The organism is Kitasatospora sp. NPDC101157 (assembly GCF_044768255.1).
Taxonomy (GTDB): domain Bacteria; phylum Actinomycetota; class Actinomycetes; order Streptomycetales; family Streptomycetaceae; genus Kitasatospora.
This window is the reverse complement of the sequence record NZ_JBIWPL010000015.1, coordinates 55,165-111,158: the sequence shown is the minus strand read 5'-3', so window position 1 is coordinate 111,158 and position 55,994 is coordinate 55,165. Positions and strand designations below refer to the sequence as shown.

At 72.7% G+C, this 55,994-nt stretch carries 52 protein-coding genes (1 of these 52 running past the window's edge); 24 read left to right on the top strand and 28 right to left on the bottom strand.

Annotated elements, in window-relative coordinates:
* Positions 1 to 137 precede the first annotated feature (137 nt).
* Both ACIRVF_RS26700 and ACIRVF_RS26695 read right to left on the bottom strand, forming a co-directional pair.
* Positions 138 to 359, bottom strand: a complete 222-nt coding sequence (locus ACIRVF_RS26700) for a DUF397 domain-containing protein (protein ID WP_402822733.1) — start codon at positions 357 to 359, stop codon at positions 138 to 140.
* A complete protein-coding gene (locus ACIRVF_RS26695; RefSeq protein ID WP_402822730.1) occupies positions 356 to 1,201 on the bottom strand; it encodes a helix-turn-helix domain-containing protein in 846 nt (281 codons plus the stop codon). Before ACIRVF_RS26695 ends, ACIRVF_RS26700 begins: the two co-directional genes overlap by 4 nt.
* A 283-nt stretch (positions 1,202 to 1,484) precedes the next feature.
* Here ACIRVF_RS26695 and ACIRVF_RS26690 point away from each other — a divergent pair, with 283 nt between their 5' ends.
* The 3 genes from ACIRVF_RS26690 to ACIRVF_RS26680 all read left to right on the top strand — a co-directional run bounded on the left by ACIRVF_RS26690 (position 1,485) and on the right by ACIRVF_RS26680 (position 2,840).
* Positions 1,485 to 1,898 (top strand): ATP-binding protein, encoded by a 414-nt coding sequence (locus ACIRVF_RS26690; protein WP_402822727.1) that lies wholly within the window; start codon positions 1,485 to 1,487, stop codon positions 1,896 to 1,898.
* Positions 1,895 to 2,173 carry a hypothetical protein gene (locus ACIRVF_RS26685; RefSeq protein WP_402822724.1) on the top strand — a complete coding sequence of 93 codons (279 nt, stop codon included), beginning with the start codon at positions 1,895 to 1,897 and terminating at the stop codon, positions 2,171 to 2,173. The genes ACIRVF_RS26690 and ACIRVF_RS26685 overlap by 4 nt, the downstream gene beginning before the upstream one ends.
* Positions 2,174 to 2,396: 223 nt before the next feature.
* Entirely contained in the window at positions 2,397 to 2,840 is a 444-nt protein-coding gene (locus ACIRVF_RS26680; protein WP_402822721.1) for a hypothetical protein, read from the top strand.
* Positions 2,841 to 3,525: 685 nt separating this feature from the next.
* Here the strand turns inward: ACIRVF_RS26680 and ACIRVF_RS26675 are convergent.
* The 5 genes from ACIRVF_RS26675 to ACIRVF_RS26655 form a co-directional block, all read right to left on the bottom strand.
* Entirely contained in the window at positions 3,526 to 3,969 is a 444-nt protein-coding gene (locus tag ACIRVF_RS26675) for a hypothetical protein (RefSeq protein WP_402822718.1), read from the bottom strand.
* A 15-nt stretch (positions 3,970 to 3,984) separates the two neighbouring features.
* Entirely contained in the window at positions 3,985 to 4,407 is a 423-nt protein-coding gene (locus ACIRVF_RS26670; protein ID WP_402823011.1) for an ADP-ribosyltransferase, read from the bottom strand.
* A 389-nt stretch (positions 4,408 to 4,796) separates the two neighbouring features.
* Positions 4,797 to 6,185, bottom strand: coding sequence for a putative T7SS-secreted protein (locus ACIRVF_RS26665; RefSeq protein ID WP_402823008.1), 1,389 nt, complete (start codon positions 6,183 to 6,185; stop codon positions 4,797 to 4,799).
* Between the two features lie 271 nt (positions 6,186 to 6,456).
* A complete protein-coding gene (gene zapE / locus ACIRVF_RS26660) occupies positions 6,457 to 7,065 on the bottom strand; it encodes an AFG1/ZapE family ATPase (RefSeq protein WP_402822715.1) in 609 nt (202 codons plus the stop codon).
* A gap of 142 nt (positions 7,066 to 7,207) precedes the next feature.
* Positions 7,208 to 7,642, bottom strand: coding sequence for an SRPBCC family protein (locus ACIRVF_RS26655; protein ID WP_402822712.1), 435 nt, complete (start codon positions 7,640 to 7,642; stop codon positions 7,208 to 7,210).
* Positions 7,643 to 7,751: 109 nt separating this feature from the next.
* Here ACIRVF_RS26655 and ACIRVF_RS26650 point away from each other — a divergent pair, with 109 nt between their 5' ends.
* Together ACIRVF_RS26650 and ACIRVF_RS26645 are read left to right on the top strand one after the other, a co-directional pair.
* Positions 7,752 to 8,390 carry a formylglycine-generating enzyme family protein gene (locus ACIRVF_RS26650; protein ID WP_402822709.1) on the top strand — a complete coding sequence of 213 codons (639 nt, stop codon included), beginning with the start codon at positions 7,752 to 7,754 and terminating at the stop codon, positions 8,388 to 8,390.
* A gap of 53 nt (positions 8,391 to 8,443) precedes the next feature.
* Positions 8,444 to 8,965, top strand: a complete 522-nt coding sequence (locus tag ACIRVF_RS26645) for a GNAT family N-acetyltransferase (RefSeq protein WP_402822706.1) — start codon at positions 8,444 to 8,446, stop codon at positions 8,963 to 8,965.
* 67 nt (positions 8,966 to 9,032) lie between these two features.
* On the opposite strand, the gene ACIRVF_RS26640 is transcribed toward ACIRVF_RS26645, so the two are convergent.
* A complete protein-coding gene (locus ACIRVF_RS26640) occupies positions 9,033 to 9,956 on the bottom strand; it encodes a phosphotransferase family protein (RefSeq protein ID WP_402822702.1) in 924 nt (307 codons plus the stop codon).
* A 42-nt stretch (positions 9,957 to 9,998) separates the two neighbouring features.
* Complete coding sequence (soxR, locus tag ACIRVF_RS26635) at positions 9,999 to 10,550, bottom strand: redox-sensitive transcriptional activator SoxR (RefSeq protein ID WP_402822699.1); 552 nt, start codon at positions 10,548 to 10,550, stop codon at positions 9,999 to 10,001.
* A gap of 56 nt (positions 10,551 to 10,606) precedes the next feature.
* Between soxR and ACIRVF_RS26630 the strand changes: the two genes are divergently transcribed.
* Positions 10,607 to 11,314: a transketolase gene (locus ACIRVF_RS26630; RefSeq protein ID WP_402822696.1), complete on the top strand. Its 708-nt coding sequence runs from the start codon at positions 10,607 to 10,609 to the stop codon at positions 11,312 to 11,314.
* Between the two features lie 54 nt (positions 11,315 to 11,368).
* A complete protein-coding gene (locus ACIRVF_RS26625; protein WP_402822693.1) occupies positions 11,369 to 12,262 on the top strand; it encodes a transketolase family protein in 894 nt (297 codons plus the stop codon).
* 25 nt (positions 12,263 to 12,287) lie between these two features.
* On the opposite strand, the gene treZ is transcribed toward ACIRVF_RS26625, so the two are convergent.
* The 3 genes from treZ to glgX all read right to left on the bottom strand — a co-directional run bounded on the left by treZ (position 12,288) and on the right by glgX (position 18,760).
* On the bottom strand, positions 12,288 to 14,018 hold the full coding sequence (gene treZ, locus ACIRVF_RS26620; RefSeq protein WP_402822690.1) for a malto-oligosyltrehalose trehalohydrolase: 1,731 nt from the start codon (positions 14,016 to 14,018) through the stop codon (positions 12,288 to 12,290).
* A 2-nt stretch (positions 14,019 to 14,020) separates the two neighbouring features.
* A complete protein-coding gene (gene treY, locus ACIRVF_RS26615) occupies positions 14,021 to 16,540 on the bottom strand; it encodes a malto-oligosyltrehalose synthase (protein ID WP_402822687.1) in 2,520 nt (839 codons plus the stop codon).
* Between the two features lie 72 nt (positions 16,541 to 16,612).
* On the bottom strand, positions 16,613 to 18,760 hold the full coding sequence (glgX, locus tag ACIRVF_RS26610) for a glycogen debranching protein GlgX (protein ID WP_402822684.1): 2,148 nt from the start codon (positions 18,758 to 18,760) through the stop codon (positions 16,613 to 16,615).
* Between the two features lie 383 nt (positions 18,761 to 19,143).
* Between glgX and ACIRVF_RS26605 the strand changes: the two genes are divergently transcribed.
* The 6 genes from ACIRVF_RS26605 (at position 19,144) to ACIRVF_RS26580 (ending at position 25,411) form a co-directional block, all read left to right on the top strand.
* Entirely contained in the window at positions 19,144 to 20,418 is a 1,275-nt protein-coding gene (locus ACIRVF_RS26605) for an SAV2148 family HEPN domain-containing protein (protein ID WP_402822681.1), read from the top strand.
* 46 nt (positions 20,419 to 20,464) lie between these two features.
* Positions 20,465 to 20,941, top strand: coding sequence for a GNAT family N-acetyltransferase (locus ACIRVF_RS26600; RefSeq protein WP_402822678.1), 477 nt, complete (start codon positions 20,465 to 20,467; stop codon positions 20,939 to 20,941).
* A 64-nt stretch (positions 20,942 to 21,005) separates the two neighbouring features.
* On the top strand, positions 21,006 to 21,767 hold the full coding sequence (locus ACIRVF_RS26595) for an ABC transporter ATP-binding protein (RefSeq protein ID WP_402823005.1): 762 nt from the start codon (positions 21,006 to 21,008) through the stop codon (positions 21,765 to 21,767).
* A complete protein-coding gene (locus tag ACIRVF_RS26590) occupies positions 21,764 to 23,710 on the top strand; it encodes an FtsX-like permease family protein (RefSeq protein WP_402822675.1) in 1,947 nt (648 codons plus the stop codon). Before ACIRVF_RS26595 ends, ACIRVF_RS26590 begins: the two co-directional genes overlap by 4 nt.
* A 502-nt stretch (positions 23,711 to 24,212) precedes the next feature.
* The gene (locus tag ACIRVF_RS26585) at positions 24,213 to 24,947 is read left to right on the top strand and encodes an exonuclease domain-containing protein (RefSeq protein ID WP_402822672.1); all 735 of its coding nucleotides are present in this window, start codon (positions 24,213 to 24,215) and stop codon (positions 24,945 to 24,947) included.
* Entirely contained in the window at positions 24,944 to 25,411 is a 468-nt protein-coding gene (locus tag ACIRVF_RS26580; RefSeq protein WP_402822669.1) for a GNAT family N-acetyltransferase, read from the top strand. The genes ACIRVF_RS26585 and ACIRVF_RS26580 overlap by 4 nt, the downstream gene beginning before the upstream one ends.
* Before the next feature lie 3 nt (positions 25,412 to 25,414).
* On the opposite strand, the gene ACIRVF_RS26575 is transcribed toward ACIRVF_RS26580, so the two are convergent.
* From ACIRVF_RS26575 to ACIRVF_RS26565, 3 genes are all read right to left on the bottom strand, one after another.
* Positions 25,415 to 26,230 carry a hypothetical protein gene (locus tag ACIRVF_RS26575; protein ID WP_402822666.1) on the bottom strand — a complete coding sequence of 272 codons (816 nt, stop codon included), beginning with the start codon at positions 26,228 to 26,230 and terminating at the stop codon, positions 25,415 to 25,417.
* Between the two features lie 33 nt (positions 26,231 to 26,263).
* Positions 26,264 to 27,319: a polysaccharide deacetylase family protein gene (locus ACIRVF_RS26570; protein ID WP_402822663.1), complete on the bottom strand. Its 1,056-nt coding sequence runs from the start codon at positions 27,317 to 27,319 to the stop codon at positions 26,264 to 26,266.
* Positions 27,320 to 27,491: 172 nt separating this feature from the next.
* The gene (locus ACIRVF_RS26565) at positions 27,492 to 28,385 is read right to left on the bottom strand and encodes a phosphotransferase enzyme family protein (RefSeq protein WP_402822660.1); all 894 of its coding nucleotides are present in this window, start codon (positions 28,383 to 28,385) and stop codon (positions 27,492 to 27,494) included.
* Positions 28,386 to 28,832: 447 nt separating this feature from the next.
* On the opposite strand from ACIRVF_RS26565, the gene ACIRVF_RS26560 reads away from it, so the two are divergent.
* The 6 genes from ACIRVF_RS26560 (at position 28,833) to ACIRVF_RS26535 (ending at position 36,774) form a co-directional block, all read left to right on the top strand.
* On the top strand, positions 28,833 to 31,043 hold the full coding sequence (locus tag ACIRVF_RS26560) for an MMPL family transporter (RefSeq protein ID WP_402822657.1): 2,211 nt from the start codon (positions 28,833 to 28,835) through the stop codon (positions 31,041 to 31,043).
* A 324-nt stretch (positions 31,044 to 31,367) separates the two neighbouring features.
* Positions 31,368 to 31,574, top strand: a complete 207-nt coding sequence (locus tag ACIRVF_RS26555; protein ID WP_380421466.1) for a cold-shock protein — start codon at positions 31,368 to 31,370, stop codon at positions 31,572 to 31,574.
* Between the two features lie 170 nt (positions 31,575 to 31,744).
* A complete protein-coding gene (locus tag ACIRVF_RS26550; protein ID WP_402822654.1) occupies positions 31,745 to 33,511 on the top strand; it encodes a DEAD/DEAH box helicase in 1,767 nt (588 codons plus the stop codon).
* A 292-nt stretch (positions 33,512 to 33,803) separates the two neighbouring features.
* Positions 33,804 to 34,517 (top strand): ricin-type beta-trefoil lectin domain protein, encoded by a 714-nt coding sequence (locus ACIRVF_RS26545; RefSeq protein WP_402822651.1) that lies wholly within the window; start codon positions 33,804 to 33,806, stop codon positions 34,515 to 34,517.
* A 785-nt stretch (positions 34,518 to 35,302) separates the two neighbouring features.
* Entirely contained in the window at positions 35,303 to 36,064 is a 762-nt protein-coding gene (locus tag ACIRVF_RS26540; RefSeq protein ID WP_402822648.1) for a ricin-type beta-trefoil lectin domain protein, read from the top strand.
* Positions 36,065 to 36,465: 401 nt separating this feature from the next.
* Positions 36,466 to 36,774 carry a hypothetical protein gene (locus ACIRVF_RS26535; protein WP_402822645.1) on the top strand — a complete coding sequence of 103 codons (309 nt, stop codon included), beginning with the start codon at positions 36,466 to 36,468 and terminating at the stop codon, positions 36,772 to 36,774.
* A gap of 3 nt (positions 36,775 to 36,777) precedes the next feature.
* Here ACIRVF_RS26535 and ACIRVF_RS26530 read toward each other — a convergent pair whose 3' ends face one another.
* The 11 genes from ACIRVF_RS26530 to ACIRVF_RS26480 all read right to left on the bottom strand — a co-directional run bounded on the left by ACIRVF_RS26530 (position 36,778) and on the right by ACIRVF_RS26480 (position 46,860).
* A complete protein-coding gene (locus ACIRVF_RS26530; RefSeq protein WP_402822642.1) occupies positions 36,778 to 37,509 on the bottom strand; it encodes a sirohydrochlorin chelatase in 732 nt (243 codons plus the stop codon).
* 7 nt (positions 37,510 to 37,516) lie between these two features.
* On the bottom strand, positions 37,517 to 38,410 hold the full coding sequence (locus tag ACIRVF_RS26525) for an ABC transporter permease (protein ID WP_402822639.1): 894 nt from the start codon (positions 38,408 to 38,410) through the stop codon (positions 37,517 to 37,519).
* Positions 38,397 to 39,200, bottom strand: a complete 804-nt coding sequence (locus ACIRVF_RS26520) for an ABC transporter ATP-binding protein (protein ID WP_402822636.1) — start codon at positions 39,198 to 39,200, stop codon at positions 38,397 to 38,399. Before ACIRVF_RS26520 ends, ACIRVF_RS26525 begins: the two co-directional genes overlap by 14 nt.
* Positions 39,201 to 39,478: 278 nt before the next feature.
* Complete coding sequence (locus tag ACIRVF_RS26515; RefSeq protein WP_402822633.1) at positions 39,479 to 40,669, bottom strand: aliphatic sulfonate ABC transporter substrate-binding protein; 1,191 nt, start codon at positions 40,667 to 40,669, stop codon at positions 39,479 to 39,481.
* A gap of 245 nt (positions 40,670 to 40,914) precedes the next feature.
* On the bottom strand, positions 40,915 to 42,261 hold the full coding sequence (locus ACIRVF_RS26510; RefSeq protein WP_402822630.1) for a sulfate adenylyltransferase subunit 1: 1,347 nt from the start codon (positions 42,259 to 42,261) through the stop codon (positions 40,915 to 40,917).
* On the bottom strand, positions 42,261 to 43,217 hold the full coding sequence (cysD, locus tag ACIRVF_RS26505) for a sulfate adenylyltransferase subunit CysD (RefSeq protein ID WP_402822627.1): 957 nt from the start codon (positions 43,215 to 43,217) through the stop codon (positions 42,261 to 42,263). The genes ACIRVF_RS26510 and cysD overlap by 1 nt, the downstream gene beginning before the upstream one ends.
* Entirely contained in the window at positions 43,214 to 43,795 is a 582-nt protein-coding gene (cysC, locus tag ACIRVF_RS26500) for an adenylyl-sulfate kinase (protein ID WP_402823003.1), read from the bottom strand. The genes cysD and cysC overlap by 4 nt, the downstream gene beginning before the upstream one ends.
* Before the next feature lie 47 nt (positions 43,796 to 43,842).
* Positions 43,843 to 44,544, bottom strand: a complete 702-nt coding sequence (locus ACIRVF_RS26495) for a phosphoadenylyl-sulfate reductase (protein ID WP_402822624.1) — start codon at positions 44,542 to 44,544, stop codon at positions 43,843 to 43,845.
* Positions 44,525 to 44,704, bottom strand: coding sequence for a hypothetical protein (locus tag ACIRVF_RS26490; RefSeq protein WP_030281704.1), 180 nt, complete (start codon positions 44,702 to 44,704; stop codon positions 44,525 to 44,527). Before ACIRVF_RS26490 ends, ACIRVF_RS26495 begins: the two co-directional genes overlap by 20 nt.
* Before the next feature lie 148 nt (positions 44,705 to 44,852).
* On the bottom strand, positions 44,853 to 46,577 hold the full coding sequence (locus ACIRVF_RS26485; protein ID WP_402822621.1) for a nitrite/sulfite reductase: 1,725 nt from the start codon (positions 46,575 to 46,577) through the stop codon (positions 44,853 to 44,855).
* A 199-nt stretch (positions 46,578 to 46,776) separates the two neighbouring features.
* Positions 46,777 to 46,860, bottom strand: coding sequence for a putative leader peptide (locus tag ACIRVF_RS26480; protein ID WP_310593185.1), 84 nt, complete (start codon positions 46,858 to 46,860; stop codon positions 46,777 to 46,779).
* A gap of 189 nt (positions 46,861 to 47,049) precedes the next feature.
* Here ACIRVF_RS26480 and ACIRVF_RS26475 point away from each other — a divergent pair, with 189 nt between their 5' ends.
* Positions 47,050 to 48,423 (top strand): YihY/virulence factor BrkB family protein, encoded by a 1,374-nt coding sequence (locus ACIRVF_RS26475; protein ID WP_402822618.1) that lies wholly within the window; start codon positions 47,050 to 47,052, stop codon positions 48,421 to 48,423.
* A gap of 162 nt (positions 48,424 to 48,585) precedes the next feature.
* On the opposite strand, the gene ACIRVF_RS26470 is transcribed toward ACIRVF_RS26475, so the two are convergent.
* Positions 48,586 to 50,406 (bottom strand): FtsW/RodA/SpoVE family cell cycle protein, encoded by a 1,821-nt coding sequence (locus tag ACIRVF_RS26470; protein WP_402822615.1) that lies wholly within the window; start codon positions 50,404 to 50,406, stop codon positions 48,586 to 48,588.
* Between the two features lie 300 nt (positions 50,407 to 50,706).
* Here ACIRVF_RS26470 and ACIRVF_RS26465 point away from each other — a divergent pair, with 300 nt between their 5' ends.
* From ACIRVF_RS26465 to ACIRVF_RS26450, 4 genes are all read left to right on the top strand, one after another.
* Positions 50,707 to 51,765 carry a cytochrome c oxidase assembly protein gene (locus ACIRVF_RS26465; RefSeq protein WP_402822612.1) on the top strand — a complete coding sequence of 353 codons (1,059 nt, stop codon included), beginning with the start codon at positions 50,707 to 50,709 and terminating at the stop codon, positions 51,763 to 51,765.
* Positions 51,766 to 52,028: 263 nt separating this feature from the next.
* Positions 52,029 to 53,192 carry a ribosome small subunit-dependent GTPase A gene (gene rsgA, locus ACIRVF_RS26460; protein ID WP_402822609.1) on the top strand — a complete coding sequence of 388 codons (1,164 nt, stop codon included), beginning with the start codon at positions 52,029 to 52,031 and terminating at the stop codon, positions 53,190 to 53,192.
* A gap of 539 nt (positions 53,193 to 53,731) precedes the next feature.
* Positions 53,732 to 55,426, top strand: coding sequence for a DNA-3-methyladenine glycosylase 2 family protein (locus tag ACIRVF_RS26455; protein ID WP_402822607.1), 1,695 nt, complete (start codon positions 53,732 to 53,734; stop codon positions 55,424 to 55,426).
* Positions 55,423 to 55,932: a methylated-DNA--[protein]-cysteine S-methyltransferase gene (locus ACIRVF_RS26450; RefSeq protein WP_402822604.1), complete on the top strand. Its 510-nt coding sequence runs from the start codon at positions 55,423 to 55,425 to the stop codon at positions 55,930 to 55,932. The genes ACIRVF_RS26455 and ACIRVF_RS26450 overlap by 4 nt, the downstream gene beginning before the upstream one ends.
* A 27-nt stretch (positions 55,933 to 55,959) precedes the next feature.
* Here ACIRVF_RS26450 and ACIRVF_RS26445 read toward each other — a convergent pair whose 3' ends face one another.
* Positions 55,960 to 55,994, bottom strand: the final stretch of a protein-coding gene (locus tag ACIRVF_RS26445) for a GNAT family N-acetyltransferase (RefSeq protein ID WP_402822601.1). It continues 475 nt past the right edge of the window; 35 of the gene's 510 nt are visible here — the last part of the coding sequence; its start codon lies off the right edge, out of view; it ends in the stop codon at positions 55,960 to 55,962.

The following is a 55,994-nucleotide window of genomic DNA, read 5'->3' as shown; positions in this document are numbered from 1 at the left end:
CCCCGCGGTGGGGGGGGGGGGCCCCCGGGGGGGGCCGTTCCGGGGGGGGGGGGGGGGGGGGGGGGGGGGCCGGCGCCGGGGGGGGGGGGGTGGGGGGGGGGGGGGGGGGGGGGCCGCGCCCCCGCCTGGGGTTCGCGTCAGGGGGCGGTCGGGAAGTCGCCGGCCCGGATGCCGGCGACGAACGCTCGCCAGGCCGCAGGGGAGAAGCCGAGGGCCGGGCCATGGGGGTCCTTGCTGTCGCGGACCGGGATGAGACCGGTGATGCCGTCGGCTACTTCGACGCAGTTGTCGTTCGGGTTGCTGGCGATTGCCTTCTTCCACTGCACAGGAAGTGCGGAGGCGACAGGGAAGTGGGTCACTTGAGCGTGTCTCTCTTCTGTGTGATGAGGTTGCGCGACTCGTCGAGGGACAAGGCGGTTGCCATGATTTCGTCGAACGCCGCCCGGTAGATGTCGACTTGGTCCGGATCCTCAACCCAGTTGCTGCTGAGCATTCCGCTGAGTAGCACCAGATCGAGATCGCGCTGTCGAAACTCCAGGAGAGCGAACGGCCCGGTCATTCCGGGATGCGGCGGCGCCACGGCCGGCATGATTTGAATCTTGATATTGGGAAGCCGGCTGAACTGCAGCAGCTTGTCCAACTGGTCGGCCATCACGCCTGGAGCGGCACTCATCGAGAGGGCGGCTTCGTGGATGACCGCCCAGAGCTTCAGCGGGTTCTCGGATCGGGTGAGGACCGATTGCCTGTTGATCCGGACTTCGACACGCTCTTCGACGCTGGGCTTGTCTATCACGCCGCTGGAGATGATGGCGTGGGCGTACTGACGGGTCTGAAGGAGGCCAGGGATGTACGCAGATTCGTACGACTTGTTGCCTACGGCCGTCTCTTCGAGGCGGATCAGATCTGTGTAGAGCGGATTCAGTTGCTCGTAGCCCGCCATCCAACCCGGGCGGCGCTTGTCGCGGAGGATCTCGACGAGGACCTCCTTGAGTTCCTCGTCGCACTCGTAGAAGTCGAGCAGAGCTCTGACGACATCGGGCTTCAGCTGGACGCGGGCGTTCTCGTACCGGCTGAGCTTCACCAGGTTGATGCCGTCGACCTGGGCAACGACCTCCTCGGCTGAGAGGTTCTTCAGCTCGCGAAGCCTTCTCAGCTCGGCGGCGATGCGGCGGTATCGCACGGCTGGCACTGCGACTGCCATCTACGTAACCCCTCCAGAGCGTTCAGGAACCAGTGTGCATGCGGCTGGTGACGGTTCGCCACCACTCGGATGAGCGTAGGCACAGCACCTTGCTCTCAGAACTGAAAGTTTTCATATTTCATCGACGTGCCTTGCGATCTACTGCGGCAATGCTCCATGCTGTGCGTGACGAAGCACTCGCTGTGCGTGATGTGCATGGCATAGGGCAGTTGTACGCCTTCATGGGCGCTTCGCGCTGGACGTGCACGGACGCCGTAGTGGCCGCCCGGCCTTCTCCACTCATGTGTTTGGAAGGTTCCATCGCCATGTCTCGAAACTCCTCCACCATCTGGCTCCCGCGCAGCCGCCGCTCGCCCGCCATCGCGCGTCAGCGGCTCTCCGTCCTCCTCTCCTCCACCCGAACGGGGACCGCTTCCTCGACTCCGGGCTCGTCGTCACCACCGAGTTCGTCACCAACGCTGTCCTCCACGGCACCCCGGTCGGCCACCTCATCTACTTCGCCCTCGACGTCGACCCCACCCGCCTCCGCATCGAGGTCCACGACGCCCGGGGCGACTGCCTCCCCGCGTTCTCCTCGCCCGGTCTCGACGGCGAGACCGGGCGAGGGCTCCACCTCGTCGATTCCCTCACCAAGCGCTGGGGCTGCTGCCCGCGCCGACCTGTGGGCAAGATCGTCTGGGGCGAGGTGGCCGCGTGAGGGCCGACCACGAGATCCGCGTCGAAGTCCCCGGTGTGAGGCCGCCGTCGGTCCACACCCTCAGCCCCGACGGCCTCGAATCCCTCTGGAACTCGATCTGCTTCCGCCCGATGTCCCCGCTCCAGCGCGAGATCATGGAGCGCGCCCTCACCGGCCCCTGCGCCGAACGCAACGTCATTCGCCACCTCGCCGCGAACCCATACCTCGCCCTTCCCTTCGGCGACTGCGAGTTGCGCATCAGCTGGGCGAACACTGCCGAAGGGGAGCCGGCGTGATCCACCGCTTCCGCGACTGGTGGTTCCGGGACTGTTCCCGCGCGCCGGTCGGCCGCCTCCTGCGTGCCGAACGGCGACGCCTGGAAGCGGAGTTGGCACGTCGGCCGCCCGGCGCCTCCGCTGCGGTCCGCCAACGTGTGCTCGCCGCCCTCAGCGAGTCCGAATCCACCTGATCGCACCGTCCCGGCGTGCTACATTTGAACGCGTTCAAAGGAGGTGACGGGTGGCCGCGGTTCCCGCAAGTGCCCGGTGGTTGGCCGGGACGGCGTGTGCGGTGTTCGTGGTGCCGCTGGTGCTCATCGCCGGGGCGTACGGGGTCAGTTTGCGGCTCGTTCTTCTGTCCGCGGTCGGGCTGCTGACCGCCGTCGTCTGTACGGTGCCCGTCTTCTGCCGTCGCGAGGACCGCTTCCGGGTCGCCTGTGCGGCGGCGGGTTTCACCGTCGCCGCCGTATGGGTGCCGCTACTGATCATCGGAGTCCTTGCGGTGCTGCCCTTGTGCGGCTGGCTCTGGTGCCTCGCCTACCTCTTCATGCCGGTCGCGGCGGTCGCCACCCTGATCGCCGCATTCCAGCGGGCCCGGGGGCTTGAGTGCGGCCGGGTGGCGGTCGCCGTCGGATGGCTGGCCGCAGCATCCTCGGTTGCAGGCTGGTTCCCGCTGGTCGTCTGAATGCCGATCGACCCGACGCGGCGCTGGGTCGACCGGCCCCACCGCCCGCGTCAGCTGGCGACGATCGTGCCCGTAGTCCGGGTATGCGTGAACTCGGCATCGGCCATGTACGCGGAGAGGTCCACCGAGGACTTGGTTCAGGCGCCGTCGGGCGAGTGACACTCACCAGCACCGTTGCCGTACGGCAGCGCGTTGGCGTGCAGGGAGCGCGCACCGAGCCACGGCCCAACACAGCGGCCGGTGAGATCGGCACGGTGATGGCGGCCGATTGGAAGGCAGCCAGACACCGGTAGGTGACCGAGATATTCAGGGTCTGTACAGCGTCAGCGACGGTCGTGCTGTTGACACCTAAATGAGAGGCCGCCGGCGGCGTGTATGGCCGCAGTTGAGAGCGCGGGGGCGGCCAGGAGCCGGGAGAACCTCGTGCGAATGGGTAGGCTCCTCGCGGCCTACCTTCGGTGATGGTGGAGATCGAAGCGGCAAGGGCGAGGTGGTGGACCCAGCGCCCCATAGTGCTGTCCACTACACGCCACAGCCTGTACGAGACCGGGAGACCTTGGAGTCTGCGGGCTTTCACACTCTGGCAGTTGGGGTCAGTCCCAGTCGAGCTGGGGGAATCGGGGCAGGAACGCCATGGCGACCTCCACCTCAATCTTGAGGTAGAGGCCACCAGGTGCCCCGGAGATCACCGGCGACGGCCGCGAGGCGACTCCGGCTGTGCTGGCGGCTCCCATCCCTCGTTGGCCTTCGCGCGCAGCACCTCGACGCTTTCAGCCTTGGCCTGCGAGCCGGGAACGATTTGCCCTGACCGCCCGGCGCCTGGCTCAGTGGACAGCTCAGCCAGGGCTTGAGAAGGGAGCAGTGCTCGAGATTTCGCGTTTCGCAGTTTCATGACCCAGTGTCCGGCAGCCTGGAGCGCCGCGCGGCCGGCCACCTGATGATCCACCCACCCGGCAGCGTCATCAGCGTCGCATCCCCAGAGGTAGCCGAGTACGCGGCCGTGCTCATCGGCTACGGTGACATACTCGACTGGCTTATCCGTCGAGTATTCATAGTGGACTGGACCGCCCTCCAGTACTCGCAACTGCAGGTCCTCGCTAAGCCGTGCGTTCTTCATGGCGTCATTCATTAGATATCTCTTCCTTTATGGCAGAACTTCGCCGTATATCTGATATGGCCCAGTGTCCGGCATGGCGACACGATCACAGCGCCATTTTACGCCGCGCCCCATAAGGATCTCCTGCTCGTCACTGCTGAATGCCGAGACCTTCTCAACCCACAATGCTGGCGTTCCTGCGGGAATCTTCAAGTGTAGCATGGCCTGCTTGTCGTTAAATGGGCTCTCGCCTAGCGAAGCCGAGGTAAAGGAATCCTCTGCGAAGACTCCTCCCGCCATTTCATCTGGGCGCATCGGAATATGATAAAGATTGGTCCCCCGACTCACCATCACCGTTTCCGGCACGGGGCGACCGGCTAGTGCGCCGTCAATTTCTGCGATTCTATCCAGCAGGTCTTGAGTGGCTTCACCGCCGGATCGTAGATAGGGGTTAATCGCCCTATAGCTAATATGGGGATCTTCTGTTGTGTAGCCCCATACTGCCTGCCTCTAAGACTCGGGGAGGCCTGTGGCGTACTGGTTCCAGTGGTCGGCACCATACTCCTGGGCCTCAAAGTTGTCCTTAAATGTCCTTGCCCCTTGTGAGGTCTCGGACCAGGCAACCTTCATCTGGTCTTCCGGCGTCAGCCGGCTAAAGTCCTCCGGGGACATGTGCGAGACACTGCCATGAACGGCGGTGCCATGGGCATTCGTGGCTGTCAGAGGTTTCGCCAGCAGATTCTCCTGGTGCAGGAACGTGATCGGAATTGTGGGTGCCATGAGCGCCGACGTCACTTTCGGCGCCTGCGGGATCCTTGGTGTGGCTGTGATTTGGCGCTCCTCCCGACGTTGTATCGATCTCATGAGCTGCGCCGGAATCTGCAGTCGATTTGACTACTGGGTGCGGTTCCGCAGGTTTGACTGGCCCTGTTACAAAAACCGGGGTGCGGAGACGAAGTCGTCAAAGGACTCGGTGCGGGCTGCACCGGGTGTGGAACCTTCTGAGACGGAAGGTTCATGGTACCGCTCGCCGTATCGGCTGATTCCTGCAGACTGGTTGGGTGGCTCGGCGTTGTGAGCGATGGTTTAGTGGGCTCAGCGGCCTTCTGTGATGCTTCCTTCGCAGCCTTCTCGGCCGCTTCCTTCGCAGCGTTTTCGGCGGCTTCCTTGGCGGTGTTCTTGGCCGCGTCTTCGGCTACTGCGGTGGCTCCGCGTTCGGCGGCGGAGGCGGCGACGCCGCTGCCTCCGGTTTCGGGGACGAGCAGCAGGTTGCCGAAGAGTTTGCCGCCGGCTTCGGCGGGGTCGGAGCCCCAGCCGCTGCCGATGAGGCCCTTGACTGCCTCGGTCGGGTTGTTGGCGCTGCTGGACAGGCCGGCCACGAGGCCGGAGAGGCCTGTGGCGTACTCGGCGGGGTGCGTGGCGTTGTACGAGTCGAGCGGGTTCACGCTGCGCAGGAGCTTGTTCAGGTCGACGGCGCTCTTGATGACACCGCCGCCGAAGTGGACGGCGAGCTGCGGGACGGACGTTGCGGTGTCCATCAGGTCGGCCTTGAGGATCTCCGTTTGGCTCGGCATCGCCGGGGCGGATTCCACGAGTGCCTTGACCGTCGCGAGTGCCGTTCGGGCGGCCGAGTCCCGCTGGGTGCGGGCGGCGTTCAGCTTGTCCTCGGCCTCCTTGAACTGGGCTACCGCATCCGCTGGGGGCGTGAACTCGCCGGGCTTGGCCGGCGGGTCGCCCTGGCGCTGGTCGGGCGGGACCGCGTTGTAGGCCTTGAGCTGCAGGTCGTAGGTCATCGCATCGTTCATGTAGGTCTTGGCGGCGGCGTCCGTCTTCTTCTGCGCCTCCTTCCAGATCCTGACGGCCTCCTTCGCCTGGTCCTGCGCCCAGCTGACGGTGTGGGCGTAGGTAGTCAGAGCGGTGCCGGCCTTTGCGAAGGCGTCCGCCGCCGCCAGCCACTGCTTGGGCTGGGGGTCGAACTCCCCGCGGAACTTCTCGGCGGCCTCTCCGGTCCAGTGGTCGGTGTCCAGGCGGGTCAGGCCCTGGCCGGCCTTGTCGAACGCGTCGTGGAACTTCTGCAGGTGACCCGCGACCTCGTTCAACTTCTTCGCGTCGCCGTGCAGAAGTTCCTTCGGGTCGTCGCTCTGGTCGAGGTTGCCGCATTGATCACGGCATCGCCCTCCCCACCTTCCGGCTCCATGTCGTCCCGGCGGTCGTAGCCCTGGCCGGCCCGACCTGGCAACGGGAAGTATGGCTCGACCGGGACGAGTTCGAGGATCTCGACTACACCGTGCACGTGCTCTTCGACGACTTCTGCGATGCGCACGAGCCCGCGCGCTCCCTGGGCGGGAGCCTTCGCACCGAGCAGGAGGTCGAGCTGATGGCGTGCCTCGGCGCAGCCTACCGCGCGGTGCAGGACGCGGTCGGTGCCTGTTCCCCTGACGAGGCCTTCCTGGACGACCCGGGCTGGCCCGCGGTGGTCGCCGCCGCGGCCCGGCTGGCGCGGGTGATGCTGAACAACGACTACCTCGCCCTGGTGCGGATGCATGAGGCTGGCGTCTGCCGCTCAGTGGGCGGCCGCCTCCTGGGCCGGCTGGCGGAGGAGGGCGAGGCGGCTGGCGGTGCGGTCGAGGTCGCGCATGAGGGTCGAGCCGGTGGGGAGGCCGGCGACGGGGTCGCGCCGATGAGGATCAGGCGGACGTCGCGGTCGCAGCAGACGTCGACCGGATTGGCGAAGCGGCGTCGGCCGTCGGGGGACGCGTCAGTGAGCGGTGGGACGGCGTCCAGGACGATGGTGGGGAAGCGGTCGGCGACCGCTAGGTAGTCCGTGACGGAGGTACGGCCCTCACACAACTCCTGGAAGCCGAACCACACGTGGTCGTCGCGGACGGCCCGGGCCGGCAGCTCACGGTGGTGGGCGACGACCGCACCCGCTTCCGACGGCCGGGGCGGGATGCAGAGGTGTCGCGGCGTGCGGCGCAGCCGCCAGGCCGGGTGGGCCAGTTCGCCGGCCAGTCTGAGTTGCTCGACCGGGAGTTCCTGGGCGGGGTCGAGCGTGAATCCGTGCTGTTCGGCGGTCCGGTGGACGTGTCCACGCATCGCCTCGTACTGCTTCCGGGCCCTGTCGGTCACGGGTCCGGACCCTGGCAGGGCGTCGGACCTTCGAGATCAACAGGTGTTCGTCGACGGCGATGGGAACGCCGAGCGGGCCCGGCGGGGCGAGCACCCGCCGGATCCACTCGGCTTGCTCGGCTCGCCGACCGCCCCCGCCCGCTCAGCTCGCGAAGCGCTCGCGGAGGCCGGCGAGGCCGGTGGTGAAGACGCCGTGGACGCGCTCGGTCGAGTCCTTGCGGTGTTCCGGGTCGATGTCGTACCGGACGCTCCACTCCACGAAGCTGGCGGCCAGTTCGGTCACCGGGGTGACCCGCAGGGTGGCGCGGTAGCCGTCGAAGTGGAAGGTGCCGTCGGGGAAGCTGTAGGTGTAGCTGCGGGCCTCGTCGTCGTAGGCGAGCAGCGTCTCGTGCAGCACGACACCGTCGGGCAGTTCGAAGACCCGGACGGAGCCGATCGCGTTGCCGGCCAGGCCGTTGCCGAGCCGGCTCACCGGCAGGTGGGGGTGCCAGTCGCCGAGGGCGTGGAAGTCGCCGACCAGCTCCCACACCCGCTCGGCGGAGGCCTCCACCACTGTGCTGACTGTCAGGACCGCCATGGTCGTTGCCGCCTTCCGTCCGTTGGCCAGAGCTACTTATTCTGATGTGATGTCAGATCGCGGCGCCAGGGGACGGGCCGGTCGAGGCGGGCCCGTAGGATCGTCGATCATGGAACCGAGTACCGGACTGATCGCCGTGCCGCCCGGCCGCGTCACGCTCTCCGACCGCCGCACCCAGCGGACGTGGAGCGTGGAGGTGGCCCCGTTCGAGCTGGGGGCCTGTCCGGTCACCCGTGAGGAGTACGAGGGCGTCGCGGGCGACCGCCGCCCCGCGCACAGCGTGTCCTGGCTGGACGCCGTCCGCCACTGCAACGAACTGTCCCGGCGCGAGGGCCTGGTGCCCGCCTACCGGGTGGACGGCGAGGAGGTCGCCTGGGAGCGCGACGCCGACGGCTACCGGCTGCCGACCGAGGCCGAGTGGGAGCACGCCTGCCGGGCCGGGACGGACGGTCCGCGCTACGGCCCGCTGGACGAGATCGCCTGGCACCGCGGCAACTCGGGTGAGCGCCCGCACTCCGTCGGAGAGCTGCGGCCCAACGCCTACGGGCTGTACGACCTGCTCGGCAACGTGTGGGAGTGGTGCTGGGAGCTCTACGACCCGGAGGTGTACGGCAGTTACCGGGTGCTGCGCGGCGGCGGCTGGTTCGACGAGCACTGGAGCTGCCGGGCCTCCGTGCGCCGCCGCAGCCACCCGACCCTGCGGATCGACGACGTGGGCTTCCGGCTCGCGCGCTCGACGGGTGCCTGACCTCGGCGAACACCCGACGGAACCCCTGTGGCGGGCCGCGCGTTGGCGCCTGCGTGAGCGATGAAACGGTATCCCTGCGTCCGATAGCCGAAGCCGACCTCCCCGCCTTCGGCCGACTGGTCAACGACCCCGAGGTGGTGGGCGAATTCCAGTGGTACGGCTGGCGGGATCCGGAGCGGTTCCGGCGCCGGTGGGCGGAGCACGGGCTGCTCGGCGACGACCAGTGGATCTTCGCGGTCGTCGCCGGAGAGGAGTTCTGCGGTTTCGTCGCCGCCCGGCGGAAGGCGATGCTGCCGACCGCGCCGTACTGGAACATCGGCATCCAGCTGATGCCGCAGGCGCGTGGACGGGGGATCGGCACCCAGGCCCAACGACTGCTGGTGGACTACCTGTTCGCCCACACGCCGACGATGCGGGTGGAGGCGGACACGGACGTCGACAACATCGCGGAGCAGCGCGCGCTGGAGAAGGTCGGCTTCACCCGGGAGGGCGTCCACCGCGCGGTGAACTTCCGGGCCGGGCAGTGGCGCGACGGGGTCTACTACGGCCTGCTGCGCACCGACCCGAGGCCCTGAGCCGGAGCCCCTGAGCCAGGGGCCCTGAGCCGGAGCCCCTGAGCCAGGGGCCCTGAGCCGGAGCTCCTCAGGCGACCCCGAACCACTCCTCGGCGAGGTCGTCCAGGGTCCGCGCCGACGGCTTCAACTCCCGCAGGTACCACGGCAGGTGGCTGTACACGTGCAGCAGCGCGTACGCCATCAGCAGCCGCGGTTCGAAGACCCGGCCGTAGGCGGCGAGCAGCTGTCCGAGCAGGTGCGGGTCGGCGCGGGTGGTGAAGAGGCCGACGGCGACCAGGTCGTAGGCCGGATCGCCGGTCATCGCGGGCTCGAAGTCGATCAGGCCGGTGAGCCGCCAGCCGCCGGCCGGGTCGGTGATCAGGTGCTCGCGCATGAACTCGGTGTGCAGCAGGGCCTGTTGGGCAGAAGCCGGCAGCGGGGCGGCGGCGAGGAATTCGGGGATCTGCTCCAACCACGCCTCCGGCAGCTCGCGTTCGCGCTGCCGGTCGACGGCGCTCGCGCGCTGCCGGGCCAGGAAGGCTGCCCAGTCGCCGGGGGCGAGGGTGCCGGCGAGCGGTCCGGCGTCGAGGGCGTGGAGGGCGGCGAGCGCCTCGCCGCAGTCGCGGGCGATCCGCTCGCGGTCGGCCCCGGGGATGCGCGGCCAGGCGGGGGCGAGGCCCTCGCCGTGGAGGCGGGACATCAGGACGTAGCGCCAGCCGTTGACGTACTCGCCCGCAGTCCGGACGGCCGGGGTGGGGATCGGCAGCGCGCCGTCCAGGAAGGCCAGGACGCGCTCCTCGACGAGGCCGTCCCGGGCGCTCGCCGCCGGGAACAGCTTGAGCACGTGCTCCCCGCCGACCGCGTAGACCGGGACGGACCCCTCCGCGAAGCGCGCCAACGGAAGCCCGTCGAGGCCGAGTAGCGCACAGAGCGCCTCGGCGCCCGGGCGCATCACCGACTCGTCGGGGACGACCGCGTCCCACTGTTCGTCCGTCTCGACCGGAGGCAGCACAGTGCCACGGTAGGCGCGCCAACGGCCCAGCGGCAAAGGATTTCAGGGCGTGTCGGGCCGGGGTGCGCGGCCTCCGGGGACGTCGGACGGGGCGGGTTCCGGGCCGGTGGCCGGGTCGCGGGTGAGCAGGTAACGGGCGCCGGGGCCGGCCTGGGCGGCCCGGTCGTCGGCGTTGTAGAGGGCGCAGCGGGTGAGCGACAGGCAGCCGCAGCCGATGCAGCTGGTGAGTTTGGCCTTGAGCAGTTCGAGTTCGGCGATCTGTTCGTCGATCCGGCCCTGCCAGGACGCGGCGACGGCGGTCCACTCGGCGCCGCTGGGGGCGGGGCGCTCGGGCAGCCGGTCGAGGGCGACCTTGGCCTCGTCGAGGGAGAGGCCGACCCGCTGGGCGGCCCGGACGAAGGCGATCCGGCGCAGCGTGCTGCGCAGGTAGCGGCGCTGGCCGCCGGAGGTGCGGGTGGCGTGGATCAGGCCGAGGCTCTCGTAGTAGCGCAGCGCGGAGGCGGCCAGGCCGCTGCGGGCGGCCAGCTGGCCGATGGTGAGCAGGTCGTCGGAGCGCGGGCCGGTGGTGCGGACGCCGTCGGGTATCGCGGTCATGGGGACTCACTGTAGCCGCTTGACCTCAAGCTGGCTTTAAGTTGCACGATCGGTCCATGACGACGACGACAGAGACGGCGGCCCGGGCCCGGTTCGAGGACCTCCAGCCGCTGATGGCCCTGATGACCGGCGACGAGAAGCACGACGTCGCGGCCACCTCCACCCTGGACGCGCTCTGGGTGCTGTACGACCGGGTGCTGAGGGTGACCCCGGACACCGCCGAGGCGCAGGACCGCGACCGCTTCCTGCTCTCCAAGGGCCACGGTCCGATGGCCTACTACGCCGTACTGGCCGCCAAGGGCTTCATCGACCCCGCCGTGCTGCCGAGCTTCGGCGGTTACGACTCGCCGCTGGGCTACCATCCGGACCGCACCCTGCTGCCCGGCGTGGAGATCTCCTCCGGCTCGCTCGGCCACGGCCTGCCGCTGGCCGTCGGCACCGCGCTCGGCCTGCGGGCGCAGGGGCTGACCGACCCGGCGGTGTGGGTGCTGGTCGGCGACGCCGAGTTCGACGAGGGCTCCAACCACGAGGCGGTGGCCTTCGCCGGCGCCTACGGGCTGGACCGGCTGCACGCGGTGGTGATCGACAACTCCTCGGCCACCCACGGCTGGCAGGGCGGGATCGCCCAGCGGTTCGCGGCCGCCGGCTGGTCGACCGCGACGGTGGACGGCCGCGACCACGAGGCGCTGCACCGGGCCTACACCACCGCGCACCCGGGCCGCCCGCACGTGGTGGTCGCCCGGGTCGAGCCGAAGCACTCCTGAGTCCCGGCGACCCCCGATCCAGCCAACACCACGAACGTGAAAGGCACTTCACCGATGGACACCATGCGCGAGCGCTTCGTCGACGTCACCACCCGTCTGCTGGACGAGGACCCCCGGCTGGCCGTGGTGCTCGCCGACATCACCGCCGCAGCCTTCGAGCCCGCCCGCGAGCGCCACCCCGACCGCGTGGTCAACGTCGGCATCCGGGAGCAGTTGCTGGTCGGCGCGGCCGGCGGCCTGGCGCTCAGCGGGATGCGCCCGATCGCCCACACCTTCGCCAGCTTCCTGGTCGAACGGCCCTTCGAGCAGCTGAAGTTGAGCCTGGTCCACCAGGGCGTCGGCGCCGTTCTGGTGAGCGCGGGCGGCTCCTACGACAACCCGGCGGCCGGTCGTACCCACATGTCGCCGGGGGACGTCGCCCTGCTGGACACCCTCCCGGACTGGACGGTGCACGTCCCCGGCCACCCGGAGGAGGCCGAGCAGTTGCTGCGCCACGCCGTCGCCGACGGCGACCGCAACGTGTACGTCCGGCTCTCCAGCCACCAGAACGCCGCGCCCCTCGCGGTCGAGCCCGGCCGCTTCACCACCGTGCGCACCGGCTCGCGCGGCGTGGTGCTGGCCGTCGGCCCGATGCTGGACGCGGTGCTGGCGGCCACCGAGGGCCTGGACGTCACCGTGCTGTACGCGGCGACGGTGCGCCCCTTCGACACCGCCGGGCTGCGCGCCGCGCTGGGCGAGCGGACGGACGCGGTGCTGGTGGAGCCGTACCTGGAGGGCACGTCGGCGAACGAGGCGCACGCCGCGCTGGCCGACCGCCCGCACCGGGTGCTGGCCCTGGGCGTGCCGCGCGGCGAGCACCGGCACTACGGTTCGATGGCCGAGCACCTGGCCGCCTACGGCCTGGACGCCGGCTCGCTCAGGGAGCGGATCGGGACCTTCCTCTGGTGACCCCCGGGGCTCCTCCGGCGGGGCCTCAGGTGCGGACGACCGCGACCGAGTCCGCCGCCAGCCGCACGGCCGCACCCTCCAGGGCTGCCGCCCCGAAGGCCGCCACCACCTCCCGCCCGGCGTCCGCCAGCGGCAGCACCGCCTCGCCCGGCCCGAGGTTGACCGCCACCCGGTACGGCCCCCGGTGCACCACCAGCCAGCCCGCCGCCTCGTCGAAGGCGACCCGCACCGTGTCGAGGTCCGGGTCGGCCAGCTCCGGGCGCTCGCGCCGCAGCCGGATCAACGTCCGGTACCAGGCGAGGAGTTCGCTGTGCGGGGCGCGCCGGGGCTCGGTCCAGTCGAGTACGGAGCGCAGCACGGTGGCCGGCTCCTGCGGGTCGGGGACGGCCTCGGCGGCCCAGCCGTGCTCGGCGAACTCCCGGCGCCGGCCCCGCCGGACGGCCTCCGCGAGGTCCGGGTCGGTGTGGTCGGTGAAGTACTGCCAGGGGGTGGCGGCGCCCCACTCCTCGCCCATGAACAGCATCGGGGTGAACGGTGAGGTGAGCACCAGTGCGGCCCCGCAGGCCAGCCGCCCGGCGGGCAGCGAGGTGGAGATCCGGTCGCCGAGCGCCCGGTTGCCGACCTGGTCGTGGGTCTGGAGGTAGCCGAGCAGCCGGTGGCCGTCGCCGGGGCCGAACGGCCGCCCGTGGCTGCGCTCGCGGAAGGAGGACCAGGTGCCGTCGTGGAAGAACCCGCGCCGCAGGGTCTTGGCGAGGGCGGCGAGCGGCTCGCGCGCGAAGTCGCCGTAGTAGCCCTGGGATTCACCGGTGAGCGCGCAGTGCAGGGCGTGGTGGAAGTCGTCGCTCCACTGGGCGGTGAGGCCCTGGCCGCCGGCCTCGCGGGCGGCGGTGGTGCGCGGGGTGTTGAGGTCGGACTCGGCCACCAGGAACAGCGGCCGGTTGCTCGACACCGCCAACCGCTCGACCTCGTACGACAGTTCCTCCAGGAAGTGGACGGCCCGGTCGTCCGCCAGGGCGTGCACCGCGTCCAGCCGCAGGCCGTCGATCCGGTAGTCGCGCAGCCAGGCCAGTGCGCTGCCGATCAGGTAGGCGCGCACCTCGTCCGAGCCGGGCGCGTCCAGGTTGACCGCCGAGCCCCACGGGGTGTGGTGCCGGTCGGTGAAGTACGGGCCGAACGCCGGGAGGTGGTTGCCGGACGGGCCGAGGTGGTTGTGCACCACGTCGAGCACCACCCCGAGGCCCTTGCGGTGCGCGGCGTCCACGAAGCGCTTGAGCCCCTCCGGGCCGCCGTAGGGCTCGTGCACGGCCCACAGCGAGACCCCGTCGTAGCCCCAGCCGTGCTTGCCCGGAAACGGGCAGACCGGCATCAGTTCGACGAAGTCGACGCCCAACTCGACCAGGTGGTCGAGTTGTTCGGCGGCCGCGTCGAAGGTGCCGCGCGCGGTGAAGGTGCCGATGTGCAGCTCGTACAGCACCGCGCCGGGCAGCGCGCGGCCGCGCCAGCCGGTCCGGGACCAGGGAAAGGCGGTGTGGTCCACCGCCCGGCTGGGGCCGTCCGGGCCGTACGGCTGCCGGGGTGAGCGGGGGTCGGGCAGCGGCGGGCCGCCGTCCAGCCGGAAGGCGTAGTCGCCCTCGGGGGCCTCGCCCGTCCACCAGCCGGCCCGGTCCGGGCAGCGGGCCAACTCGTGGGCGTCGCCGTCGACTTCGACCGAGACCGAGGAGGTCGCGTACGGCGCCCAGACCTCGTAGCGCGACATCCTCAGCCCCTCCTGCTCAGCAGTACCACCGGATACGCCGCCAGCAGCTCCGCCACCGGCACCGGGCCGGCCGGGAAGCTGCGCAGCGACAGCTGGTCGGTCCACGGGCCGCCGGCCGGCAGCTCCAGCACCTCGTCGCGCCAGCCGCCGGCCCGGGCCAGCCCGTACGGCAGCCGGGTGACGGCGGTGACCACGTCATCGCCCCGGGCGAAGGCCAGCAGGTGGTCACCGGCCGGGCCCACCGCGGCGAGCGGCCGGTAGGCGCCGAGCGGGCCGGAGCGGCGCAGGTGCAGGGCGGTGGCGGTCAGGTGCAGCTTCTCCCGGGCGAGGTCGCCGGGGCGCGGGGCGGCCGCGTCGGTGAGCCGTACGGCCAGCGCGCCGAGGTCCACCACGCCCCGGTTGTCCGGGTCGACCAGGGTGTACAGCGGCTCCTCGCTGCCCTGGTAGAGGTCCGGCACGCCCGGGACGGTCAGGTGCAGCAGGGCGGCGGCCAGGGTGTTGGAGCGGGCGTACGGGGCGAGGGAGTGGACCAGGCCCTCGATCCGGGGGAGCAGCCCGGCGTTGCCGAAGACGGCGCGGGCCCGTTGCTCAAGGGCCTGCTCGTACCCGGGGTCGGGGTTCGTCCAGGAGGTGTGCAGCTTGGCCTCGCGGGCGGCCTTGAGCAGGGCGGCGACCAGCCGGTCGGGGGTGATCGGCCAGGCGGCGACCAGGGTGTGCCAGAGCACCCAGTCGGCGTCCCGGTCGGTACCGGGCCCGGCGGCGGTGGACCAGGCGGCGGCCTCGGCGACCCAGGCCTCGGGCTGCTCGGCGAGGACGGCGAGCCGGGCCCGGGCGTCCGCGCTGCGCTTGGTGTCGTGGGTGGAGAGCACCGTCATGCTGTGCGGCCAGGTGCGCTCCAGGTACCGGCACCACTCGTGGAACTCGGCGGGGCGCAGCCCGGGCCTGGCGGGTTCGCCGCCGACCTCGTTGAGGCCGGGCAGGGCGTTCCAGCGGTAGAAGGCGGTGTCCTCGACGCCCTTGGCGGCCACGGCGGCGGCGGTCTGGGCGAAGCGCACGCAGAACTCGTCCTTGTCGGCGCTGCGGCCCAGTTCCCCGAGGGCGAGCGCGGCGACCAGGCGCTCGGTGGGGTCCGTGGCGCCGTCCGGGCCGAGCGCGCCGTCCGGGCCGAGCGAGTCGTTCGGGCCGAGCGCGCCGTTCGGGCCGAGCGAGCCGGTGGCCTGCAGCGGGTCGTCGAAGACGGGCTCCCCGGGCCGCGCGTACGGCCGGTACACCGGGTAGTCGGTGAGCAGCCGCCGCAGCGCCGCCCGCAGCTGCCCCGGCGCGTGGTCGGCGTGGGCCGGTTCGGCGGCGCCGATCCGCAGCGCGATCCGGACCAGCCGCTCGACCTCGGAGGTCAGCTCGCCGCCGGGCCCGGTCATGTCGGCCCGGCCGCGCCGGGCGGCGGCGATCGCCGGGTGCGGGTCCTGGCACAGGTCGCGCACCGGCCCGCCGTGCAGGAAGGACTCGTACGCGCCGGCGAGCCGGCAGGCGCCCGTGTGGTCGATGAGCACGCCGTCGATCCGGCGCAGCGCGTCGTAGCCGGTGGTGCCCGCGACCGGCCAGTCCTCCGGCAGCCGCTCCTCGCCGGTGAGGATCTTCTCGACCACGACGTAGGCGCCGCCCGTGGCCTCGGCGAGGCGCTCCAGGTAGCCGCGCGGGTCGGCGAGCCCGTCCGGGTGGTCGATCCGGAAGCCGTCCAGGACTCCGTCGGCGTGCAGCCGCAGCAGGACGGCGTGGGTCGCGGCGAAGACCTCCGGCTCCTCGACCCGGACGGCGATCAGTTCGTTGACGGTGAAGAAGCGCCGGTAGTTGAGCTCGGTGCGGGCCAGCCGCCACCAGGCCGGCCGGTACCACTGGTGGGCGAGCAGCTCGGGCAACGGCAGGTGCTCGGTGCCCCGGCGCAGCGGCAGCTCGTGCCGGTGGTAGCGCAGCCGGTCGCCGTCCACGGTCAGCTGGTCCAGGACGGCGCCGAGCCGGTCGCCGAGCAGCGGCAGCAGCACCCGCCCGCGCCCGGGGGCGTCGGCGGGGCCGGGCTGGGCGGTCCAGTCGATGTCGAACCAGCGGGCGTACGGCGAGTCGGGGCCGTCCCGCAGCACCTCCCAGAGCGGCTGGTTGAGCTGCTCGGGCACGGGCACGGCCATGTGGTTGGGCACCACGTCGGCGATCAGCCGCAAGCCGTGCCGGTGCGCCTCGGCGGCCAGGGCGCGCAGGGCGGTCTCGCCGCCGAGCTGCTCGCTGATCCGGGTGTGGTCGACGGTGTCGTAGCCGTGGGTGGAGCCGGGGGCGGCCTCCAGCAGCGGGGAGAGGTGCAGGTGGGAGACCCCGAGGGCGGCCAGGTACGGGACGGCGGCGGCGGCGTCGTGGAGGGTGAAGCCGGGTTGGAGCTGGAGGCGGTAGGAGGCGGTGGGCGGCGGTGCCGGGGACGGCGGCGCGGGGTGGGTAGCGGCCGGGCGGGGCTGCGCGGGCTCGGCGGCGGAGGTCATAGGTCCATAGGTACCCGGCCGGGGCCGCCGCCAAGACCCGCTGCTGATCCGAACAGGTGAGCGCCCGGGGGATCAGGCCGGTCGCTGCAGCACCATGAGCGAGCGGTCGGTGAGCCACAGTGCGTCCCCCGCCTTGACCCGGGCTCCGGTGCCGGGGGCGGGCAGCCGGGGCTGGGCGGTGTCGACCACGACCTGCCACTCCTTCCCGTAGTCGGCGGGCACGGTGAACTCCAGCGGCTCGAAGTGGGCGTTGAACATCAGCAGGAAGGAGTCGTCGACGATCCGCCCGCCGCGCCGGTCCGGTTCGGAGATGGCGTAGCCGTTCAGGAAGACGGTCAGCGACTTGGCGTAGCTGGCGCCCCAGTTGCGCTTGGTCATCTCCTCCCCGGCGGGGGTGAACCAGGCGATGTCCGTGAGGTCGTCGTAGCCGTTCGGGGTGGGGGACCCGGCGCCGTGGCTCCCGGGCACCGGCCGCCCGTGGAAGAAGCGCCGGCGCCGGAACACCGGGTGGTCGCGGCGCAGCCAGATCATCCCCTGGGTGAACTCCAGCAGCCGGGCCTCCGGCCCCTCGCCCTCGGGCCAGTGCACCCAGGTGAGCTCGTTGTCCTGGCAGTACGCGTTGTTGTTGCCCTGCTGGGTGCGGCCGAGCTCGTCGCCGTGGGAGAGCATCGGCACGCCCTGGGAGAGCATCAGGGTGGCGATGAAGTTGCGCTGCTGGCGGGCCCGCAGCTCCTCGACGGCCGGGTCGGTGGTGGGGCCCTCGGCGCCGCAGTTCCAGGAGCGGTTGAAGGATTCGCCGTCCCGGTTGTCCTCGCCGTTGGCCTCGTTGTGCTTGTCGTTGTAGGAGACCAGGTCGCGCAGGGTGAAGCCGTCGTGGCAGGTGACGAAGTTGATGGAGGCGATCGGGCGGCGGCCGTCGTCCTGGTAGAGGTCGGAGGAGCCGGTGAGCCGGGAGCCGAACTCGGCCAGGGTGGCGTTCTCGCCGCGCCACAGGTCGCGCACGGTGTCCCGGTACATGCCGTTCCACTCCGTCCACAGCGGGGGGAAGTTGCCGACCTGGTAGCCGCCCTCGCCGAGGTCCCAGGGTTCGGCGATCAGCTTGGCCTGGGAGACCACCGGGTCCTGCTGGACCAGGTCGAAGAACGAGGACAGCCGGTCCACCTCGTGGAACTGCCGGGCCAGGGTGGCGGCGAGGTCGAAGCGGAAGCCGTCCACGTGCATCTCGGTGACCCAGTAGCGCAGCGAGTCCATGATCAGTTGGAGCACGTGGGGGCTGCGCATCAGCAGGCTGTTGCCGGTGCCGGTGGTGTCCTCGTAGAAGCGCTGGTCCTGGGCGAGGCGGTAGTAGGAGACGTTGTCCAGACCGCGCAGCGACAGCGTCGGCCCGAGGTGGTTGCCCTCCGCGGTGTGGTTGTAGACGACGTCGAGGATCACCTCGATGCCGGCCGCGTGCAGCGCCTTGACCATCGACTTGAACTCCTGCACCTGCTGGCCGCGGTCGCCGCCCGAGGAGTAGGAGGAGTGCGGGGCGAAGAAGCCGATGGTGTTGTAGCCCCAGTAGTTGGCCAGGCCGAGGTCGCGCAGCCGGTGGTCGCGGACGAACTGGTGCACCGGCATCAGCTCGATCGCGGTGACGCCGAGCTTGGCCAGGTGCTCGATCACCGCCGGGTGGGCCAGGCCCGCGTAGGTGCCGCGGATCTCCTCGGGGATGCCGGGGTGCAGCTGGGTGAGGCCCTTGACGTGGGCCTCGTAGATCACGGTGCGGTGGTAGTCGGTGCGCGGCGGGTGGTCGGTGCCCCAGTCGAAGTACGGGTTGATCACCACGGAGTGCATGGTGTGGGGGGCGGAGTCGAGGTCGTTGCGGCGCTCGGGCGCGCCGAAGTGGTAGCCGTAGACGGACTCGTCCCAGTCGATGTGGCCGCTCATCGCCTTGGCGTAGGGGTCCAGCAGCAGTTTGGCGCTGTTGTGCCGCTGGCCCAGGCCCGGGTTGTACGGGCCGTGCACGCGGAAGCCGTAGCGCTGGCCGGGCTGGACGCCCGGGAGGTAGGCGTGCCGGACGAAGGCGTCCGTCTCGCGCAGTTCGACGGCGGTCTCCGAGCCGTCCTCGCCGATCAGGCACAGCTCGATCCGGTCGGCACTCTCCGAGAACACCGCGAAGTTGGTGCCGGCCCCGTCGTAGGTGGCACCGAGGGGGTAGGGCTTACCGGGCCAGACCTGCATGGGAGACCTCAACTTCCTTCTGGCGTACGGAAACTGGCATGTAGTCCGACAATCAGCCCGGACCCGTGCGCTCTCTTCCCGGCCGGGCGGGCGGGCATGTGCGACGCTCGCGCGCCGTGACGCACGGCACAGCCCGCAATACTCCCCGAGCCCTTCCCCCACGGCCGGGAGATAGCGCCGGGGTTAGCCCGAACGGGTGTCCAGCGGCGAATCCTGTGATGAGTGGGACGGGTGGTGCGCGCGAGCCCCTCGCCCATCCGGCTGCGGACGGCTCTCGGCGGGCAGTACCCTTGATCGTCCGGCCGCCCCGGCCGACCGGTGCTTGTCAACGGCCCGTCAACGGACCCCGCGCCCGCGGGGGTCAGCCGCAGATGAGGTGGCGCATGGTGTTCCCCGCTGGCGGGCGTGGCTCCGGGCCCGACGGCCCCGACCGCGGCGGTGCCCGCAGCGAGGCGCCCACGGTCGTCATGCGGCCCACCATGACCGGTCGCGCCCTGGTGCCCGCCCAGGGCGGCCCCGTCGAGGTCCCCGCGCTCGCCTGGTCGGCGGGCGAGTGGGAGGACGCCTACCAGCGGGTCCGGCTGTCCGGGCGCGCCTACGTCTGGCTCAACCTGGTCGAACAGCGGCTGCGCTCCCTCGTCGACGAGGTGCTGCACCCCATCTACGCGCCCGCCCACGGCGAGGACTGGGTCACCGCCGCCGCCGGACCGGCCGGCGAGGAGTGGGCCCACCGGGCCGGCGCGGTGCGCGAGGTCAGCCGCCGCAAGGGCTACCTGCTCGACCCGGCCGACGACGACCCGCTGGTCTTCCTCACCCTGCCCCAGCTGCGCGAACTGATGGTCCAGCACTGGCCCTGCTTCGAGCCCTACCTCGCCGACCGGCGCGAGATCGAACTCGCCCTGGACGAACTGGAAGTGGCCCGGCACGTGGTCTCCCGCAACCGGGTGCTCACCCAGACCGTGCTCGCCCAGACCGAACGCGCCGCCGCCCGGCTGCTCGCCGTCCTCGACGGCGGCGCGGGCGGGGTGCCCGCCGACGTGGTGGAGTCGCTCGTCGCCGGGCGCTACGCCGACGTGGTCGCGGTGCACGCCGACCGGGTCCGGCTGCAGCGCGACCTGCCCGTCGAGGACCTGCTCGACGGCGCCCGCCGCCTGGACGCCCTCGGCATCGGCCTCGGCATGCTCTGCCAGAACTACACCGGCAAGCGGCTCGTCCGGCTGGCCGGCGAGGGCTGCCGGGTGCGGCTGCTGTTCCTCAACCCGGCGAGCAGCGCCGTACGCCGCCGGGAACGCGAACTCGGTCTCTCCCGCGGAGAGTTGTCCCGCTCCATCGAGATGAACATCATGCACGTGCGCAGGGTCCGGGCCCGGCTGCGGGACCAGGGCGGCTTCGAGATCCGGGTCTTCGACGAGACCCCGCGCTTCACCGCCTACCTGGTCGAGGGCCCCCGCCCCACCGGACCGGTCGCCGGCCGCCGGCAGAGCCGCGACCTCGGCGTCGTCCAGCCCTACCTGCGCCGCTCCCGCGGCATGGAGTCCCCGGCGCTGATCCTGCGCGGCGGGGCGGGCCAGCAGCCGGGTGGCACCGAACCGGGGCTGCTGGAGGTCTACCGCGAGGAGTTCGAGGGGGTCTGGGCGGACTCCCGCAACGTGTCGTGAGACATCCTGTGGTCAGCGGGCCGCCGTCGGTGGAACACTGCGGGCCGTGAACAGCCTCCCCGCCTGGACCCTGGCGCCCGCCGGCCCCCAGGACCTCGAACCCATCGTCGAGCTCAAGGCCCGGGTCATGCGCGCCGACCTGGAACGCCTCGGCCGCTGGGACCGGAACCGCTCCCGGGAGCGCGTCCGGAAGTCCTTCTCCACCCGGTACACCTCCGTGCTGCTGGTCGAGGGCGCCTTCGCGGGCTGTGTCACGATCCGCCCCGACGAGCGGGGCGGCCGCCACCTGGAGCTGTTCTACCTCGCCCCGCACCTCCAGGGCCGCGGCCTGGGCACCGCCGTCCTGCGCCACCTCCTCGCCGACGCCGACGCCGCCGGGGCCCCGGTGCGCCTCGTCGTCCTCCGGGGCAGCGCCGCCCAACGGCTGTACGCACGGCACGGCTTCCAGGTCGTCCACGAGGACCCGATCGACGTCACCATGCACCGGGAGCCGCGTCCGGGCTCCGCACCTGACCTGCAGTAACGATTCGCCACGTCGGCTGGTCGGCGGGCTCGTGCCCGTGGTAGGTGTAGCCCCTGTGAAGATCATGGGGGAGGGCGGGGCAGCTGTGCTGCGCCTCGAAGACGTACACCGCACCTACGGCACCGGCCCGGAGGCCGTGCGGGCGCTCAGGGGGGTGGACGTCGGCTTCGACCGCGGGACCTTCACCGCCGTGATGGGCCCCTCCGGCTCCGGCAAGAGCACCCTGCTGCAGTGCGGCGCCGGCCTCGACCGCCCCGACAGCGGCCGGGTCGTCCTGGACGGCACCGACCTCGCCGGGCTGAACGAGACCCAGCTGACCGTCCTGCGCCGGCGCCGACTCGGCTTCGTCTTCCAGGCGTTCAACCTCGTCGGCTCGCTCACCGCCGAGCAGAACGTCGGCCTGCCGCTGCGCCTGGCCGGGCGCCGCCCCGACCGCGACGAGGTCCGGCGCGCCCTCACCCAGGTCGGCCTCGGCGAACGCGCCGGCCACCTGCCCTCCCAGCTCTCCGGCGGCCAGCAGCAGCGCGTCGCCATCGCCCGCGCCCTGATCACCAAGCCCCGGATGCTGTTCGCCGACGAGCCCACCGGCGCCCTCGACAGCTCCAGCAGCCGCGACGTGCTCGCCCTGCTGCGCGACCTCGTCGACCGCGAGGGCCAGAGCACCGTCATGGTCACCCACGACCCGGTCGCCGCCTCCTACGCCGACCGCGTCCTCTTCCTCGCCGACGGCCGGATCGTCGACGACCTGCCCCGCCCCACCGCCCCGCAGATCGCCGAACGGATGACCGCCCTGGAGACGGCGGGGGCGGAGGGAACGGCGGCATGACCCCGCTCGGCACCCTGCTGCCCGTCGCCGCCGCGAGCCTGCGCCGCCGCAAGGCCGCCTTCGCCGGCTCCTACGTCGCCCTCACCCTCGGCGTCACCCTGGTCGCCACCACCGGCAGCCTCCTCAACCAGACCGCCGGGGACGACTCCCCGCTCGGCGCGCCCTCGCTCCACAAGGTGCTCCAGTTCACCTCCGTGATGGCCGCCTTCGTCGCCGTCTTCGTCGTCGCCGGCACCTTCGCCTTCGCCGTCGCCCAGCGCCGCCAGGAGATCGCGATGCTGCGCGCCGTGGGCGCGACACCCCGTCAGGTCGTCGGCCTGATCACCGGCGAGGCCTCCGTCGTCGCCCTCGCCTCCGCCGTCAGCGGCTGCCTGCTCTCGCTGGCCGGCGCACCCGCGCTCGCCGCCTGGCTGGTCGCGCGCGGCGCCGCCCCCGACGGGTTCACCGCCCGGCCCGCCGTCGGCCCGATGCTGCTCGCCGCCACCGTCGGCCTGCTGGTCGCCCTGCTCGGCGCCGTCACCGCCGCCGTCCGGGCCGGGCGGGTGCGCGCCGTCGAGGCGCTCGGCGACGCCGCCGTCGACCGCACGGTCATGACCCGGCCGCGCTGGGCCTTCGCCCTGCTCGGACTGCTCGCCCTCGCGGGCACCGTCACTTACTACCTCTCCGCGGCCACCATGCCGCCCGCCCCCGGCGACCAGCCGGATGACCCCCAGCTCGCCTCCCAGTGGGTGCTCGGCGCCGACCTGCTCACCATCACCGCGATCGCCCTGTTCGCGCCCGTCGTCGTCCCGCCGCTGGTCCGGCTGCTCAGCGCCCCGCTCGCCCGGGCCACCGCCGCCGCCCCGCTGCTCGCCCGCCAGAACGCGCTCACCGCGGTGCGCCGCACCGTCTCCACCGCCACCCCGGCCTTCCTCGCCATCGCGCTCACCGGCACCGTGGTCGGCTCCACCGCCGCCTTCGCCGACGCCATGACCGCCCAGGGGAGGGCCACCGCCGCCGCCCGCTACGTGCTGCGCCCCGGCAACACCCCGCTGCCCGCCGACGCCGCCCGCCGGCTCACCGCCGCCACCCCCGGGCTGCACGCCACCGCCACCACCTCCACCGTGGTCACGGGCCTCGGCGCCGACCGGCCCGCCTTCGACGACCACGGCGAGGACTCGCCCGGCTCCGTTCCCTCCGCCGCCACCGTCGTCGACGGCGACCTCGCCACCGCCTGGACCCTGCCCGCCGTCGACGGCACCGCCGCCGACCTGCGCGGCGCCACCCTTGCCGCCTCCACCGACCAGGTGCGCGGCCACGGCTGGAAGCTCGGCGACCAGGTCAACCTGCGCCTCGCCGACGGCACCATCGCCGGTCTGCGGCTCGCCCTCGTCTACCGCACCCAACTCGGCCTCGACGAGATCCTGCTCAGCGGCGACGCCGCCGACGGCCACCTCGACGGCGCCCGCCCCGGCGCCGTCCACCTCAGCGCCGAACCCGCCGACCGGCTCGGCGGCGTCCTCACCGACGCCCACGACCCCGGGCCCGACCCCAACGCCCACTACGCCTGGATCGCCACCACCACCATCCTCGGCCCGGCCCTGCTCTACGCCCTGATCGCCATCGTCAACACCATGGTGATGAGCGCCGCCGACCGCCGCCGCGACTTCACCGTGCTGCGCCTGGCCGGAACGGTCCGCCGGCAGGTGCTGCAGATGGTCGCCCTGGAGGCCGTCCTGGTGGTGGCCACCGCCGCCGCCCTCGCCCTCGCCGTCACCGCGCTCACCCAGTACGGCACCACCGCCCTGCTCAACCACCGCATCCTGGCCGGGCAGGCCACCGTTGCGCTCCACCTGCCCTGGCTCCCCCTCGGCGCCGGCGCGGCCCTGTGCCTGGGCCTCGCCGTGACGGCCGGCCTCCTCCCCAGCCGTCTTGCCCTGACCGGCCCAACGGCGGCGCGGTAGGGGCCGGTCGTCGGACGGCACCGCCACTCGGCACCGCCACTCGGCACCGGCACTCGGCCCCGGCGCGCTCGTGAACGCGCCGGGGCCGTCCGGTGCGGTCGGTCAACGGCCCCGTGGAACACCGGTGTCGGCTCGGCGCCCGGCTCGCTCGGATCCTGCCGGGCCGATGTCCCCGCGGACCCGGCGAGTTGACGGGTGGAGGGTGGGCGACGCCCGGGCAGCCATCGGGCGGCAGGCGCCCGGGGCCCGGGAAACCGAGTCGGCCGGGAACCTGGGCACGGTAGGAACGCGCCCCGAACTCCGGCCCCTCGCACGGCGTCGACAGCAGGAAGTCCGGGAACCCGTCGGTGCCCGGCGTCGCCCCGCGCTGCAGGACCGCCGGAGTTCGCCGACGGCGGTTCAAGGCCGCGGAGCAGCCGGGACGGCTCCCCGGGCGGCCGGGTTGTCGGTGGGGCGGGTGATGATGGGGGCTGTTTCGCTGGAGGACGGAAGGACACACCTGATGAGCTGGTGGCAGCAGCCACTGGTCGGCTTCGACCTGGAGACCACGGGCACCGACCCGGCCGTGGACCGCATCGTCACGGCCGCGCTCGTGGACACGGTCGGCGCCGTCCGGGTGGAGGCCGCCAACTGGCTGCTCGATCCCGGGGTGCCGATCCCCGCGGAGGCGGAGGCGATCCACGGGATCGGGGACGCAACGGCGCGCAGCAGGGGGCGGCAGGCCAAGGAGGCGGTGGAGGAGATAGCCGCGGCGCTGTGCGCGCGGATAACGGACGGGCGGCCGGTGGTGGCCTTCAACGCGCCGTTCGACCTCTCGCTGCTCGACGCCGAGCTGCGCCGGTACGGGCTGCCGACGCTCGCCGAGCGCCTCGGCCGGCCGGTCGGGCCGGTGCTGGACGCGCTGGTGATCGACCGGGCCGTGGACAGGTATCGCAAGGGCTCCCGCACCCTGCAGCGGGTGTGCGAGGTGTACGGGGTGGAGCTGACGGACGCCCACGAGGCGGGCAGCGACGCGCTGGCCGCCGTGCGGGTCGCCGTCGCGCTGGCCGGGCGCTACCCGGCCGAGGTGGGGGAGGTGGCGCCGGCCGAACTGCACGGACGGCAGATCGGCTGGTACCGGGAGTGGGCCGAGGGCCTCCAGGCCTGGCTGCGCCGCGGCAAGGACCCGCTGGCAGTGGTGGATCCGCGCTGGCCGTCCAGAGTGGCCGAGCAGCAACTGCCGGGGCCGACCGGATGACCGCGGCCGTGCGCCCGGCCCGGCCCGGGGACCTGCCCGGCTTCCTCGCCCTCGCGGCCGAGGTCGAGCACTGGTTCGGGCCGATGGTGGCCGAACCCGGCTTCCACCGCGCGGTGGAGAAGTCCGTCGGCCGGGGGCGCGCGCTCGTGGCGGACGACGACCGGGGCCTGCTCGGCGGCCTGCTGTTCGGCGGCGGACCCCCGCTGCACCACCTGCACTGGCTGGTGGTGGCCGAGCGCGCCCGCGGTACGGGCGTCGGCCGGGCACTGGTGGAGGACGCGCTGCACAGGCACGTCCGCGCCCCGGCCACGGTCGAGGTGGTCACCTTCGGCCCGGACCACCCCGGCGCGGTGACCAGCGGCGCCCGGGTGTTCTACGAGCGGCTGGGCTTCACGCCCGCCGAGGCCGCCGAGCCCGGACCGGAGGGCGGCTCGCGCCAGGTCTACCGGCTGCACGTGCCCTGACCGCTACTGAAGGTCCAGCCCCACCGGGTGCTCCACGTCCACCGGGCAGACGAACACGTGCAGTTCGCCGTGCCGCCCGACGGACAGGCCGGGGTGGTCGCCGCTCTCCACCGTGAGCAGGTGGGTCATCCGCTCGCCGCAGCGGCCGCAGTCGATCGGGACGAGGTCGGTGGAGTGCCAGGACGGCCAGCCGCCCAGCTTCCAGCCGTCCGCCCGGCCGTGGTCGCGCTCGTACCCGATGCCCTGCCGCGCCGTGAACTCCCTGACGGCCTGGGCGAGTTCCTCGGGCAGCTCGTCCCGGTCGGGCAGGTCGAGGACCTGCTCGGGGCGCAGCGCGCAGGGCTGCGGCAGGTAGAGGTCCTCCTGGCTGCACCGGGGCGGCGGAGGAGTGGCCGGGGCGAGGTCGGCGGCCCGGTGCCAGTGCAGTTCGACGGCGGGGCCGTAGTAGAACCGCTCGCCCTGGATGTCGTCGTGGTCGTTGGGGCACCAGAGCACCTGGAGCAGATCGGTGCCCTCCGGCCACGGCAGGTGCGGCGCGTCCTCGGCCCGCAGGTGCGCGAGCGTGATCAGAGCCGTGGGGACGGTGGGGGGTGCCGGGGCACTGCGGGGGATCAGGTACTCGTCCTCCGGGTGCCTGGCGGTGCAGTGCGGCCAGGGTGCGCCCACCGGCCACAGTGCCGGGCCGCCGATGCCGCTCGCCCCCGGTACGGGCTGCGCGGCGTACGGGTTGAGCAGGGTCGCGGGCCGCAGGTACTCGGCGAGGCCGGGGACGGCGGCCGCGAGTTCGGCAGGGCTGGGCGCGGGCGCGGTGTCGGTCACGGCGCCCAAGCCTAGGCCCGTCGTCGAACTCCCTTACGTGGCGGGGAGGTCGAAGGTGTAGCCCTGGGCGACGAGCCAGGGCAGCAGCTGCTTGAGCGCGGCCACGGTCTGGCTGCGGTCGCCGCCGCCGTCGTGCATCAGGATCACGCCGCCGGGCTTGAGCTGGTGCTGCACGGCGGAGACGATGGCGGGCACGCCGGGGCGGGACCAGTCGCGCGGGTCGACGGACCAGCCGAGGGAGGACATCCCGAGCCCGGCCGCGATGTGCTCGTTGTCGGTGTTGAAGCCGCCGCCCGGCGCGCGGAACCAGCTGACCTCGGTGCCGGGCCCGCCGGCCTTGACGATCATGTCGTGGGCGGCGCCGATCTCGTACGCCGCCCCGTCGTGGGAGAGCTTCGCGAACGGCTGGGGGTGGTGGACGCTGTGGTCGCACAGCCGGTGCCCCTCGGCCAGCACCCGCTTGACCAGGGCCGGGTTGGCGGCGGCGTTCTGGCCGATCTCGCAGAAGGTGGCCTTGACGTGGTACTGGGCGAGCAGGTCGAGGATCTGGCCGGTGGCCGGGCCGGGGCCGTCGTCGAAGGTGAGGGCGACGGTGCGGCCGCCGGAGGCGGTGGAGCCGATCACCTTGGCGGGCTGGCCGGGCTGGGCGGGCTGGGCGGGCTGGGCGGGCGGCGCCGCGGGAGTGCCGGACGCCGCGGGAGTGGGGGCTGCGGCGGGGGTGGAGGCGGCCGGCGTGCCGGGCGTGCCGGGCGTGCGCGGCTTCGCGGTGGTCGGCGGGGCGGCCGGAGGAAAGCCGGTGGCGGCGTCCGAGCCGGGGGCGGGCGCGATGGTGGTGGCCGCCGTGCCGGTCGGTGTCCGCTGCTGCGGGAAGGGGGTGCCGGGGGCGGCCGCGCCGGTGGTCGGCTGCAGCGCCCCGCTGGCGGTGCCGCACGCGGACAGGCCCAGGACGGCGGCCACCGCGATGCAGCCCGCGATCAGCCGACTGCGGCCGGCGGACGGACGTGCCGGACGGCCCGGACATGCCGGACGGCCCGGACGTGCCGGACGGGTCGTCGGGAGGGAGGGGCGGCGGGCGGCGTTCCGGTGCATGGCGGCGGCTCCTGAGGGGCGGGAAGAATGCCGATCCATCGGTCAGGACGACTTGTGCGACAGGACGCCGATGGTACGTGCCCCGGTTGCGCGCCGGACGGTTCGGGCCCTAGAGGCTTCTCACACCCGACCGGGTTGGCGTCCGCCGTTCGGAAGGGGTATGCGGGCACCGTCAGAACGGGTACCACCGCACCTCGGTGGCCCCCTCGCGGAGCGAGGCGACCCGGCGGCGGAACTCGGCGAGCGCCGCCGGGTTCCCGGCCGCCTGCTGGGCGACCCAGGAGGCGCTGGCGGTCTCCCGGGCCCCGCGCAGCACCGCGAAACCGGGCCAGTCCCGCACGTCCCAGCCGTAGGCCTCGGTGAACGCCCGGTACTCCTCGCCGGGCACGCCGTAGCGGTCGTGGCTGAGCGCGAGGACCACCAGGTCGTGCTCGCGCAGGTCGTGCGAGACGTTCTCCAGGTCGAGCAGCACCGGTCCGTCCGGGCCGACGTGGACGTTGCGGGGCAGCGCGTCACCGTGGATCACTCCGGGGTGCAGCCGCGGCACGAGGTCGGGCAGGGCGGCCTCGAAGGCCTCCCGGCGGCGGCGCAGGAAGTCGACGTCCGCCGGGTCGACCCGGCCCTCGGCGGAGGCCAGCCAGCGCTCGACCGGCGCCAGCAGGTCGCGGTGGCCGAGCGGGAAGGGCGGCAGCGGCAGCCGGTGCAGGGCGCGCAGCAGCGGGGCGAGGTCGGCCGGGCGGGCCGGGCGGACGGCGGGGGCGAGCCGGTGCCAGAAGGTGACCGGGTGGCCGTCGGCCAGCTGCGGTTCGGCCGGCACCGCCTCGTACGGGCGGACCACCGGGACGTCCTGCCCGGCCAGCCAGCGCGCGACGGCCAGTTCGCGGTGCGCCCGGTCGTACAGTTCGGGGCCGCGGCCGACCTTGGCGACCACGGCCGGGTCGCCGAGGTCGAAGACGGCGTTCTCGCCGAGCGCGAGCAGCCGGGCGCCGGCCGGGGCGGGCAGTCCGGCGGACTCGCAGGCGTGGGCGAGCAGCAGCCGGGCGCGGCCCTCGTCGAAGGGGATCATGGCTGGGCTCCGTTCCGCCGTCGTTCGTCCGGGGGACCCCGGACGGAGATCATCATGACGCACGGGGGGCACCCGGAGGCCGGGCCCCGCGACCGCGCCGGCCCCGGTGTCGGGGTCTTCCCTACCCGGCGACCCTGACGACTCCTCCTCGGAGGTAGGGGGTGGACTCCACCCTGAGGGGGAGAAGACTCCACCCGGAGCACGAGGTCAACGGAGGTCCGGCCGGGAGAGACTGGGTCGGGGCCGTTCGGGGCGGCCCGCAACGGGGGTTGGACAACGGGGGCTTCCTTGCCGTGAGGCAAGCACGTGCTCGCTGGATGACGCCCAGACCCACTTACCTGCCGACCGGTCAGGGAGCGCCAGCGCGCGTCTCCCGCCCGGTCCTGCCGTCGCCCAGCGTCCCGTCCCCCAAGGGCTGCGGTGAACCATGCCCAGGAGGCATCGAGCATGTTCCACCGACTAGGACACTTCGTCGTCCGTCGCGCCTGGTGGGTGATCGCGGCGTGGCTCGTCGCGATGATCGCCATCTTCGCTTCGGCGCCCAAGGTCAGCTCCCAGGCGGACGAGGCGTCGTTCCTGCCCAAGCACTACGAATCCATCCAGGCCGCGGAGCTGCAGGCGCGGGCCTTCCCGTCCGCCTTCACGCCGGACGCCCTCGCCCTGTTCGAGCGCAACGACGGCGCCGCGTTCACCGACGGTGACAAGTCCGCGATAGACAAGCTGGTCCAGGACCTGTCGGCCAAGAAGATCGACGGCGTGGTGAAGATCATCCCGCCGACCAAGGACATGGGCTACTCGCAGGACCAGAAGTACGGGATGGCCCTGGTCTCCATCGACAAGGCCAAGCAGCAGGACCAGAACCTGATCTCGGACGTCGCCAAGGCACTGCGCGACGACGGCAAGGCACTGGCCACCGGCACCGACCTGAAGTTCCAGCTGGGCGGCTCCGCCGCGCAGGCCCTGGACCAGAAGGACGCCTCCGGCTCGGCCGAGGGCATCATCACCATGGCCACCCTGCTGCTGGTCATCGTGATCGTCGGCATCATCTTCCGCAGCATCCTGGCCGGCCTGCTGCCGATCGTGGTCTCGCTGATCATCGGGCTCCCCACCTCCATGGGGCTGATCAACTACGCCACCAAGGCCTTCGACCTCAAGAGCACACCGATCCTGATGGCGATCCTCATCGTCGTCGTGCTCGGCGTCGGCACCGACTACTTCCTCTTCCTCGCCTTCCGCTACCGCGAGCGGCTGCGGGCCGGTGACGACCGCAAGGAGGCCGTGGCCAACGCCGTCGGCCGGGTCGGCGAGGCGATCGCCTCCGCGGCCGGCGCCGTCACCATCGCCTTCGCCGCGCTGATCCTCTCCAGCCTCGGCATGTTCCAGGCCCTCGGCCCGGCGCTGGCCATCGCGGTCGTCGTCACCGCCCTGGCCTCCGTCACCCTGGCCCCGGCGCTGCTCGCCGTCATCCCCGCCCGGGCCGTCTTCTGGCCCGGCAAGAAGTGGATGCGCGAGCCCAGCGACGCGCGCTTCACCGCGATCGGCCGGACCGTCCAGAAGCGCCCGGCGCTCACCGCCGTCGCCTCCGGCGGTGTGCTGGTCGCCCTGACCTTCGGCGCCCTGAGCTACAACGGCCTGTTCGACATGGCCGGCAGCTCGATGCCCAAGACCGCGGAGTCGATGGTCGTCCAGGACACCATGTCCACCGCCTTCTCCAAGGGCGCGGCCGACCCGAGCCAGGTCTACCTGAGCAGCACCGACGGCAAGAAGCTCGACCCGGCCTCCTTCAAGGCCTACGGGGACAAGCTCCAGGGCGTCCCCGGCGTCGCCCAGGTGGTCCTGCCCAGCCCCGCCTCCGACGGCCAGAGCAAGACCGTCAGCGCCGACGGCACCACCGCACAGTTCACCGTGATGCTCAAGGACGAACCCTCCAGCAACGCGGCCATCGACACCGTCACCGAGCTGCGCACCGTCGCCCACGCGCAGGCCCCGGCCGGCACCGAGGCCAAGGTCGCCGGCCTGACCTCGGTGTTCAAGGACATCAACCTGGCGATGACCCACGACTACAAGCTGGTCTTCCCGATCGCCGGGCTGCTCATCCTGCTCATCCTGGCGCTCCAGCTGCGCAGCGTGGTCGCCCCCTGGTACCTGATGGCCTCGGTCGGCCTCGGCTTCGGCGCCACCCTCGGTGCCACCACGCTGCTCTTCCAGAAGATCGGCCACGAGACCGGCCTGATGTTCATGATGCCGATCCTGATCTACCTCTTCGTGGTGGCGATCGGGACGGACTACAACATCCTGATCATCGCCCGTCTGCGCGAGGAGGCCCGCGCGGGCCGCTCCCCGCGCGAGGCGGCCCGGGAAGCGCTGCGCCACGGCGGCCCGACCGTCGCGGCGGCCGGCTTCATCCTGGCGGCCTCGTTCGGGACCTTCATGCTCGCGGGCAACACCTTCATGCTGGAGTTCGGCTTCGCGATGGCCTTCGGCATCGTGCTGGCGGCCTTCGTGATGGCGATGTTCTTCACCCCGGCGCTCACCGCGCTGATCGGCAACAAGGCCTGGTGGCCCGGCCACGGCGCGGACGCCCGTCCGGGCCACGGCGGGGGCCCGGCCCCGCGGGTCGGCACCACGATGCCGCCGGAGCCGGTCGGCCGGCACTGACCGACCTCCGGCCGTTTCCGATCAAGGTCTGAACGGCGGACGAACACCAGGCGGCGCCCCGCTCCGGCGGGGCGCCGCTCCCCATTTTCCGGGGGCGGCAAACGTGATCTGCCGAGCACAAAAGTCCCCGGTCAGTCGGGGTGCGACCGTGCTACAGTCGAAGCAGTTGCAGTTTTGGTTCCCATGAACGTGTGTGTGCGCCTGCTGGTACCAACCAACAGGCGCATTTGTTTTGTCCGGTGTTTCAGTCTCCGGATGGGGATCGCGGCTACTTGGGGATTCACGAGGTGTGGATCCCTGATGCCCCAATAGGAGGAGACGGTTATGGCTACCGGCACCGTGAAGTGGTTCAACAGCGAAAAGGGCTTCGGCTTCATCGAGCAGGACGGCGGCGGCCCGGACGTCTTCGCCCACTACTCGAACATCGTCGCCCAGGGCTTCCGTGAGCTCGTTGAGGGTCAGCGCGTCGAGTTCGACGTCACCCAGGGCCAGAAGGGCCCGCAGGGCGAGAACATCCAGGTCATCGGCTGACGTCAGCCTCCACGCTGACGCGCGATCGACTGTGATCTCGTGAAGCGGGGGCCCGCACCGCTCGACGGTGCGGGCCCTCGTTCATGCCGCCGTACGGCCGGGGCGGCGCACCACCGACGACGGCCGACCAGTCCGCGACCGCGGGCTGCCGACCGACGGACGGAGAACCCGTGACCACCCCTGCCCGCACGCCCCGCGACCGTGGCGACCGCAGCACCGACCGCAGCACCGCCCGCACCGCTGACCGCTCCGCCGCCCGTACGGGCGAGCAGGGCCGCACCGGCCGCCCGCGCCGCAGCGGGGACGCCCCGGAGCGCGCCCGCCGCAGCGGCGGCGGCGAGGGCGCCGACCGCGCCCGTAAGCCGCGCAACCGCGCCGGCGCTCCCAGGACCGGCCGCACCGCCGTCCCGGAGCCCGCCGACTTCACCGTCGTCGAGGGCACTCCGGCCCGGCCGCCGGCGGCCTCCTTCGGCGAGCTCGACCTGCCCAAGGCGATCCTCTCCGCGCTCACCCGCGAGGGCGTCACCGAGCCGTTCCCGATCCAGGCCGCCACCCTGCCCGACTCGATCGCCGGGCGCGACGTCCTCGGCCGCGGCCGCACCGGCTCCGGCAAGACCCTGGCCTTCGGCCTGCCGCTGCTCGCCCGCACCGCCGGTCGCCGCGCCGACTCCCGCCACCCGCTGGCGCTCGTCCTGGTGCCCACCCGCGAGCTCGCCCAGCAGGTCACCGAGGCGCTCACCCCGTACGCCACCGCCGTCAACCTGCGGATCACCACCGTCGTCGGCGGCATGGGCATCAGCCGGCAGGCCAACGCGGTGCGCCGCGGCACCGAGGTGCTGGTCGCCACCCCCGGCCGCCTGGACGACCTGATCGGGCGCGGTGACGTCAACCTGTCCGACGTCGCCATCACGGTCCTCGACGAGGCCGACCAGATGGCCGACATGGGCTTCCTGCCGCAGGTCAGCAAGCTGCTGGAGCAGGTCGCCGAGGGCGGGCAGCGGATGCTGTTCTCCGCCACCCTGGACCGCAACGTCGACCGGCTGGTCAAGCGCTTCCTGACCGACCCGGTCACCCACTCGGTCGACCCCTCGGCCGGCGCGGTCACCACCATGGACCACCACGTCCTGCAGCTGGAGCCGACCGACAAGGCCTCCGCCACCGCCCACATCGCCTCCCGCGACGGGCGCGTGATCATGTTCGTCCACACCAAGCACGGCGCCGACCGGCTCGCCAAGCAGCTGCGCGCCACCGGCGTGATGGCCGCGGCGCTGCACGGCGGCAAGTCCCAGCCGCAGCGCAACCGAGTCCTCGACCAGTTCCGCGACGGCGAGGTCACCGCGCTGATCGCCACCAACGTCGCCGCCCGCGGCATCCACATCGACGGCCTCGACCTGGTCGTCAACGTCGACCCGCCGATCGACCACAAGGACTACCTGCACCGCGGCGGCCGCACCGCCCGGGCCGGCGAGTCCGGTACGGTCGTCACGCTCGTGCTGCCCGAGCAGCGCCGCGAGGTCAACCGGCTGATGACGGTCGCCGGGATCCGCCCCACCGTGACCAAGATCCGCCCCGGCGACGCCGACCTGGCCCGGATCACCGGCGCCCGCACCCCCAGCGGTGTCCCGGTCGCCCTGGCCGTCCCGGCCGCCGCCCAGCCCGCGGCCCCGGCCGCCTCCGCCGACGGCAAGGGCGCCGACGGCAAGTCCGGCAACCCGCGCCGCCGCTCCGGCAAGCGCTCCGGGCTGCCCACCGACGTCGACATGAACGGCAACCCGCGCCGCCCGCGCCCCAAGCAGCGCCTCGGCGCCGCCGGCCAGGGCGAGCGGCCGCAGGCCGCCGGGTTCATCGGGCGCTCCTCCGGCCGGGCCCGGCCGGGCAGCGGCTCCAAGTCGGGCGCCAACTACGGCACCGGGCGCCAGCGCCGCAAGTTCGACTGACGGTCGTACCCGGCCGGGTCCGGCCGAGTACGTCGAGTTCCGCTGAACGGGCTCCGCGACCTCCCCCGCCAAGGGGAGCGCGGGGCCCGTTCCGCGTTTCCGGACCTGTCGGCCTCCGGGCGGAGCCGACAGCTGACGTGAATCCGTAGCAGTTCGCCTTGAACCAAGGCTTGACGGAGGACCGTCCGCCCCGGCTTCTTTTACCCGGCCCACACATCTGTCGCACAGTCATCAACCCTGCGCAGATGTTGAGTTGACGTGATTCGCCGACCCCGGAAGGACCACCGTCCCGATGCGCCGAACCTCCGCCCTGCTGTTCACCGCCCTGCTCGCAGGGGCCGCCGCCCTGGCCGCACCGGCCACCACCGCCCAGGCCGCGCCCGCCTGCTCCGCCTTCGTGGCGGGCTGGAGCGCGGTCGGCAGCTGCAGCGGTCTCGACCCGATGCAGACCTGGTCCGTGGGCGCCACCTGTTACTACTGGAACTCCACCCACACCGTGCAGTTCTCCCGCCCCGCGATCGGCGGCGTGGCGATCGGCGACGGCAGCGTCTCCGCGGCCTGCGGCGTCGGCGACAGCGTGATGTTCCCGCACATCATCATGGGCGCCACCCCGCCGGCCGGCCCCACCGGCCAGATCACCGGCTACGTCGGCAAGTGCGTCGACGTGCAGGGCGCCAACCTCGGCAACGGCAACCCCGTCCAGATCTACGACTGCAACGGCACCCTCGCGCAGAAGTGGCGGATAGGCTCCGACGGCACCATCCGCGCCCTCGGCAAGTGCATGGACGTCTCGGGCGGCGGCACCGCCAACCACACCATGGTCCAGCTCTGGGACTGCAACGGCACCGGCGCCCAGCAGTGGCAGCCCCGGGCCGACGGCTCGCTGCTCAACCCCCAGTCCGGCCGCTGCCTGGACGACCTGGGCTTCTCCACCGCGAACGGCAACCAGCTCGGCATCTGGGACTGCAACGGCGCCGCCAACCAGAAGTGGAATTTGCCGACCTGACGAACCGGCACATACCGTCTGCCGCCCGGTACCGCACCGGGCGGCAGGCCCTCCCCGGACCGGGCGGCCACACCGCGGAGGGCGTCGGAGCCGGCCGGCGCAACCGGTCCGCCGTCTCCGCGTCACGCGGCGACATCACGATCAGCTGCAGCCCCTCCGCCGCCGGCAGCACGTGCTGGTCGATTCGTAGCAGGCCCAGGGACGACGGCACCCTGTGGCGCCTCCCGCCGGGGGGCCGGGCGGCCGTGCGCAGGGTCGAGATCGCCGGCGGCGGGGCGCTGCTCCACCTCGACGGCATCGCCGCCCGCCCCGACGGAACCATCGCGGGTGTCACCAACGCCTTCTTCGGCGCCGGCCGGGACGTCGAGGTCGAACTGCGCTCCGACGACCACTGGCGCACCGCCCGCCTCGCCGCCGTCCGCCCCCACCCCCACCGCCGTCACCACCGGCCCCGCCGGTGCCCTGTACCAGCTCTCCGGCGGCCTCGCCGACGCCAACGCCGGCCATCCGGGCGACGGTTTCACGTTGCGCCGGGTCCGACCGGCCCCGCCGGGCCCTGCGTGATCCGGCCGGATCGGCGGTCGGCCCGGCCTGCCGGGGCCCTCCCCGTCCCGTGGCGCACACCTGCCCTCCGTGGACGGACCGGTGGCGTGATCTCCGTCCCGCCCGTTGACCGGCGACCTGTCGTGCCCGAGGCTTCCACGCGGCCCGCACAAATGTTGCACCGTCATCACGGTTGCTCCACACGCGGGTTGACCGGTTCACCGCTCTCGGAAGGACCTTTCATGCGCCGTACCGCCGCCGTGTTCGCCACCACCCTGCTCGCGGGAGCCGCCGCACTCACCGCACCGACTGCCGGTGCCGCCGAGAGCACCGCCGCCCAGGGCACCTCCTCCGCGCCGGCCGCCCGGGCCCTGACGGCAGGGAACTGTTCCGTCACGAGAAGCGGCAACGGCTTCCTCGGCACCTGCTCGGGCATCGACCCGATGCAGACCTGGCGGGTGGCGGTCCAGTGCCAGAGCACCGGCAGCAACGGGATCCCCACCTACTACGGGATGAGCAGCGGTTGGGCCACCGGCAACACCAGCGCCGGAGCGGGGTGCTTCTGGCCGGCGATGCCGACCTTCGGCTGGATCGTGTCCGGCTCCCCGGTCCCGGCGGGCCCGGTCGGCCAGATCAGCGGCTACGTGAACAAGTGCGTGGACGTCCGCGACGGCAGCGTCGCGAACGGCACCCCCGTCCAGATCTGGGACTGCCTCGGCAACACCTCCCAGCAGTGGAAGATCGGCGCCGACGGCACCGTCCGGGCCCTCGGCAGGTGCCTGGACGTCCAGGGCGGCAACACGGGCAACGCCACCCGGGTGCAGATCTACGACTGCAACGGCACCGGAGCCCAGCAGTGGCAGCCCCGGGCCGACGGCTCGCTGCTCAACCCGCAGTCCGGCCGCTGCCTGGACGACCTGGGCTTCTCCACCGCGAACGGCAACCAGCTCGGCATCTGGGACTGCAACGGCGCCGCCAACCAGAAGTGGAACCTCCCGGCCTGACCCGGACCCTCCCGCTACGGCGCGCACGGCTCCGGCCGCGCGCGCCGTCGGTGCTTCCGCGCGCCGTCACCCGCTCGGATGACGGTGGCTGGTCTCGCGCAATGCGTTTGTAACACGCTGCGGTCGTGCATAGTGAGATCTACTGGACCGAGCGCTCCGAGGAGCACATCTCCAGGCATGGAGTGGGCCCCTCCGAGGTGGAAGATGTGGTGTTCTCCCGTCCCCACTGGTTTTCCGGTGGCCGGAAGGGCACAACGATCTGCCTGGGCGTGACGCGAGCCGGGCGGCATCTGTTGGCGGAAAGCACTGCGAGGCCGTCGGCGTGGTACTGCGCCACTGCGCGCGACATGACGGTTGCCGAACGGCGCCTGTTCCTCAGGCGGACGAATTGAAGGTGGCGGATGACTGACAATGCGGAGCTCGAAGCGATCGCCGAATACTACGAGACGCACGAGCTGACCGAGGACGAGATCATGAGCGCCGAGCCGGGTGAGCAGGTGGCGGCGGAATCGGTGATGATCACCACCTCGCTGCGGCTGCCCAAACCGGTGATGGACGAGGTGCGGCGCCGGGCACGGGAACGAGGGCTGAAGCCGACGGCCATCATGCGGGAGTGGATCGAGGCTGCCATCGCCGACGTGAGCGAGCCCGTGCCGCTTAGCGTGATCACCGCGGCGGTGGCCGAGTACCAGCACCGCCAAGCGTCTTGAGGCTCAGGCTGTGAGCGCCGGGACCGTGGCCGCCGCCAGGCGGCCCTGGTCGTAGCGCTCCAGCAGCAGCGCCGCCAGCTCGGGTGCCGGGCCGAGGGGGTCGGCCAGGACGTCGGCGTCGGCGGCCGCCGCGGCGATGCGGTCCGGCAGCAGGCCCGGGGCCAGCAGGTAGGGGGCGACGGCCGTGCAGGAGGCACCGGCCGTGCGCAGGGCGGCGAGGGCGTCCGGCACGCGCGGCCCGGAGGCCGAGGCGTAGGCGACCTCGACGGCGGCCCAGCCGCGGGTGCGGCGCCACTCGGCGGCGACGGCGCGGGTGGCGGCGTCGGCGGCCGGGTCGGAGGAGCCGGCCGCCGCCAGCACCACGCCCGTCCGGGAGCGGACCGCGGCCGAGGCCAGGTCGAGCCCGGCCTCGGCGAGGCGGCGGTCCAGGGCGTCGAGCAGCAGCGGCGACGGCCCCAGCACGTCCGCGACCGGCAGCCCGGCGCCGGCGGCGCGCAGCGCGGCCGGGATGTCGTGCTTGGCGTGGAAGGCCCGGTTCAGCAGCAGCGGCACGGCCACCGCGTCCGTCAGTCGGCCGACCACCTGGGGGATCCGCGGCGCGCAGTGGTCCAGGTAGGCGGTGGCGACCTCCAGGGCGGGCCGCTGTGCCCGCACCTGCTCGACCAGGGCGGCGACGGTCGCGGCGTGCCGCGGGTCGCGGCTGCCGTGGGCGATGAGCAGCAGGGCGGGCGTCATCGGGGTCTCACTTGGTGGAGGCCAGCAGGCCGCGGTTGCGCAGCACCCGGCGCTCGACCGGGGTGAACACCAGCAGCTCGATGGCGATGCCGACGAAGAGGATGAGGACGATGCCGAGCAGCACCCCCGACATGTCGGAGAACTCCCGCTGGTCCTCCAGGAACCGGCCGAGGCCCCGCCCGAGGTCGGGGGAGGAAGCGACGAGTTCCGCCGCCATCAGCGAGCGCCAGGAGAACGCCCAGCCCTGCTTGAGTCCGGCCAGGTAGCCGGGCAGCGCGGCGGGGATGAGCACGTGCCGGGCCCCGGCCAGGCCGGTGGCGCCGATGGTGCGCCCGGCCCGCAGGAACAGCGGCGGCACCTGGTCGATGCCGGCCACCAGGCCGTTGGCGATGGAGGGGACGGCGCCCAGCAGGATCACCGCGTACATCATCGAGTCGTTGATGCCGAGCCAGATGACGGCGGCCGGGACCCAGGCGACCGAGGGCAGTGACTGAAGCCCCTGGAGCACCGGGCCGATCGCGGTGCGCACCGGCTTGACCCGGGCGACGACCAGGCCGATCGGGGTGCCGATGAGGACGGCGAGCAGGAAGCCGGACAGGCCGCGCCAGACGCTGGTCCAGATGATCGAGAACAGCGTGCCCTGGTACCAGAGGTCCTGGAGGGAGTGCCAGACGTCGACGGGGCTGGGCAGCTTGTACGAGGAGGTCAGGTGGAGGCTGTACGCGCCCTGCCACAGCGCCAGCACCACCAGCACGCCGATCAGCGGCGGCAGCGCCTTGGTGCGCAGCACCTCGCCGAGCGAACTGCGGTGGGCGGCGACGGAGTCGAGGGCGTCCAGGCCCGCACCGACCTCGGCGGTGTCGCCGTCGTTCCTGGCGGGGGCGGTGTCAGTGCTGGACATGGCGACGGATCTCCCCACGCAGTTCTTCGGTGATCTCGATGGACAGGTCGGCGACGCCGGACGACTCGATGCGCCGCGGCTGCGGCAGGTCGATCCGCCACTCGCGGGCGACCCGGCCGGGCCGGGAGGAGAGCAGGACGACACGCTGGGCCAGGCGGACGGCCTCGCGCACGTTGTGGGTGACGAACAGGACGGACAGCTGCCGTTCGGCCCAGATCCGGGTGATCTCGTCGTGCAGCACGTCACGGGTGATGGCGTCGAGCGCGGCGAACGGCTCGTCCATCAGCAGCACCTTGCTGCCCTGGGCGAGGGCGCGGGCCATCGCCACGCGCTGGCGCATGCCGCCGGACAGCTCGTGCACCCGCTTGCCGTACGCGCCGCCCAGGCGGACGAGTTCGAGCAGGCGCTCGGCCTCGGCGCGGCGCTCGGGGCGGGGGACGCCGGCCAGCTTCAGGGCCAGCTCGATGTTCTTCCCGGCGGTGAGCCAGGGGAACAGCGCGTGCTCTTGGAACATCAGGGCGGGGCGGCCGCCGGTGACCTCGATGTTGCCGCGGCTGGGCTTGTCGAGGCCGGCGACCAGGTTGAGCAGGGTGGACTTGCCGCAGCCCGAGGCGCCGAGCAGGGTGACGAACTCGCCGGGCGCGACGTCGAGGGTGATGTCGTCCAGCACGTGGGTCCGGGCACCCGGGCGGCCGAAGGACTTGTGCACGTGCGAGATCCGGACGGCGGGCGCGCCGCCGTCAGGGGCGAGGGCGGGGGCGTCGGCCTCGGTGGTCAGTGCCGGGCTCATGCGCCCTCCTTGCTTCGCTCGGCGGGGGCATTCGCCCACGCGCGCCTTTTGATGACTGGCTCGCTGCGCTCGCTCATGTGGGGACCTCCTGCTGAGTGGTCACGGGCCCCTCCCGCCCGTCGGCGGGCGGGAGGGGGAGGGCTGCGAAGCGGGGGCCGGGGTCCGGCCCCGGCCCGTCCCGGTGGGCATCGATCGGGGATCGACCGGGCGGGCGGGGGACCGGACCGCGGATTCTGGGGCGGACTTCCGTACGGCCGGCGCTACCGGCGCTGCCGGCGCTACTTGGCGCCGAGCCCGGCGTCCGCCACGGGCGCCTGGCCCTTGGCCGCGAGGACCTTGTTCAGCAGGGTGAGGTCGTAGATGCCGTTGAGGTTGGCCCCCGCGCCAGCGGAACTTGATCTGGGCAGCTTGAGGAGCCCGGCGGTCACGGCGTGGTCGGCCTCGGCCTGCAGGGTGCCGGCCAGCGGGTCGTCCAGGAAGTCGACGTCGGCCCAGGCCGGGTCGAGGACGGCCGGTTCCAGGGCGTTGCCGGCATCCTTCTTGATCGCCTCGTTGGCGTCGGCCTTGGCCTTGTCGGGGTTGGCCTTGATGAAGGCGTTGGTGTTCACCGAGCCGCGCAGCACGGCCTCCACCACGTCCGGGTGCTCCTTGAGGAACTTCTGGGAGACGATGATGTTGGTGATCACGAACTTCTTGTCCGGCCAGACGTCCTTCTCGTTGAGCAGGACCTTCGCGCCGAGGGTGACCAGCTTGGAGGCGGTGGGCTCGGGCACCCAGGCGCCGTCGATGGAGCCCTGCCGGTAGGCGTCGGGGGTGACCTTGTTGTCGGTGCGCACCACCGAGACGTCGCCCGCGCCGGACGCCGCGTCGACCTTGTAGCCCTTGCCCGCCAGGTAGTTGAGCAGGGCCACGTCCTGGGTGTTGCCCAGCTGCGGGGTGGCGATCTTCTTGCCCCTGAGGTCGTCCAGCGAGGAGATCTTCTCCGGGTTGACCACCAGCTTGACCCCGCCGGAGGCCGAACCGCCGATGATCTTCAGGGACTTGCCGTCGGACTTGGTGTAGCCGTTGATCGCGGGGGAGGGGCCGATCCAGCCGATGTCGATGGAGCCGGCGTTGAGCGCCTCGATCTCGGCCGGGCCCGCGTTGAAGACCTGGGTCTTGATCTGGGTGGCGCCCAACTCCTTCTGGAGGATGCCCTCCTGGAGGCCGACCAGGGCGGTGCCGTGGGTCAGGTTGGCGAAGTAGCCGATCTTCACCGTGGGGGAGGACAGCTTGACGCCCGAGGCCCCGGCCGCGGAGGCCGTGTCGGCGGAGCCGCCGGAGCCGCTGTCGGAGGCCTTGGAGCCGTAGCCGCAGGCCGACAGCAGGGCGACGGCGGTCAGGCCGGCGAGGGCGGCCGCGGCGGAGCGTCTGATCCGACCGGCGTTGGGGCGGACGAAGGGATGGGAGGGGGCCGGGCTGGGTGCCATGGTGGTGGGTCCTGTTCACGGACGGACCGTCAGGAAGCGGTCCCGGGTGGACGGTTGGAAGTGGTTCGCGCGGCACGTCGGTGCCGGGGCAGGCCGGGCGGCGGCTGGGAAAGCGGCCCGGTGACGGGGCAGTGCTCAGCCCCGTCGGCCCACACATCGGGTCAAGCCGCCCTGGCCGCTGCCGAGGACGCCGCTGCCGATGCGGCCGCCTTCCTTGTCCATGCCCGAGAACGCCTCGCTGGGCATCAGACCCAGTCCTCCTCTTGGGATGCGTCGGGAGCCTCGTCGCCGTGTACGGTCTCGAAGGCCTCGCCCGCCATGCCGGCGGTGAGGGTGGTGCCGTCGGCCGGGTCGATCAGCAGGAACGAGCCGGTGCGGCGGTTGTCGGTGTAGTCGTCGAGGGCCAGCGGCTCGGCGGTGCGCAGCTTCACGTGGCCGATGTCGTTGACGTTCAACCCCTCGGGGGCGGGGCGCTGTTCGAGGCCCCCTTCGCTGATCGGCGCAGTGATGTCGATCCGGTAGGAGATCTCCTTGACCAGCGCGCGCACGGTGCGGGTGGTGTGCTTGAGCAGCACCTTGTCCCCGGCGCGCAGCGGGCGCTCGTTGAGGTGGCTGACCGTGGCCTCGATGTCCTTGGTGGGGACGGGCGCCGCCCCGGCGGCGATCAGGTCGCCCCGGGAGACGTCGAGGTCGTCGGCGAGCCGGACGGTGACCGACTGCGGAGCCCAGGCGATGTCGCTCTCGCGGCCGAGGGCGTCGATCCCGGCGACGGTGGTGGTCAGGCCGGAGGGCAGCACGGTGACGGCGTCGCCGACCCGCAGCACCCCGGAGGCCAACTGGCCCGCGTAGCCGCGGTAGTCGGGGTGCTCCTCGGTCTGCGGGCGGATCACGTACTGGACGGGAAAGCGGGCCGGCTCGGCGCTCGGGTCGCTGCCGACCGGGACGGTCTCCAGGTGCTCCAGCAGGGTCGGGCCGCCGTACCAGTCCATGTGCGCGGACGGCTCGACGACGTTGTCCCCGGCCAGGGCCGAGATCGGGACGGCGAGCACGTCCTCGATGCCGAGGGAGGCGGCGTAGGCGCTGAACTCCTCGGCGATGGCGGCGAAGACGGGCTCCGCGTAGTCGACCAGGTCCATCTTGTTGACGGCCAGCACGACGTGCGGCACCCGCAGCAGGGCGGCGACGGCGGCGTGCCGGCGGGTCTGCTCGACCACGCCGTTGCGGGCGTCGACCAGGACGACGGCGAGCTCGGCGGTGGAGGCGCCGGTCACCATGTTGCGGGTGTACTGCACGTGCCCGGGGGTGTCGGCGAGGATGAACCGCCGCCGGGGAGTGGCGAAGTAGCGGTAGGCGACGTCGATGGTGATGCCCTGCTCGCGCTCGGCCCGCAGGCCGTCGGTGAGCAGCGCGAGGTCGGGCGCCTCCTGGCCGCGGCCCAGGGAGACGCGCTCGACGGCCTCCAGCTGGTCGGCGAGCACCGACTTGGAGTCGTGCAGCAGCCGGCCGACCAGGGTGGACTTGCCGTCGTCGACGGAACCGGCGGTGGCGAAGCGCAGCAGGGAGGTGGCGCTGGTCTCGACGGTCGTGCTCATTAGAAGTACCCCTCGCGCTTGCGGTCTTCCATCGCGGCCTCGGACAGCTTGTCGTCGGCGCGGGTGGCGCCGCGCTCGGTGAGGCGGCTGGCGGCGATCTCGGCGATCACGGCCTCGATGGTGGTGGCGTCGGAGTCGACGGCGCCGGTGCAGGACATGTCGCCGACGGTGCGGTAGCGGACCATCCGCCGTTCCACCGGCTCGCCGTCCTTGGGGCCGCCCCACTCGCCGGCGGTCAGCCACATGCCGCCCCGGGCGAAGACGTCCCGCTCGTGCGCGTAGTAGATCTCCGGCAGCTCGATGCCCTCGCGCTCGATGTACTGCCAGACGTCCAGCTCGGTCCAGTTGGACAGCGGGAAGACCCGCACGTGCTCGCCGACCGCGTGCCGGCCGTTGTACAGCGACCACAGCTCGGGGCGCTGGCGGCGCGGGTCCCAGGCACCGAACTCGTCGCGCAGGGAGAAGACGCGCTCCTTGGCGCGGGCCTTCTCCTCGTCCCGGCGGCCGCCGCCGAACACCGCGTCGAAGCGGCCCTTCTCGATCGCGTCGAGCAGCGGGACGGTCTGCAGCGGGTTGCGGGTGCCGTCCGGGCGCTCGCGCAGCCGGCCGTCGTCGATGAAGTCCTGGACGTGGGCGACGTGCAGGCGCAGGTTGTGCTCGGCCACGACCCGGTCGCGGTAGGCCAGCACCTCGGGGAAGTTGTGCCCGGTGTCGACGTGCAGCAGCGAGAAGGGGACGGCGGCGGGCGCGAAGGCCTTGAGCGCCAGGTGCAGCATGAGGATGGAGTCCTTGCCGCCGGAGAACAGGATCACCGGGCGCTCGAACTCCCCCGCGACCTCGCGGAAGATGTGCACCGACTCGGCCTCCAGCGCGTCCAGGTGGGACAGCGCGAAGGGCCCCCCCGAACTCCGGTCGGGGTCGTCGGTGCGGACCGGACTGTCGGTCGCGGTGGTCATGCCAGGCCCCTCTCGGTCAGGAAGGCGTGCAGCTCGGCGGCGGAGTCGGCCACCGCGCGGCCCTGCGTCTGGATCCGCAGCTCCGGGTTCTCCGGGGCCTCGTACGGGTCGTCGACGCCGGTCAGGCCGGAGATCTCGCCGGCTGCCTGCTTGGCGTACAGGCCCTTGACGTCCCGCTCGGCGCACAGCTCGACCGGGGTGGCGACGTGGACCTCCAGGAACTCGGTGCCCGCCGCCGCGTGCCGCTCCCGCACCGCGGTGCGCGAGTCGGCGAACGGGGCGATCACCGGGGCGAGCACCTTGACGCCGTTGGCGGCGAGCTTCTCGGCGACGAAGCCGATCCGGGTGACGTTGGTGTGCCGGTCCTCGCGGGAGAAGCCGAGGCCCTTGGAGAGGAACTCGCGGATCTCGTCCCCGTCCAGGACCTCGACCTTGTGGCCCTCGGCGCGCAGCCGCCCGGCCAGCGCGAAGGCGAGGGTGGTCTTGCCCGCGCTCGGCAGCCCGGTCAGCCACACGGTGGCGCCGCGCTCGCAGGGGGCGGCCGCGGGGGCCGCCTCTGCGGCTCCGTCAGCGGCCAGGGTGTCAGCTGTCACGGTTCTTTCCTTACGCGAGAAGTGGTGGGGGGTCAGAGGTGGATGCCGCACTCGGTCTTGCCGGAGCCGGACCAGCGGCCGGCCCGGGCGTCCTCGCCCTCCCCCGGCTTGCGGGTGCAGGACAGCGGCGAGCAGCCGATCGAGGTGTAGCCCTCCCACAGCAGCGGGTTGAGCAGCACCCCGTTGGCGGCGACGTAGGCGTCCACGTCCTCCTGCGTCCACCGGGCGATCGGGGCGATCTTGACCTTGCGGCGCTTGGGGTCCCAGGAGACCACCGGGGTGTTCGCCCGGGTCGGGGACTCGTCGCGGCGCAGCCCGGTGGCCCAGGCGTCGTAGCCGCCGAGGCCGCGGTTGAGCGGCTCGACCTTGCGCAGCGAGCAGCACAGGTCCGGGTCGCGGTCGTGCAGGTTCGGCCCGTACTCGGCGTCCTGCTCGGCCACGCTCTTCAGCGGGGTGAGCGTGATGACGTTGACCGGCATGGTGGCCGCCACCGCGTCCCGGGTGCCGATGGTCTCCGCGAAGTGGTAGCCGGTGTCCAGGAACACCACGTCCACGCCGGGGAACACCGAGGCGGCGAGGTGGGCGACCACCGCGTCCTCCATCGAGGAGGTCACGCAGAACCGCTTGCCGAAGGTGTCGGCGGCCCAGCGCAGGACCTCCTGCGCCGTGGCCTCCTCCAGCTCGCGGCCGGCCCGGACGGCGATCTCCTCGTAGTCAGTCGCGGTGCTGCTCATGGGACGTACCCCCGTTGGTCGGTGACAGCAGGCCGAGGAACTTCAGCTGGAAGGCGCGGCGGCACCCGTGGCACTCCCAGGCGCCGTGGCCGGCCTCCGACGGGCGCAGGTCCTCGTCCCCGCAGTACGGGCAGAAGAACGGTGCGGCTCGCTCACTCATCGCCCACCTCGCTGCGCTCGGCGTTCGCTTCGCGAACACGCCCCGCCCTTTCGGTTCGCTCGCTCCGCTCACTCATCGCCCACCTCGCTGCGCTCGGCGTTCGCTTCGCGAACACGCCCCGCCCTTTCGGTTCGCTCGCTCCGCTCACTCACGACAACTGCTCCTCGGTGGCGCGGGCCGTCCACTGGGCGAAGCGCTCGCCCTCGGTGCGGTCGGCCTGGTAGCGGGTCAGCAGGCGCTCGACGTAGTCGGGCAGGCCGGCGCTGGTGACCTTGAGGCCGCGGACCTTGCGGCCGAAGCCGGCCTCCAGGCCGAGCGCGCCGCCCAGGTGCACCTGGTAGCCCTCGACCTGGTTGCCGTGCTCGTCGGTGACGAGCTGGCCCTTGAGGCCGATGTCGGCGACCTGGATGCGGGCGCAGGCGTTCGGGCAGCCGTTGATGTTGATGGTCAGCGGCTCGGCGAAGTCCGGGAGGCGCTGTTCGAGTTCGTCGATCAGGGAGCGGCCGCGCTCCTTGGTCTCGACGATGGCGAGCTTGCAGTACTCGATGCCGGTGCAGGCCATGGTGCCGCGGCGGAACGGCGAGGGGGCGACCCGCAGGTCGAGCGCCTCCAGGCCGGCCACCACCGACTCGACGTGTTCCTCGGCGATGTCGAGGACGAGCATCTTCTGCTCGGTGGTGGTGCGCACCCGGTCGCTGCCGTGGGCGGCGGCGAGGTCGGCGATCCGACCGAGCAGCTTGCCGTCGACCCGGCCGACGCGCGGGGCGAAGCCGATGTAGTAGCGGCCGTCCCGTTGCTGGTGGACGCCGACGTGGTCGCGCCAGCGGGCGACCGGCTCGGCGGGCGCGGGGCCGTCGATCAGACGGACCTTCAGGTACTCGTCCTCCAGCACCTGGCGGAACTTCTCCACGCCCCAGTCGGCGACCAGGAACTTCAGCCGGGCGCGGTTGCGCAGGCGCCGGTAGCCGTAGTCGCGGAAGATGCTGATCACGCCGCCGAAGACGTCCGGCACCTGCTCCAGCGGGACCCAGGCGCCCAGCCGCACACCCAGCTTGGGGTTGGTGGACAGGCCGCCGCCGACCCACAGGTCGAAGCCGGGGCCGTGCTCGGGGTGGACCACGCCGACGAAGGAGACGTCGTTGATCTCGTGCGCGACGTCCAGCAGCGGGGAGCCGGAGATGGCGGCCTTGAACTTGCGCGGCAGGTTGGAGAACTCCGGGTTGCCGATGAAGCGGCGCTGGATCTCCTGGATCGCCGGGGTGCCGTCGATGATCTCGTCCCGGGCGACGCCGGCCACCGGGGAGCCGAGGATGGCGCGCGGGGTGTCGCCGCAGGCCTCGGTGGTGGACAGGCCGACGGCCTCCAGCTTCCGCCAGATCGCCGGGACGTCCTCGATCCGGATCCAGTGGAACTGGATGTTCTGCCGGTCGGTCAGGTCGGCGGTGCCCCGGGCGTACTGCTCGGAGACCTCGGCGACGGCCCGGAGCTGGGGGACCGTCAGCCGGCCGCCGTCGATGCGCACGCGCATCATGAAGTACTCGGCGTCCAGCTCGTGCGGGTCCAGGATGGCGGTCTTGCCGCCGTCGATGCCCTCCTTGCGCTGGGTGTAGAGCCCCCACCAGCGCATCCGGCCGCGCAGGTCGGCGGGGTCGATCGAGTCGAAGCCCCGGTGCGCGTAGATCGTCTCAATGCGTGTCCGCACATTGAGACCGTCGTCGTCCTTCTTGATCTGCTCGTTGGCATTCAGGGGGGTGTAGTGGCCCATGCCCCACTGGCCCTCGCCGCGGTGGCGGGTCACCTTGCGAGCCGCTGCGGGGCGGCGCGCGGCGGTGCGGTCGGCCGTGGGCTCGGCGGTCTCGGGAGAGGTGGCCATGCTGAAAGTCCTTCGGGGCAGGTGGCGCTGACGCCGGGTGGGTCGCGGAGCGTGCTCGGCCGTGCGGTGCTGCTGTGACCTGCGGGTTTCTCAGGACCGGGAGAGCAGTGGCCGGGCCGGGCGGGCGCCTGCGCATCCGCTGGTGCGGGGATGGGCGGTCGGATCGGCGCCGGGTGCGGTGGTGCGGCGAGGTGGGGGCTCAGGTCACCGGACAGATGGCGCTGGACACGCGAAGGAGATCGACGTGGAGTCGACCTACTAGGGTGGTTCCGGCGCTAGGCATGGCAAGAGATTCGCACGGCCCGGGACTCGCGGTCCACTAACATCCGGATGCTGGACGCTGTGGTTTCGAAATGCGGGACGGTCGGTCGTTCCCGCCGCTCCCCGCCGGGCGTCCGCAGCCGCGGTGCGCACGCGCCCGTACCCCCGGGGGAGATCAACCGGAGCGTCCCGGCCCGATACCGTTAGCGCTGTGCAAGCAGCAGGCGATACGAGCAGACCGAACCCCGAGCGGCCGTCCCGGCGTCGGGGCAAGGGCTCCCGGCGCGCGGCCAAACGGGCCACCTGGCGCCGTACGGCGTGGGACTTGGTGAAGGACACCACCAACACCTGCGTCGAGTACCGGGTCACCGGCCTCGCCGCGGAGGCGGCCTTCTTCACCCTGCTGTCGATCCCGCCGCTGCTGCTCGGCCTGGCGGCCACCCTCGGCTACCTCGACGCCTTCGTCGGCGCCGGCACCATCGAGCGGCTCAAGCACGACATCGTCTCGGCCTCCGGGACGGTGCTCTCGGACTCCTCCGTCAACGAGGTCGTCAAACCGCTGCTCAGCCAGGTCTTCGACCACGTCCGGCCGGACCTGATCTCGATCGGCTTCCTGCTGTCGCTGTGGTCCGGATCCCGGGCGCTCTACATCTTCATCGACACCATCACCGTGATGTACGGGCTGGACGGCAAGCGGGGCATCGTCAAGACCCGGCTGATGTCGCTCGGCCTCTACCTCGGCGCCCTCGTCATCGGCTCCCTGGTGCTGCCGCTGATGATGGCGGGGCCCGGGCTGGTCGAGAACGCCGTGTCGGGCCTCGCCGGGGTGGTCAGCGCCGCCTACTGGCCGGTCGCGATCCTGCTGCTGATCGTCTCCCTCACCACCCTCTACCACCTGGCCGTACCGGTCTCCACGCCCTGGCGCGAGGACATCCCCGGCGCGCTGGTGGCCCTGGTGGTGCTGGTCTTCTGCAGCGTCGGCCTGCGGATCTACCTGATCAGCTCGGTCGAGGGCCCCTCGGTGTACGGCTCGCTGGCGGCGCCGGTGGCCGTGCTGCTGTGGATCTTCGTGGTGGCCCTCGCGGTGCTCATCGGCGCCGCCATGAACGCCGCGATAGACCGCCGCTGGCCCACCCTGGAGACCGCGGACGCCCGCGCCGAGAACGAGCGCGCCCACGAGGAGGCGGCCGCCGCCGTGGTCCGCGAGGTCGCCGCCCGGCGGGCCGTCGAACGGGCCCGGCGGGCCCGCGAGCTGGGACTGGCCGAGGGGGTCGAGGAAGAGTGGGGCGAGGACGAGGCGGACGACGTCGACGCGCCCGCCGAGTACCCCGAGCGGTGGGCCGACGTGCTGGCCGCCGACAACCTGCGCGGGCGCCTCACCGCCCGGCCGGGGCCGCACCACCGGCCCGCTCCGCCGCCGCCGGACAGCGACCGGCCGCTGGGGCCGCCGCCGGAGCGGCCCGGCCAGGGGCCGCAGGAGCCGGGGGCGGGACCGGAGCCGGGACCGGGGTTGCCGCCGGAGCGGCCGGGGTCGGGGCCGGGCTACCCGCCCAGGCCGCCTCGGCCGCCGTGGGAGCAGCGGTAGCCGGTTCTCCGTCCACGGGTACGGACAGGGCCTCCCTCGCGGTTCGCGGGGGAGGCCCTGTGCGTTCGGGGCCGGGGCCGAGGGGCCGTGGGGAGCCTTGGGGGCCTCGGAGGCCCTGGGTGTCCTCCGTGTCCTCCGTGTCCTCGGTGTCCTCGGTGTTCCTCAGGCGGACGGGTTCGAGGGGAACGGGGACCGCGGCGGCAGACCGTAGCCCTGGGTGTGCTCCTCGTTGACCGGCGGGTAGCCGTACGAGGCCTGGGGGGCGGGCGGCTGGGGCCCGTTGGGGTGCGGGGCGACCGGGGCCTGGCCGAACGCGGGGCGCAGCTCGGTGGCGGCGCCCGGGTCGGTGAGGGCGGGGCCGGCGGTGGTCTGCGTGCTCGGGTCGGATCCCGGGGCCAGGGGCCGGCCCGCGCCGCCCAGCGTCCGGCCGGGGCCTGGGCCGGGGTCCTGGCCCTGGTCCGGGCCCTGGCGCCGGCTGTGGCTTGAGCTCGGACTCTGGTCCTGGCCCTGGTCGGGGCCCTGGCCCGGGTTCGTCGCGGCCGGGTCGGTGGCGGCCGAGCGGTCGCCCGGGCCGGCCTGCGCGGGGAGCGGCTCGGGGGTCGGCTGGACCGGGTCCAGCGCGGTGCGTCCCGAGGAGTCGCTGAGCTTGATCAGCAGCGCGACCATCAGCCAGTTCGCCAGCAGCGAGGAACCACCGGCCGCCAGGAACGGCAGGGCCTTGCCGGTCAGCGGGACCAGCCCGCTCACGCCGCCGACCACCACGAAGATCTGCAGCGCGAGCGCCGCCGACAGCCCGGCCGCGAGCAGCTTGCCGAACGGGTCGGTCAGGCCGATCGCGGTGCGCATGCCGCGCTGGATCAGCAGCACGTACACCAGCAGGACGGCCGTCACCCCGGCCAGGCCCAGCTCCTCGCCGATGGTGGTGAAGATGAAGTCGCTACGCCCCGCGAAGCCGATCAGCCACGGGCGGCCCGAGCCCAGGCCCGTCCCGGTCAGGTGCCCGGTGCCCAGGCTGAACAGCGCCTCGGCAGGCTGCTCGGAGATCGCCGGGTCGTGCACCGGCTTGTAGTAGTCGAGCGGGTGCAGCCAGGCCTCGACGCGGCCGTGCACGTGGGGCTCCAGGGTGCCGACCACCGTCGCGCCGCCGACCGCCATGAGCAGGCCGAGGACGACCCAGCTGGTGCGCTCGGTCGCCACGTACAGCATCACGATGAAGAGGCCGAAGAAGATCAGCGAGGTGCCGAGGTCGCGCTCGAAGATCAGCACCAGCAGGCTGACCGCCCAGATCGCGAGCACCGGACCGGCGTGCCGTCCGCGCGGCAGGGTCATCCCCCAGACCTTCCGCCCGGCCAGGGCCAGGGCGTCCCGGTTGGCCATCAGGTAGCCCGCGAAGAAGATCGTGATCGCGACCTTCACGAACTCGTCGGGCTCGAAGGACGGCAGCCCGGGGAGCTTGATCCACCGCTTGGCGCCGAAGCTGTCCGTCGGCGAGAACACCGGCGCCGTCAGCAGGACCAGCGCGCCCGCCATCATCACGTACACGTACCGCTGGAAGAAGCGGTGGTGCTTGACGAAGACGATCAGCGCGATCGCCGCCGCCACCGAGATGAACACCCACATCATCTGGGAGGGCGCGGCGGGGAGCTTCTGGTAGTCGCCCTTGCCCGGGTGCGCCGCCTTGTAGCTGAAGTCCAGCCGGTCCAGCAGCATCAGCCCGAAGCCGGTCAGGAAGACGCCCAGCGGCAGGATCAGCGGGTCCGCGTACGGTGCGAACCGGCGCACCGCCAGGTGCGCCGCCGCGACCAGTGCCCCCAGGGACAGGCCGTGGACCAGCAGTCCGGACGGCAGCTTGCCGGTCAGTGCCAGCGAGGCGTCGATGTGTCCGGCCAGACAGACGGCCACCGCGAGCGCCAACAGGCCCAGCTCGATGTTGCGGTGGCGCGCGGCCAGCCGTCGGCCCTCGCCGCGTGCAGTGCTTTGCACCTCTTGTCGTCCCCTTGTAGTCACCCACGTGGCCGGTATCGCGCCGACGGTGCATCCTGCCAGACGAACGCGGGCCGCCGCCGGTTGCGCCCCCGGGCCCGGCAAGGGCAGAACTTTGCCTCGGCAAAGCTTTGGCGGGGCTTGGTAAAGCTTTGTTCAGGCCCGGGTATAGAGGCGGGCCCCGGCTGCGGCGGGCCGGGCCGGGAGCGCCATCATGGCCGGGCGCCGAGGCCCCTGCCCGGCGACTCCCGGCGCCTCCCCGGCGACCCGGGTGGCGGTGCGGACGAGGTGGGCGGACGGATGAACGGCGCGGTGGATCTCGCGGCCCAGGCGCTCGGCCACGGGGGCGCGGTCCAGGCGCTCGGCCACGGGAGCGCGGTCCACGCGCTCGCGTACAGCGGACCGCCCGCGTGGCAGTGGTCCGACCTCGCCACCTCCTGGACCCTCGAACCGCTGGTGCTCGCCCTGTCGCTGCTCCTCGGCGGCTGGTACCTGGCCGCGGTGCGCACCGTCCACCGCGGCGGCGAACGCTGGCAGCCCACCCGCACCGCGGCCTTCCTCGGCGGCCTGCTGCTGTGGATCTGGTGCACCTGCTCCGGCCTCGGCGTGTACGAGCGCATCCTCTTCACCGACCGGGCCGTGCAGGTCGTGCTGCTGCTCATGGTCGTCCCGCTGCTGCTCGCGCTGGGCGCGCCCGTCTCGCTGCTTGTCGAGTCCTCGCCGGAGCGCCGGCGGGAGCGGATCCTGCGGGTGCTGCGCAGCCGGCCCTCCAAGGTGCTGATGTTCCCGGCGGTCTCCACGGCGCTGCTGATGGCGCCGCCGTGGCTCCTCTACTTCACGCCCTGGTACGAGTGGTCGCTCTCCAGCGGGGTCGGGAACGTGGTGCTGCACCTGGCGCTGGTGCTGCTGGGACTCGCCTACTTCTGGCCGCGGCTGCAGCTCGACCCGGTCGGGCACGAGTACCCGCACCTGGTCGGGCTGTTCATCACCTTCGCCGAGGTGATCTTCGACGCAGGGCTCGGGATCGTGCTGATCTACGGTGGCCACCTCGTCGCCGAGCACTACTACGTCGCGCTCGGGCGGCCCTGGGGGCCGAGCCCGGCCCAGGACCAGACCTGGGGCGGCAACGCCTTCTGGGTGCTGGGCGACCTCGTCGGGCTGCCGTTCCTCGCCGCGCTGGTGCGGCGGATGGTGGTGCAGGGGCGCGAGGAGATCAAGGCCGTGGACGCCGAACTGGACGCCCGCTTCGAGGAGCAGGCCGCCCGGGCCCGGGCGGAGGGGCTGCCGGAGGAGGAGGAGACCGGCATGCGGCCCTGGTGGCTGGACGACCCGAACCTCAAGCACCGGTACGGCGGATAGCCCCTCCCTCCTCTGGACGGCGTTTCCGCAGGTCAAAAATAGGTTGGCCGTCGCCGCGGGCTCCACTAGCGTGTGGCGCGTCAGGTTCGGGGGCCATTGGGCCGCCCGAGGAGTAGAGAGCAGGAGGTGAACCCCGTGGTCGTTGTCGCCCCGATAGCTGCCCTGGGCAGCGCTCGCGTTCACCTCCTCTTCCCGGCCGCCGGCTGAGCCCTCCGCGCCAGCCGTAGCCCGCCGGGACCATCTCCTCCCGAAGGGCCACTGCGTTGTTCAACGCTGCCTCCGCTCCCTCGTCCTCCTCCTCTTCCTCCTCTTCTTCTTCGCTCTCCGGCGACAGCCTCACCGACGGCTTCACCGCGGGTTCCCCGCTGGCCGGCTACGGCTGGACGCCCGAGCTCGACGAGCTCTTCGCGCCGCTCGCCGAAGCCGGGCTGCTCCCGGCCCGGATCCTCCGGGTCGACCGCGGCCAGTGCGACGCCGTCCTCGCCGACCCTGAGACGGGCGAGCTGCGCACCGTCCGGCTCGACACCCGGCGGGTGGGCGACGCCGACATGATCAACTGCCCGTGCACGGGTGACTGGGCCGCCGTCGACCTGCACGCCCAGCCGATGGCCGCCGTCACCGCGCTGCTGCCGCGCTCCACCGCGATCATCCGCAAGGTGGCGGGCAAGCGTTCCGACGGCCAGGTGCTGGCGGCCAACGTCGACACCGTCCTGATCGCCGCCTCGCTGGCGGCCGATCCCGACCTCGGGCGGATCGAGCGCTTCCTCGCCCTGGCCTGGGAGTCCGGTGCCGAACCCCTGGTCGTCCTCACCAAGGCCGATCTGGTGGACGACGCCGACTTCATCCGGGCCGACGTCGAAGCGGTCGCCCCCGGTGTCACCGTGCTGGTGGTCAGCGCCGAGACCGGAGAGGGCATCGACGTGCTCCGCGCCTGCGCGCCCGGCACCGCCGTACTGATCGGCCAGTCCGGTGTGGGCAAGTCCACCCTCACCAACGCGCTGGTCGGCGCCGAGGTGATGACCGTCCAGCAGGCCCGCGAGGTCGACCAGAAGGGCCGCCACACGACGACCACCCGCGAGCTGACGGCACTGCCCGGCGGGGGCGTGCTGATCGACACCCCCGGGCTGCGCGAGGTCGGCCTCTACGGTGGCGAGGGGGTGGACCTGGCCTTCGCCGACATAGCCGAGCTGGCCGAGGAGTGCCGCTTCCACGACTGCAACCACCACACCGAGCCCGGCTGCGCGGTGCGGGCGGCGCTGGAGGACGGCAGTCTGCCGCAGCGTCGGATGGACAGCTACCTCAAGCTCCAGCGCGAGAACGAGTGGATCGCCTCCCGCTCGGACGCCCGGGTGGCCAAGGCCCGGCTGAACAAGTGGAAGGCGATCACCAAGTCGATGCGTGCGGCGGGAGGTCCGGTGAAGCTTTGAGCGGATGTGCCCCTGGCCCGGGCGACGGGCGTCAGCCAGGCCCGGCCGGCGCTGAACGCTTCCGCTGATCACCTGCTGTGGCCGGCCGCCGGCGGCCGGCCACAGCAGGACCGGCGGGGGCGCGGGGGGGGGGGGGGCCGGGTTGGTGGGCGCGCGGGGGGGGTTGGTGGGTGCGGCCCCCGGGCCGGGGCGCGGGGCGCCCCCCGGCCCGGGCGGGGGCTCACGGTGCCCGGTTAACCCGGGGGGGGCCGGCCCGCGGGCGGCCGGCCACAGCAGGACCGGCTGGGGCGCGTGGGTGTGGTGGGCATGGTAGGTGGGCGCGCGGTGGTGGTTGGTGGGTGCGGCGGTGGGTGCGTGCGCGTGTGGCGGTGGGTGGGCGGGGGAGGGGGAGGGAGGGGGGAGGGGCCCGGAGAACCGGGTGGCCGGTTCCCGCTTGATGGTTCCCGCTTGATGGTTCCCGCTTGATGGTTCCGGCGCCGCTCCGGCGGTGCCGGAGCGCCGCCGGCGGAACACCGCCGACCGGAAAGCCCCGAACGGTCATGTCCGATTCCCGCCAGTCACCCCCCGCCCGGTGCCGCAGACTGGACAGCGTGATCGACGACGACATCCGGTACCGAGCCGTGGACAGCCGGGACTCCCGCTTCGACGGGGTCTTCTTCACGGCCGTCACCTCGACCGGCATCTACTGCCGACCGAGCTGCCCCGCCGTGACCCCCAAGCGCGCCAACTGCCGCTTCTACCCCAGCGCCGCGGCCGCCCAGGGCGCCGGCTTCCGGGCCTGCCGCCGCTGCCGCCCGGATTCCGTGCCCGGCTCCCCGGAGTGGAACCACCGCGCCGACCTGGTCGGCCGCGCGATGCGCCTGATCGGCGACGGCGTCGTGGACCGCGAGGGCGTGGCAGGGCTGGCCGGCCGGCTCGGCTACAGCGCCCGGCAACTGCAGCGCCAGCTCATCGCCGAGCTCGGCGCCGGCCCGATCGCGCTGGCCCGCGCCCGCCGCGCCCAGACCGCCCGGCTGCTCCTGCAGACCACCGAGCTGCCCGTCACGGACATCGCGTTCGCGGCCGGCTTCGCCTCCGTCCGGCAGTTCAACGACACCGTTCGGGAGGTTTACGACCGCACCCCAAGCGGCCTGCGCGCCGAGGTCGTGGCAGGCCGCCGCACCGCGACCCCGGCCGGTGGCCTCACCCTGCGCCTGGCCTACCGCGGCGCGATCGACAGCGACCACCTGATCGACTTCCTCGAACTGCGCGCCGTCCCCGGTGTGGAGGAGGTCGTGCCCGGCGCGCGCCCCGGCGTGCGCACCTACCGGCGCACTCTCGCGCTCCCGTACGGGCACGGCATCGCCGAGGTGGACGGCCTCGCCCCGGAGGACCCGCGCACCCGCGGCTGGCTCGACTGCCGTCTGCTGCTCGCCGATCTGCGCGACCTGCCGACGGCCGTCCAGCGGCTGCGCGTCCTGTTCGACCTGGACGCCGACCCGGACGCCGTCGACGAGCAGCTCGGCACCGACCCGGTGCTCGGCCCGCTGGTCCGCGAGCGCCCCGGCCTGCGCTCGCCCGGACACGTGGATCCTCACGAGCTGGCCGTCCGCGCCGTGCTCGGCCAGCAGATCACCGTCGGCGCCGCCCGCACCCTGGCCGGTCGGCTCGCCGAGAGGTACGGCACCGCGCTGCCCGAGCCGAACGGCGGCCTGCGGCTGCTCTTCCCCACGTCGGCGGCGCTGGCCACCGCCGACCCCGGGGACTTCGCGATGCCCGCGGCCCGCCGCCGCGCGCTGACCGGACTGTGCGCGGCTCTGGCCGAGGGCGTGGTGCGACTGGACGGCGGGGTGGACCGGGAGGAGGCCGCCGCCCAGCTGCTGGCCCTGCCCGGCATCGGCCCGTGGACGGTCGGCTACCTGCGGATGCGCGCACTCGCCGATCCCGACGTGTTTCTCCCGAGCGACATCGGCGTCAAGCACGGGCTGATCCGGCTCGGCGCCCCCGGCGACCCGAAGTCCGCGGCCCTCGCTGCCGAGGCCTGGGCCCCGTGGCGCTCCTACGCCGTCCACCGGCTGTGGGCCGGCCCCGCGAGCGCCGCGCCGAGCGCCATCCCGAGCGCCGCCCGGAGCGCCGCGCCGAGCGCCATCCCGAGCGCCGCCCCGAACACCGGAACCAGCACCACCGCGAGCGCCGGAACCAGCGCCGCCCTCAGCCTCGGCACCACCCCCGGAACGGAGAACGACCCGGCATGAGCACCACCGTCTTCACCACCATGGAGAGCCCCTTCGGCCGCCTGCTGCTCAGCGGCGTGCTGCCCGAGGAGGGCGGGCCGGCTGCCCTGGCCACCGTCACCGCGCCCGGACAGAAGTACGCCCTGGCCGAGCCCGCCGACGGCTGGCAGTTCGACCCCGAGGCCCTCGCCGAGCCGGTCGCCCAGCTGACCGCCTACTTCAGCGGCGAGCGCACCACCTTCGACCTCCCGCTGGTCCCCGAGGGCACCGAGTTCCGCCGTCGGGTCTGGGCCGCGCTGGACGAGGTCCCGTACGGCACGACCGTCACCTACGGCCAACTCGCCCAGCTGGCCGGCCAGTCGCCGCGGATGGTCCGCGCGGTCGGCGGCGCGGTGGGCGCCAATCCGCTGCTGATCGTGCGCCCCTGCCACCGGGTGCTCGGCGCCAACGGCGCGCTCACCGGCTTCGCGGCGGGCGTGGACCGCAAGCGCTGGCTGCTGGAGCTGGAGAGCGGCACGCTCTTCTGACATGGACCGGGGCGCGCGCGAACGGCGTCAGCCCCGGAGGTCCACCCGCCAGTTGTTGCTGC

Coding starts and splice junctions, on each gene's coding strand:
- ACIRVF_RS26695 (WP_402822730.1), bottom strand. CDS start 1,201: ATGGCAGTCGCAGTGCCAGCCGTGCGATACCGCCGCATCGCCGCCGAG.
- ACIRVF_RS26675 (WP_402822718.1), bottom strand. CDS start 3,969: ATGAATGACGCCATGAAGAACGCACGGCTTAGCGAGGACCTGCAGTTG.
- ACIRVF_RS26655 (WP_402822712.1), bottom strand. CDS start 7,642: ATGGCGGTCCTGACAGTCAGCACAGTGGTGGAGGCCTCCGCCGAGCGG.
- ACIRVF_RS26650 (WP_402822709.1), top strand. CDS start 7,752: ATGGAACCGAGTACCGGACTGATCGCCGTGCCGCCCGGCCGCGTCACG.
- soxR (WP_402822699.1), bottom strand. CDS start 10,550: ATGACCGCGATACCCGACGGCGTCCGCACCACCGGCCCGCGCTCCGAC.
- ACIRVF_RS26630 (WP_402822696.1), top strand. CDS start 10,607: ATGACGACGACGACAGAGACGGCGGCCCGGGCCCGGTTCGAGGACCTC.
- ACIRVF_RS26625 (WP_402822693.1), top strand. CDS start 11,369: ATGGACACCATGCGCGAGCGCTTCGTCGACGTCACCACCCGTCTGCTG.
- treZ (WP_402822690.1), bottom strand. CDS start 14,018: ATGTCGCGCTACGAGGTCTGGGCGCCGTACGCGACCTCCTCGGTCTCG.
- treY (WP_402822687.1), bottom strand. CDS start 16,540: ATGACCTCCGCCGCCGAGCCCGCGCAGCCCCGCCCGGCCGCTACCCAC.
- glgX (WP_402822684.1), bottom strand. CDS start 18,760: ATGCAGGTCTGGCCCGGTAAGCCCTACCCCCTCGGTGCCACCTACGAC.
- ACIRVF_RS26605 (WP_402822681.1), top strand. CDS start 19,144: ATGGTGTTCCCCGCTGGCGGGCGTGGCTCCGGGCCCGACGGCCCCGAC.
- ACIRVF_RS26595 (WP_402823005.1), top strand. CDS start 21,006: ATGGGGGAGGGCGGGGCAGCTGTGCTGCGCCTCGAAGACGTACACCGC.
- ACIRVF_RS26590 (WP_402822675.1), top strand. CDS start 21,764: ATGACCCCGCTCGGCACCCTGCTGCCCGTCGCCGCCGCGAGCCTGCGC.
- ACIRVF_RS26585 (WP_402822672.1), top strand. CDS start 24,213: ATGAGCTGGTGGCAGCAGCCACTGGTCGGCTTCGACCTGGAGACCACG.
- ACIRVF_RS26580 (WP_402822669.1), top strand. CDS start 24,944: ATGACCGCGGCCGTGCGCCCGGCCCGGCCCGGGGACCTGCCCGGCTTC.
- ACIRVF_RS26570 (WP_402822663.1), bottom strand. CDS start 27,319: ATGCACCGGAACGCCGCCCGCCGCCCCTCCCTCCCGACGACCCGTCCG.
- ACIRVF_RS26565 (WP_402822660.1), bottom strand. CDS start 28,385: ATGATCCCCTTCGACGAGGGCCGCGCCCGGCTGCTGCTCGCCCACGCC.
- ACIRVF_RS26560 (WP_402822657.1), top strand. CDS start 28,833: ATGTTCCACCGACTAGGACACTTCGTCGTCCGTCGCGCCTGGTGGGTG.
- ACIRVF_RS26555 (WP_380421466.1), top strand. CDS start 31,368: ATGGCTACCGGCACCGTGAAGTGGTTCAACAGCGAAAAGGGCTTCGGC.
- ACIRVF_RS26545 (WP_402822651.1), top strand. CDS start 33,804: ATGCGCCGAACCTCCGCCCTGCTGTTCACCGCCCTGCTCGCAGGGGCC.
- ACIRVF_RS26540 (WP_402822648.1), top strand. CDS start 35,303: ATGCGCCGTACCGCCGCCGTGTTCGCCACCACCCTGCTCGCGGGAGCC.
- ACIRVF_RS26535 (WP_402822645.1), top strand. CDS start 36,466: ATGACTGACAATGCGGAGCTCGAAGCGATCGCCGAATACTACGAGACG.
- ACIRVF_RS26530 (WP_402822642.1), bottom strand. CDS start 37,509: ATGACGCCCGCCCTGCTGCTCATCGCCCACGGCAGCCGCGACCCGCGG.
- ACIRVF_RS26525 (WP_402822639.1), bottom strand. CDS start 38,410: ATGTCCAGCACTGACACCGCCCCCGCCAGGAACGACGGCGACACCGCC.
- ACIRVF_RS26520 (WP_402822636.1), bottom strand. CDS start 39,200: ATGAGCCCGGCACTGACCACCGAGGCCGACGCCCCCGCCCTCGCCCCT.
- ACIRVF_RS26515 (WP_402822633.1), bottom strand. CDS start 40,669: ATGGCACCCAGCCCGGCCCCCTCCCATCCCTTCGTCCGCCCCAACGCC.
- ACIRVF_RS26510 (WP_402822630.1), bottom strand. CDS start 42,261: ATGAGCACGACCGTCGAGACCAGCGCCACCTCCCTGCTGCGCTTCGCC.
- cysD (WP_402822627.1), bottom strand. CDS start 43,217: ATGACCACCGCGACCGACAGTCCGGTCCGCACCGACGACCCCGACCGG.
- ACIRVF_RS26495 (WP_402822624.1), bottom strand. CDS start 44,544: ATGAGCAGCACCGCGACTGACTACGAGGAGATCGCCGTCCGGGCCGGC.
- ACIRVF_RS26490 (WP_030281704.1), bottom strand. CDS start 44,704: ATGAGTGAGCGAGCCGCACCGTTCTTCTGCCCGTACTGCGGGGACGAG.
- ACIRVF_RS26485 (WP_402822621.1), bottom strand. CDS start 46,577: ATGGCCACCTCTCCCGAGACCGCCGAGCCCACGGCCGACCGCACCGCC.
- ACIRVF_RS26480 (WP_310593185.1), bottom strand. CDS start 46,860: ATGCCTAGCGCCGGAACCACCCTAGTAGGTCGACTCCACGTCGATCTC.
- ACIRVF_RS26465 (WP_402822612.1), top strand. CDS start 50,707: ATGAACGGCGCGGTGGATCTCGCGGCCCAGGCGCTCGGCCACGGGGGC.
- ACIRVF_RS26455 (WP_402822607.1), top strand. CDS start 53,732: ATGTCCGATTCCCGCCAGTCACCCCCCGCCCGGTGCCGCAGACTGGAC.
- ACIRVF_RS26450 (WP_402822604.1), top strand. CDS start 55,423: ATGAGCACCACCGTCTTCACCACCATGGAGAGCCCCTTCGGCCGCCTG.